The 40,440-nt window shown below is 60.3% G+C and carries 34 protein-coding genes and 2 pseudogenes; 15 read left to right on the plus strand and 21 right to left on the minus strand.

Going from position 1 to position 40,440, the window contains the following annotated elements; genetic code table 11:
• Positions 1–353: 353 nt before the first annotated feature.
• The 3 genes from ACM6IP_RS18290 to ACM6IP_RS18300 are packed head-to-tail and all read left to right on the plus strand — an operon-like array spanning position 354 to position 5,109.
• Entirely contained in the window at positions 354–1,670 is a 1,317-nt protein-coding gene (locus ACM6IP_RS18290) for a phospholipase (protein ID WP_414862007.1), read from the plus strand.
• Between the two features lie 50 nt (positions 1,671–1,720).
• The gene (locus ACM6IP_RS18295; protein WP_095169524.1) at positions 1,721–3,676 is read left to right on the plus strand and encodes a DUF1302 domain-containing protein; all 1,956 of its coding nucleotides are present in this window, start codon (positions 1,721–1,723) and stop codon (positions 3,674–3,676) included.
• Between the two features lie 59 nt (positions 3,677–3,735).
• Complete coding sequence (locus ACM6IP_RS18300; protein WP_414862008.1) at positions 3,736–5,109, plus strand: DUF1329 domain-containing protein; 1,374 nt, start codon at positions 3,736–3,738, stop codon at positions 5,107–5,109.
• A gap of 51 nt (positions 5,110–5,160) precedes the next feature.
• On the opposite strand, the gene ACM6IP_RS18305 is transcribed toward ACM6IP_RS18300, so the two are convergent.
• A complete protein-coding gene (locus tag ACM6IP_RS18305; protein WP_414862024.1) occupies positions 5,161–6,024 on the minus strand; it encodes a methyl-accepting chemotaxis protein in 864 nt (287 codons plus the stop codon).
• Positions 6,019–7,080, minus strand: a pseudogene (locus ACM6IP_RS18310) (methyl-accepting chemotaxis protein); the annotation flags it as partial. The pseudogene ACM6IP_RS18310 and the gene ACM6IP_RS18305, both read right to left, overlap by 6 nt.
• A gap of 263 nt (positions 7,081–7,343) precedes the next feature.
• On the opposite strand from ACM6IP_RS18310, the gene ACM6IP_RS18315 reads away from it, so the two are divergent.
• Positions 7,344–8,177, plus strand: coding sequence for a phosphatase PAP2 family protein (locus ACM6IP_RS18315; protein ID WP_414862009.1), 834 nt, complete (start codon positions 7,344–7,346; stop codon positions 8,175–8,177).
• Here the strand turns inward: ACM6IP_RS18315 and ACM6IP_RS18320 are convergent.
• A complete protein-coding gene (locus ACM6IP_RS18320) occupies positions 8,134–8,586 on the minus strand; it encodes a hypothetical protein (RefSeq protein ID WP_414862010.1) in 453 nt (150 codons plus the stop codon). The genes ACM6IP_RS18315 and ACM6IP_RS18320 overlap by 44 nt on opposite strands.
• A gap of 232 nt (positions 8,587–8,818) precedes the next feature.
• The gene (locus ACM6IP_RS18325; RefSeq protein ID WP_414862011.1) at positions 8,819–10,273 is read right to left on the minus strand and encodes an ArnT family glycosyltransferase; all 1,455 of its coding nucleotides are present in this window, start codon (positions 10,271–10,273) and stop codon (positions 8,819–8,821) included.
• 281 nt (positions 10,274–10,554) lie between these two features.
• On the opposite strand from ACM6IP_RS18325, the gene kynU reads away from it, so the two are divergent.
• The 5 genes from kynU to ACM6IP_RS18350 all read left to right on the plus strand — a co-directional run bounded on the left by kynU (position 10,555) and on the right by ACM6IP_RS18350 (position 17,684).
• On the plus strand, positions 10,555–11,799 hold the full coding sequence (gene kynU, locus ACM6IP_RS18330) for a kynureninase (protein ID WP_414862012.1): 1,245 nt from the start codon (positions 10,555–10,557) through the stop codon (positions 11,797–11,799).
• Positions 11,800–11,830: 31 nt separating this feature from the next.
• Complete coding sequence (locus ACM6IP_RS18335; protein ID WP_401129940.1) at positions 11,831–13,246, plus strand: amino acid permease; 1,416 nt, start codon at positions 11,831–11,833, stop codon at positions 13,244–13,246.
• A gap of 200 nt (positions 13,247–13,446) precedes the next feature.
• A complete protein-coding gene (locus ACM6IP_RS18340) occupies positions 13,447–14,763 on the plus strand; it encodes an OprD family porin (RefSeq protein ID WP_095169516.1) in 1,317 nt (438 codons plus the stop codon).
• A gap of 76 nt (positions 14,764–14,839) precedes the next feature.
• Positions 14,840–16,561, plus strand: coding sequence for a hypothetical protein (locus ACM6IP_RS18345; protein ID WP_095169515.1), 1,722 nt, complete (start codon positions 14,840–14,842; stop codon positions 16,559–16,561).
• A gap of 97 nt (positions 16,562–16,658) precedes the next feature.
• Entirely contained in the window at positions 16,659–17,684 is a 1,026-nt protein-coding gene (locus ACM6IP_RS18350; protein WP_095169514.1) for a porin, read from the plus strand.
• 571 nt (positions 17,685–18,255) lie between these two features.
• On the opposite strand, the gene ACM6IP_RS18355 is transcribed toward ACM6IP_RS18350, so the two are convergent.
• The 10 genes from ACM6IP_RS18355 to ACM6IP_RS18400 all read right to left on the minus strand — a co-directional run bounded on the left by ACM6IP_RS18355 (position 18,256) and on the right by ACM6IP_RS18400 (position 28,037).
• A complete protein-coding gene (locus tag ACM6IP_RS18355; protein WP_095169513.1) occupies positions 18,256–19,242 on the minus strand; it encodes an amidohydrolase family protein in 987 nt (328 codons plus the stop codon).
• The gene (locus tag ACM6IP_RS18360) at positions 19,239–19,811 is read right to left on the minus strand and encodes a 3-hydroxyanthranilate 3,4-dioxygenase (RefSeq protein ID WP_095169512.1); all 573 of its coding nucleotides are present in this window, start codon (positions 19,809–19,811) and stop codon (positions 19,239–19,241) included. The genes ACM6IP_RS18355 and ACM6IP_RS18360 overlap by 4 nt, the downstream gene beginning before the upstream one ends.
• Before the next feature lie 10 nt (positions 19,812–19,821).
• Positions 19,822–20,247, minus strand: coding sequence for a RidA family protein (locus ACM6IP_RS18365; RefSeq protein ID WP_095169511.1), 426 nt, complete (start codon positions 20,245–20,247; stop codon positions 19,822–19,824).
• Positions 20,244–21,032, minus strand: a complete 789-nt coding sequence (locus tag ACM6IP_RS18370; RefSeq protein ID WP_414862025.1) for a 2-keto-4-pentenoate hydratase — start codon at positions 21,030–21,032, stop codon at positions 20,244–20,246. The genes ACM6IP_RS18365 and ACM6IP_RS18370 overlap by 4 nt, the downstream gene beginning before the upstream one ends.
• 150 nt (positions 21,033–21,182) lie before the next feature.
• The gene (gene dmpG / locus ACM6IP_RS18375) at positions 21,183–22,202 is read right to left on the minus strand and encodes a 4-hydroxy-2-oxovalerate aldolase (protein WP_095169509.1); all 1,020 of its coding nucleotides are present in this window, start codon (positions 22,200–22,202) and stop codon (positions 21,183–21,185) included.
• 11 nt (positions 22,203–22,213) lie between these two features.
• On the minus strand, positions 22,214–23,152 hold the full coding sequence (locus ACM6IP_RS18380) for an acetaldehyde dehydrogenase (acetylating) (RefSeq protein ID WP_095169508.1): 939 nt from the start codon (positions 23,150–23,152) through the stop codon (positions 22,214–22,216).
• Positions 23,145–23,966 carry a fumarylacetoacetate hydrolase family protein gene (locus ACM6IP_RS18385; protein ID WP_414862013.1) on the minus strand — a complete coding sequence of 274 codons (822 nt, stop codon included), beginning with the start codon at positions 23,964–23,966 and terminating at the stop codon, positions 23,145–23,147. Before ACM6IP_RS18385 ends, ACM6IP_RS18380 begins: the two co-directional genes overlap by 8 nt.
• 17 nt (positions 23,967–23,983) lie before the next feature.
• Positions 23,984–25,438: a 2-hydroxymuconic semialdehyde dehydrogenase gene (locus ACM6IP_RS18390; protein WP_414862026.1), complete on the minus strand. Its 1,455-nt coding sequence runs from the start codon at positions 25,436–25,438 to the stop codon at positions 23,984–23,986.
• 152 nt (positions 25,439–25,590) lie between these two features.
• Positions 25,591–26,547 carry a LysR substrate-binding domain-containing protein gene (locus ACM6IP_RS18395; protein WP_320333613.1) on the minus strand — a complete coding sequence of 319 codons (957 nt, stop codon included), beginning with the start codon at positions 26,545–26,547 and terminating at the stop codon, positions 25,591–25,593.
• An 80-nt stretch (positions 26,548–26,627) separates the two neighbouring features.
• Positions 26,628–28,037 (minus strand): DUF2252 domain-containing protein, encoded by a 1,410-nt coding sequence (locus ACM6IP_RS18400; protein ID WP_414862014.1) that lies wholly within the window; start codon positions 28,035–28,037, stop codon positions 26,628–26,630.
• Positions 28,038–28,217: 180 nt separating this feature from the next.
• Between ACM6IP_RS18400 and ACM6IP_RS18405 the strand changes: the two genes are divergently transcribed.
• Both ACM6IP_RS18405 and ACM6IP_RS18410 read left to right on the plus strand, forming a co-directional pair.
• Positions 28,218–28,655 carry a YciI family protein gene (locus tag ACM6IP_RS18405; RefSeq protein ID WP_320333615.1) on the plus strand — a complete coding sequence of 146 codons (438 nt, stop codon included), beginning with the start codon at positions 28,218–28,220 and terminating at the stop codon, positions 28,653–28,655.
• A 563-nt stretch (positions 28,656–29,218) separates the two neighbouring features.
• The gene (locus tag ACM6IP_RS18410; protein WP_414862015.1) at positions 29,219–30,352 is read left to right on the plus strand and encodes an MFS transporter; all 1,134 of its coding nucleotides are present in this window, start codon (positions 29,219–29,221) and stop codon (positions 30,350–30,352) included.
• Between the two features lie 83 nt (positions 30,353–30,435).
• On the opposite strand, the pseudogene ACM6IP_RS18415 reads toward ACM6IP_RS18410, so the two are convergent.
• A pseudogene (locus ACM6IP_RS18415) lies at positions 30,436–30,638 on the minus strand (integrase); the annotation flags it as partial.
• 1,106 nt (positions 30,639–31,744) lie between these two features.
• Between ACM6IP_RS18415 and ACM6IP_RS18420 the strand changes: the two are divergent.
• Both ACM6IP_RS18420 and ACM6IP_RS18425 read left to right on the plus strand, forming a co-directional pair.
• Positions 31,745–31,957: a ribbon-helix-helix protein, CopG family gene (locus ACM6IP_RS18420; RefSeq protein ID WP_414862016.1), complete on the plus strand. Its 213-nt coding sequence runs from the start codon at positions 31,745–31,747 to the stop codon at positions 31,955–31,957.
• A gap of 22 nt (positions 31,958–31,979) precedes the next feature.
• The gene (locus ACM6IP_RS18425) at positions 31,980–32,393 is read left to right on the plus strand and encodes a hypothetical protein (protein ID WP_414862017.1); all 414 of its coding nucleotides are present in this window, start codon (positions 31,980–31,982) and stop codon (positions 32,391–32,393) included.
• A gap of 284 nt (positions 32,394–32,677) precedes the next feature.
• Here ACM6IP_RS18425 and ACM6IP_RS18430 read toward each other — a convergent pair whose 3' ends face one another.
• The 6 genes from ACM6IP_RS18430 to ACM6IP_RS18455 form a co-directional block, all read right to left on the minus strand.
• Entirely contained in the window at positions 32,678–33,154 is a 477-nt protein-coding gene (locus ACM6IP_RS18430; RefSeq protein WP_414862018.1) for a TIR domain-containing protein, read from the minus strand.
• A 2-nt stretch (positions 33,155–33,156) separates the two neighbouring features.
• Positions 33,157–34,584, minus strand: coding sequence for an SIR2 family protein (locus tag ACM6IP_RS18435; protein WP_414862019.1), 1,428 nt, complete (start codon positions 34,582–34,584; stop codon positions 33,157–33,159).
• Between the two features lie 150 nt (positions 34,585–34,734).
• A complete protein-coding gene (locus ACM6IP_RS18440) occupies positions 34,735–35,049 on the minus strand; it encodes a hypothetical protein (RefSeq protein WP_414862020.1) in 315 nt (104 codons plus the stop codon).
• Positions 35,046–36,026, minus strand: coding sequence for an integrase domain-containing protein (locus ACM6IP_RS18445; RefSeq protein ID WP_414862027.1), 981 nt, complete (start codon positions 36,024–36,026; stop codon positions 35,046–35,048). Before ACM6IP_RS18445 ends, ACM6IP_RS18440 begins: the two co-directional genes overlap by 4 nt.
• Entirely contained in the window at positions 36,004–36,363 is a 360-nt protein-coding gene (locus ACM6IP_RS18450) for a hypothetical protein (RefSeq protein ID WP_414862021.1), read from the minus strand. The genes ACM6IP_RS18445 and ACM6IP_RS18450 overlap by 23 nt, the downstream gene beginning before the upstream one ends.
• Complete coding sequence (locus tag ACM6IP_RS18455; protein WP_414862022.1) at positions 36,347–37,747, minus strand: YfjI family protein; 1,401 nt, start codon at positions 37,745–37,747, stop codon at positions 36,347–36,349. The genes ACM6IP_RS18450 and ACM6IP_RS18455 overlap by 17 nt, the downstream gene beginning before the upstream one ends.
• A gap of 1,232 nt (positions 37,748–38,979) precedes the next feature.
• Here ACM6IP_RS18455 and ACM6IP_RS18460 point away from each other — a divergent pair.
• A complete protein-coding gene (locus ACM6IP_RS18460) occupies positions 38,980–39,876 on the plus strand; it encodes an HNH endonuclease (protein ID WP_414862023.1) in 897 nt (298 codons plus the stop codon).
• 79 nt (positions 39,877–39,955) lie between these two features.
• On the plus strand, positions 39,956–40,369 hold the full coding sequence (locus ACM6IP_RS18465; protein WP_141228989.1) for a hypothetical protein: 414 nt from the start codon (positions 39,956–39,958) through the stop codon (positions 40,367–40,369).
• The last annotated feature ends 71 nt before the right edge of the window (positions 40,370–40,440 follow it).

The raw sequence follows: 40,440 nt of genomic DNA on the forward strand, positions 1-40,440 counted from the left end.
TCAAAAGTGAGCCGCCGTCAGGCGGAACCATAGGAGGCCGTTACCGAAGAAATGGATATGTACTCGGTCTAATCCAACATCCTGGTCGCACCACAGTTGTGTAGATACCTATGCCGCGATGGGGCCAGCACAGCCAACATTTATCGACCTGACACACCGCCATCCCGGGTAAACCTGGTCCCACAGGCTCGCTCCCACAATGGATTTTAGCTGTTCGCAGATTGTGTATACCGCCACCCAACCTGCTCGCGATGGCGCTATCGGAGAGTTTTTTTGGCCAGATTGGACAGTGTCAGGGCCGGGGTCGGTTGTTAGGCTCAGTGCTCGAATTCAGCCAATAAGAACCAAAAGCAATGAAGCTGACAATTCTCCTGCTGCTGCTCTGCGGCACCGCTCCGGCGGCGTGGGGTTGGTCCAACCATACGGTCGGCAGCTACCTGGCGTTGCAGGAGTTGCCGGCCCTGCGCGAGGCGCCCCAGGTCACGGTCGAGCCGCTGGAGCAGTTCCTCACTGAGCAATATGGCGCCATCGCCGAGTTGCTCGAGCAGCAGGAGCAATTCGCTCGTCAGCACTTTGCCCAGTACCCGCCACGTCCCGACAACCTGAAGTTGCCCGCTACGCCGGGGGACAATGTGCGCCAGGCGTTTCTCAACGCCCTGCGGGTCAATCCGCAGATCCACCTGGCCATGGTGATCCAACCGATGCCCGGGCAGGACCAGCCACAGCGCGCGCACCTCAAGGCCGAACAGGTGATGGTCGAGCAGACCCTGTCGCCGTGGAATCGCCAGCGCTTCATCCTGCTCGAGCAGGGTGAACACGTCGCGCCCCTGGCCGTGCTGGCCAGCGCCGCCGACGAGCCGGATTACGGGCATGACATCAACCTGTTCAGCGACAACCCCGGCGAGGTGGCCGCGGTCTACGGCTTCGGTCCGCAGCCGTTCGGCGATGAGCGATTCCAGTACAGCTCCCAGGCGCCGTTCCATATGGGCTTCTTCCACGAGAGCCCAGTGGTCTATGCCGCCGCCGGTTTTCTGCAGCGCAGTTGGCCGGATTGGCGCGCCTATCAGTACCTGGGCCTGGCGCGACTGGCGTTCGCCACGGGCCATTCCTACTGGGGTTACCGCTTTCTTGGCTGGGGCCTGCACCACATTCAGGACCTGACCCAGCCCTATCACGCCAAGCCACTGCCGGGCGTCGAGCTGGCGAGCATGCTGCTGATGGAAGGCCAGGCCCTGGCCGGTTACGACAGTGACAAGCGCGCGGCCATCGAGCGGGTTGCCAGTCGCCATATGGAGGTGGAGAAGTATCAGGCCGCCTGGCTCTACAGCCTGTTGCGCAGCGGGCAGCCGGTGCATCCGATGCTCCAGGCCTACGCCGATACCGCACAAGACACCAGCTACCCGCCCTATTCGGTGGACTACCTGCGCGACGTGGTCAGCGCTCAGTCCGCCGAGGCCGGCGCCATGTTTGACCAGGCCATCGGTGAATGGCTGGAGACGGCGCCGGCTACCAGCAATTTCAGCAGTGGCAATCAGCTGCAAACCGAAGACTACGACCACCCATTACTCAACCAGCAGCTGTTCCAGTTGTTGGGGCATTTCGGTGCGCACAGCCGGATTTATGTCGGTGCCGGACTCGCGCCAGCGGTGGCAGGCAACGCAGCGCCTTAACCGCTGCCCGAAAACAAAAACAACAAGATCAGGGAAGGGAGGAACACCGCATGAGGATTCGATTACGCCATTCGGGCGCGGCGATATCCGGGGTAGGCCTGGCAGGGCTGTTGCAGCTATGCGTGGTCGATGGCGCGTTGGCTGCCGAGTTCAAGGTACTGGACAACCAGGTCACGGGCTCGTTCGACAGCACCTTGTCCTACGGTCGCTTGTGGCGGGTCCAGGGACGGGACAAGAGCAACGACGACGTCAACACCAACGATGGCAATCGCAACTTCGACACCGGGCTGGTATCCGAGGTGTACAAGATCACCTCGGAGCTGGAAGCCAACTACCAGAACTACGGGGTGTTCATGCGCGGCACCGCGTTCTACGACACTCAGTTGATGGACAAGCGCAACGATTACTACCGCAACAACAGCCCCTCGCAACCGAGCCAGAGTTACCCCGACGACGACCATTTCACCGACGAGACTCGCGACATCGCCGGCAGCCGGGTCGAGATGCTCGACGCCTACGTCTATGGCAACTGGGACGTGGCGCAGATGCCGGTGACGGCGCGCCTGGGTCGCCAGGTATTCAACTGGGGCGAAGGTATTTTCTATCGCGGCGGGATCAACACCACCAACCCGGTGGACGCGGCCAAGTACCGCCTGCCGGGTGCCGAGGTCAAGGAAGTGCTGATGCCAGTGGAGGCGGTCAGCTTCAACATCGGCCTGAGCGATAACCTGACCATGGAAAGTTTCTACCAGACCAACTGGAAAGAAACCCGCATCGATCCGGTCGGCACCTTCTACTCCCAGGGGGACCTGTTCGCCGACGGCGGCAACACCGGCTACAACAACTTCAGCGGCACCGCCCTGGATACGCCAGTGCCGGGCTTTGGCAACGTGATCGGCTTGTACGAAGCGCTGGGCAACAACCCGGCGCTCAACCAGATCCTGGGCAGCACCGGCTTGTACGCCAACGGCGTGACCCCGGCCTACGGCAACACCCTCAAGGTGGCGTCCATCGGCAAGGACATCAACGCGCGTAACGACGGCCAGTTCGGCTTCGCCTTCCGCTACATCGCCGAAGAGCTCAACAGCACCGAGTTCGGCGTGTACATGGTCAACTACCACGCCAAGGAGCCGACCATCGCCGCCAATCTGGGTGGCTACAAGGGCATCGACATGGACGCCCTGACCAATCTGTTGAGCGGTCTGGCCGGTAGCCAGGCCGCTGCATTGGCCAATGGCCTGGCCACCGCCGACGTGATGGGCAATATCCAGGCCAATCGCCGCTACGCCGAAGACATCCGCATGTATGGCTTCAGCTTCAACACCACCTTGGGTCAGGCTTCGGTCTTCGGTGAGTTGGCCTACCGGCCGAACCTGCCGATTGGCATCGCGGCGACCAACGACCTGATCGGTGACCTGGCCAACGGCGCAGCCGCTGCGGTAACCGGCCAGTCGATCAACGTCGGCGGGCAGATGGTCACCCTCGACAGCCAGATCAACAACGCCGAGCGCGTGGAGGCGTTCAACACCTCGCTGGGCAGCATCTACAACTTCGGCCCGAACCTGTCGTTCGATTCGCTGTTTGGCGTATTCGAGCTGGCCTCCGAGCACTTGCGCGGCAGCAGCCTGCAGTACACCGCCTTCGACGGCAGCAACCGCTACTACGCCGGCACCGGCAACACCTCCTATGTCTCGGGCGGTGATCGGGACGATCAGATCAATCGCGACTCCTACAGCTACACCCTGATGGTCAACGGCACCTGGAACGACGTGTACGCCGGGGTCAACGTTTCGCCGTACGCGGTCTACAAAGACGACTTCAAGGGCAACAGCTACCAGGCCGGCAATACCATCGAAGGGCGCAAGGCCTACACCCTGGGGATCAAGGCCAACTACCAGAACAAGCTGGAAGCGGAGCTGCAATACACCGAGTTCTACGGCGGTGGGCAGAACAACAGCATTCGTGACCGCGACAACGTCGGTTTTAACCTCAAGTATTTCCTGTGACGGTTCAGGCCCCCTGGCATGTGGGCGCCGTGGCCCTGCCTTTGATTCGGAGAACATCCATGCTTCACACACCACGATTGCTCAAGACCAGCCTGGCGCTGGTCCTCAGCCTGGCAGCGGGCAGCGCGCTGGCCGCGCTGTCACCCCAGGACGCGCAACAACTGAAAACCAGCCTGACGCCCCTGGGCGCCGAGCGTGCGGGTAACGCAGCCGGCACCATCCCGGCCTGGGATGGCGGCATCACTCAGGCGCCCAAGGGCTATGTGCCGGGCAAGCATCACCTGGACCCATTCCCCACCGACAAGCCGTTGTTCACCATCACCAAGGCCAACCTGGAACAGTACAAGGGGCAGTTGACGGCGGGTCAGATCGCGTTGTTCAACAGCTACCCCGACACCTTCCAGATGCCGATCTACCCCAGCCGTCGCTCCGGCTCGGCGCCGCAGTGGCTGTACGACAACACCTTCAAGAACGCCACTTCGGCCAAGTTGCTGGACGGTGGCAACGGCTTCAGCGATGCCTATGGCGGCGTGCCGTTCCCGGTGCCCAAGGACGGCGTCGAGGCGTTGTGGAACCACATCACCCGCTATCGCGGAATCTATGTGGTGCGGCGCGCTTCCGAAGCACCGGTGCAGCGCAATGGCAGCTTCGCCCTGGTGACTTCGCAACAGGAAGGGCTGTTCACCTACTACCGTCCGGGTGGGCAGTTCGCCGACCTGAAAAACATCCTGTTCTACTACCTGGCCTTCGTGAAGAGCCCGGCGCGCCTGGCCGGTGGTGCGGCGCTGGTGCACGAGACCCTGGACCAGATCAAGGACCCACGCCAGGCCTGGGTCTACGACGCCGGGCAACGTCGTGTGCGGCGGGCACCGAACCTGGCGTACGACACCCCGATCGCTTCTTCCGATGGCTTGCGCACGGCGGACGACACCGACCTGTTCAACGGCTCGCCAGACCGCTACAACTGGAAGTTGGTGGGCAAGAAAGAGGTCTACATTCCCTACAACAACTACAAGGTCACCAGCCCTGAAGTGAAGTACGCGGACCTGCTCACGCCGGGGCACCTCAACCCGAAATTCACCCGCTATGAGCTGCACCGGGTGTGGGTGGTGGAGGGCACGCTGAAGCCGGGCTCGCGGCACATCTACTCCAAGCGCGTGCTGTTTCTCGACGAGGACAGCTGGGGCGCGGCCGTGGTGGACCAGTACGACGGGCGAGGGGAGTTGTGGCGGGTGTCGATGGGCTACCTGAAGAACTTCTACGACCTGCCCACCACCTGGAGTGCGCTGGACGTGTTCCACGACTTGCAGGCGCGCCGTTACTACGTGCAGAACCTGGATAACGAAGAGTCGCAAACCGTAGACTTTTCCCAGCCGGTGCCAGAGGACTCCTACTTCATGCCGTCGGCGTTGCGCCAACGCGGTACGCGGTAAGGCAAAGCTGCGCGTCAACGATGACGCGCAGCTGTGATTTAACGCTTAGGCCTAGACCCGGAAGTGGCTGACCATCATCTGCAACTGGTTACCCAGGCGTGCCAGTTCAATGCTCGAGGCGGCGGTTTCGTCGCTGGCGGCGGCGGTCTGTTCCGAGACGTCGCGCACGTTGACGATACTGCGCCTGATTTCCTCGGCGACCGCGCTTTGCTGCTCGGCTGCTGCGGCGATCTGCTGGTTCATCGACTGGATATTCGACACCGTGCGGGTGATGTTTTCCAGCGACAAGCCGGCCTTGCGGGTCAGTTGCACGCTGCTGTCGGTCAGGCTGCGGCTGTTGCTCATCACCGTGGCGACCTGCTGGGTGCCGTTCTGCAATGCGGCCACCAGGCCTTCGATTTCCTCGGTGGATTTCTGCGTGCGTTGCGCCAGGCCGCGCACTTCGTCGGCAACCACGGCGAAGCCACGTCCCGCTTCACCGGCCCGCGCCGCTTCAATGGCGGCGTTGAGCGCCAGCAGGTTGGTCTGCTCGGCCACGGCCTTGATCACGTCCATGACGCTGCCGATCTTGTCGCTTTCCTTCTGCAGGACGCTCATGGCCTCGGTGGAGCGCACCACCTCACTGGCGAGGCGCTCGATCTGGGTGATCGCTTCGTTGACCACCCGATCACCTTCACGGGCTTCGCCATCGGCGGCCGCGGCAGCTTGCGAGGCTTGTTCGGCGTTACGCGCGACTTCCTGCACGGTGGCGGTCATCTCGTGCATGGCGGTGGCGACCTGATCGGTCTCGACCTTCTGGCTGTTGACCCCGGCGCTGGTTTCTTCGGTCACCGCCGATAGCTCCTCGGCGGCGCTGGCGATCTGGGTCACGCCATCCCGAATGCCGCTGATCAGGTCGCGCAGGGTCACGCCCATGCGGGCGATGCCTTGCTGCAATACGCCAAGTTCGTCGCGACGGGTCACGCGGATGTCCTGGGTCAGGTCGCCGCTGGCAATCCGTTCGACCACTGCCAGGGTGTCGCGCAGCGGACGGGTGATCTGGCGGGTGATGAGCACTGCGGCGAGCACGCCGACCAGCAAGGCCAGCAAGGTACTGATCAGTTGCAGGGTGCGGGCCTGGGCGCTTTCGATGTCGCGACGATCGAGCTGGATCTGATACAGCGCGTCGCTGCGGGTCACGATGTCGCTGCCCTGGACGGTCATTTCCTGGCGTGCGGTGATGGCTTGGCTATTGGCTGCCTTGTAAGTCTGCAAGGCACTGCGGTAGCTGCTCAGCACCCGTTCCAGCTGGCGCAGGGCGTCGCCCTGGGTGTCGGCAAAATGCTGGTTGAGGGTTTTCAGGCTGGCAATCGCGGCGTCCAGTTGCACGGCGGCCTTCTGCTCGGTGGCCGGGTTGCTGTCGGCGGTGTAGCCGCGCACTTCGTAGCGGGCCAGCAGGAACTGCTCCTTGGCCTCGGTGATGGCCTGGAACTGCTCGAAACGCTGGTCGCTGAGGGGCATCTGGCGCACACGGCTGTTGATGTCGTTGATCAGGTTGTTGGCGATTTCCGCGTTGTCGCCCATGGCCTGGCGCGCACTGTTGGCAGCCAGGTAGGCGTTGCGCATTTTGTTCAGCGATTGCTGGTAGGCGTCGATGACCGCGCCTTGCTCGCGGAGCAGCTTGAGGTTGTCCGGGCTCTTGAACTGCGCCAGCAGGGCCTGTTGCTGGGCCTTGAAGTCATCGAGGGAGCTTTGCACGGTCTGGGCCACGCCCTCGTCACCGTTGGCCAGCATGTACTGCAGGCGGGTAATGCGCAGCTTGGTCAGCCCCGCGTTGAGGCGGGTAATGTCGCTCATCCAGTTGCTGCGGTCGATCAACCCGCCCAGGCTGGTCCAGCCCGTCAGGGCGAGCACGCAGGTAAGGGCCAGCACCAGGCCGAAACCCAGGCCCAGCTTGAGGTTGACGCTGATGTTGGCGAACCAGCTATTCATAAACAATTCCTCCAGGAACGTTGCACTACTTAGTCGTCATTGGGCTGGAAGATTGTTTTTTTTGGGAGCCAGCAAGGGGTGTAGATGGCCTGTATCGGCCGCAGTCGCGATAGCTGAACCGATTTTTGTCACAAGCGGATCACCGCTATTCAGCGCGTTGTCGGAGGGCTTGCCTGAGATCAGGTTTTTTTCACATTCATTTCACCAACCACCCACCTGCCGGTCTTTAGTGTCCGGCGATCGATACCGAGTGGGGATCCACGATGCAACTGTTCGCGCGCCAGCGATTCTATTGGATGAACCTGGGAATCGCGCTGCTCTGTGCGGCGCTGGTGTTCCTGTTGTTCGACATGACCCAGGTCGACATAGCCTTCAGTAACCTGTTGTTCGACCCAGTCAGCCAGACTTTCCCACTCGATCACATCCGCTTGTTTGAGCAGTTCACCCACAAATGGGCGCGGATCGTGCCGAACTGGACCGCAGAAATCGCCCTGATCGGCGGGTTGTTGTCGTTTGCCTGGCCGCGGATCAATGCCGGAAAATACCCGCGCTTCAGTGGATTTCTCGAGCGAAGCAAGGTGGCGCCAGTGCTGCGCTTTACCACCGAGCATCGTCGGGACTTCTGGTTCGTGGTGTTTGCCTTCGCCCTCTGCACCGGGGTGATCCACTTCCTCAAGGCGCACACCAGCGTGTACTGCCCGATCGAGACCACCCTCTATGGCGGCAAGCTCGCGCATATCGAGTGGTACAGCAACTTCCAGTTGTTCAAGGAAGCGGGCGACGGCCGCTGCTGGCCAGGCGGCCATGCCTCCGGCGGCTTCACCATGCTGGCCCTGTACTTCGTGGCCCGGCGTCATCAGTGGCGCTTTTCCAAGGCCATCCTGTGGGGCTCGCTGGGACTGGGCTTCATCTATGGCACCACACGGGTCCTGCAAGGCTGGCACTACATGTCCCACACCTTTTGGGCGGGGATCTTCGTCTGGCTGACCTGCTTGCTGACGGCGCTGGCGTTCTATGGCCGGGCGCGGCTGGATGTGCCGGTGCTGCAGAAGGTCAAGGCTGCGGACTCTGCGACGCAGGTCGAGGCAGCAGGTTGAGGTCGGTCCTGCAGCGCAGGTCACGACCTACATAGGAGATTGCCAGCGAAGGCGAGCGTGAGATCGACCTCGCTGGCAAATGAATACGCCGATAGTGACTAGAACCAGCCAGCTTTTTTTTCAGTGGCGCGGGGAAGTTCTCGATATCTTGCGCGCTGAGGCGGCCGCTTTTATTACACTTGTCGGGGGAGGTGATGAGCGCAGCAATTTCCCCTATCAACTTCAAGTGTCCCCAGACTCCGAGTTGTCGATAGAACGCCAGCGCCTTGACCGCTGAACTGTTCTTCAGGTGCTCCAGCATCACATCCATCTTGGTGTAGGCCAGGTAGAGCGCGACGGCGATCCAGATGAATATCAGTATGAGAATGGCTCCGCCGAGAGAACCCACGACAAATTCGGCTTTGCTCATTCGACTTCATTGCCGTCTCGGGCGGTGGTCTTGGCCCCGACAGTGATGTGATAGCGCTTCATGCGACGTGTGTCCTTGTTTGCTCGAAAGGACGCACGCTAGATGACGGGGTAAAGGAAGATAAATCAGATGTTTCTTTGGCGTATGTAGGCTTTCTCTCTAAGTGATTGGCCTGCTTTGCAAAGTGATGCCTTCGGCTGAAGTCCTGAAAGGCTTACAGCTACTGGCAGTGTTACTCCCCCACAAAGTAATACGCCTGCCGGCTCACCGACATTTTCTGCAGTATCTGCAGCGGCGGCGCGGGCTCCTGGTCGCTGGCGATCAGCGCTACGTGGGAGGGAGAAGTGCCCAGGTAGGCGGTCAACTCGGCTTCTGTCCGTAGATTCCTGAGCATGCTCCGGGTGTAGAACACGGATGCCCCGGCCGTTCGTTCGTTGGCCTGGTACAGCGCCACTTGCCGCCCCTCGGCTTGGAGCGCCTGGATCTGTTGCATCAGCGGCAGGAATGACAAGCTCCGGTCTGCGCGCGGCGCGGCCCATTGGGCGGCACCCAAGTACGCCGCAATGACCAGGCTGAGCAGGCCAATGGCGATAGCCCGGCGGGAACGCGCGACCTTGCCCAGCCAATTGCTCGCCGTGGTGTGCTCGCGCAGGCGCTCGAACAGCACTGCGGCATATTCCGCCGCGATCACCGCGGCGGCGGGTGTCATCGACATCAGGTACACCGTGCGTTTGCTCGACGCCAGGGTCAGCATCAGGAACTGCGCCAACAGCCATAGGGTGAAGAACAGCAGGTAGCGGTTGCTCGCCAGGCTTTTGCGAAAGTGCCACAGCCCCAGGTAGACCAGGATGTTCCACGGCAGGAAGGCTTCTGGCAGTTTGCCCAGGTAGTAGTAGAACGGCTCGTAGTGGCCGGCCTCGACGAACGAGCCATTAAAACGCCCGACGCTGTTGGTCAGCAGCACCTCCGCCAGGGCCGATGCGCCGCCGCGCTGGTAGAGCATGCACAGCCAGATCAGCAGCGGAATCAGACCGAACACGGTCATCAGTGCCGGGCGTACCCAGCGCGCCGGTGTGAAGCGCTTGTCGATCAAGGTCTCGGCCAGCAGGAAGGCAAAGATCACCACCCCCGGCATCGCCAGGCCGAGCATGCCCTTGCTCAACGTGGCGATGGCGATGCCGAGCGCGAACACCATCCAGCTGGCCTTGGCACTCTGCCGGGCAGCCTGTTGTCGATGGGCCTGATAGAAGGCCAGCAACGCCAGGCTGACCCCCAGGCTCAGCAGTGCATCTTCACCGACTCCGCGCACATTGCCCCAGTAACTGCCCATGGTGGCCAGCATGATCCCGGCGCTGAAGGCGATCGCCTTGGGTCGGCCAAAGCGGCGCAGCGCCCCATACAGCAGCATCACGCTGAACAACCCGGCAAAGGCCGACGCCAGGCGCACCGCCCAGGGCGTGCCGCCGAATGTGCGAATCGCTGCCGCATCAAGCCACAGGCTCAGGGGAGGTTTTTCCAGAAAAGCTTGGTCGAGCAGGCGGGGGGTCACCCAGTCATTGTCCAGGTGCATCTGCATGGCAATTCCGGCGACCCGGGCTTCGGTGGAGCCTTGCAGTTGGTGATTGCCCAGGGCAAAGAAAAACAGCAGGGCGGCGAGCAGGAATAACAACGGAGCTGGGCGCGTCATGTGCTGGGGGCCACCGAAGGAAAGAGCGGGGAGGAGGGCGGCAAAGTATAGGGCGGCGAATCTGAACAATGAGTGAACGGTGTGTGACAGATGGTGCATTGCAGGGCGATTGAGCCGATGTGCGGATTGGCTGGCTATAACAGTCGAGAATACTTGACGCAGGCTTTTCTATTTTCGGGTAATGGCATGCGAGGGTAGCATCAAGCCACTTCGTAGCGGACTGCCCCTCAAGCCGCAGACCGTCGACCTTATTAGAAAAAGAAAATCCTGAAGGAGCCTGTATGTCCATGTCCAGCCCCGCGACGCGAGCGGATTTTGAGTACCTTGACCGTCTTGATGCCTTGGGCGCCTCGCGTGAGCGTTTCGATTTGCCGGAGGGCGAGATCTACCTCGATGGCAATTCGTTGGGCGCGATGCCGGCACACATTCCCGCGCGCATCGAGAAAGTCCTCAAGCAGGAATGGGCCCAGGGCCTGATTCGTTCCTGGAACGATGCCAACTGGTACCCGGCCCCGCAGCGCACCGGCGCGAAAATCGCCGCTTTGATTGGTGCCCAGGGGCACGAGGTGATCGTTGCCGACTCGACTTCGATCAACCTGTTCAAAGTACTGGTGGCGGCGACTCGCCTGCGTCCTGGGCGCAGTGTGATCCTGGCGGAGAAGGGCAATTTTCCCACCGACGTGTACATCGCCGATGGCGTGGCCGAACTGACCGGCAGCCAACTGCGCTGCGTCGAACCGGACGAGATTCTCGATGCCCTGGATGAAGACGTGGCGATCGTGTCCCTGACCCACGTCAACTTCAAATCCGGCAAGCGCTACGACATGGCGCGCATTACCGAGCGGGCCCATGCGGTTGGCGCGCTGGTGGTTTGGGACCTGTGCCATTCGGCCGGAGCCATGCCGATTGCACTCAATGGGGTGAACGCCGACTTCGCCGTGGGCTGTGGCTACAAGTACCTCAACGGCGGGCCTGGTGCGCCGGCCTTCGTGTTTGTTGCCGAACGCCACATCCCGCATATCCGCCAGCCGCTCACGGGCTGGCACGGGCACGCCAAGCCGTTCGATTTCGACCATCACTTCCGCCCCCACCCGACCATCGACCGGATGCTCACCGGCACCGCGCCCCAACTCGGCGTGCTGGCGCTGGAGGCCGCACTGGAGGTGTTCGATGGCGTCGACCTGAACCTGCTGCGCGAGAAAAGCGTGGCCCTGGGCGATCTGTTCATCCAGTTGTGCGATGAGCAACTGGCGGGCCTGGGCATCGAGTTGCGCTCACCGCGCAACGGCGAAGAACGCGGCAGCCAGGTGTCGCTGGCGCATGAGCAAGCCTATGCGGTGATGCAGGCGCTGATCGCCCGGGGCATCGTTGGCGACTTCCGCGCGCCGGACATCCTGCGCTTCGGGTTTGCCCCGCTGTACATCCGCTATGTCGATGTCTGGGACAGCGTGGTCGCCCTGCGTGAAATTCTCGAACAACAAGAATGGGATCGCCCGGAGTTCCTGGCCCGCAAGTCAGTGACCTGAGTTCCTCCCACCGATTCGGAGCAAACGTGCAATGACAAAAACAACCAGCACCTTCGAACACTTGATAGACCGCGAAAAAGGCTTGAAGCAGAGCCTTACCAGCGGCCAGTTGTCGATGATCGCCATTGGTGGCGCCATCGGCACCGGCCTGTTCCTGGGCAGCGGTTTTGCCATCGGTTTTGCCGGCCCCAGCGTCCTGGTCAGCTATGGCATCGGTGCCTTGATCGCCCTCTTGCTGATGGGCTGCCTGGCGGAGATGACCGTGCGCCATCCGACCTCAGGGTCGTTCGGTTCCTTTGCCGAGTTCTACGTGGCGCCCTGGTTTGGCTTCGCGATCCGCTACGCCTACTGGTCGTCGATCGTGTTTGCGGTCGGGACCGAGATCACGGCGGCGGCGATGTACATGAAGTACTGGTACCCGGACGTGCCGGGTGGCTACTGGATGGTCGCGTTCTCCATGGCGCTGATCGTCGCCAACGCCTTCAGCGTCAAGGTATTTGGGGCCATCGAGTACCTGTTCTCGCTGATCAAGCTCTGCGCCATCGTGGTGTTCATCCTGCTGGGCGCCTATGTGGTGTACGGCGCGCCGGCCGACTCCTCGATCGGCTTTGCCAACTACAGCAACGACCGGGGCTTTTTCCCCAATGGCTGGTGGGGCACCTGGGTGGCGGTGATCGTCGCGTTCTTCAGCTACCTGAGTATCGAGATGATCGCGGTGGCGGCCGGTGAGGCCAAGGACCCGCAGCGTGCAGTGACCCGCGCGTTCCGGATTACCGTGGTGCGCCTGGTGGTGTTCTACCTGCTGACCATCGCCCTGGTCCTGGCGATTGTGCCCTGGGGCCAGAACAGCGGCGGCCAGAGCCCGTTTGTCACGGTGATGGCGGCCACTGGTGTGCCTTATGCCGGCGCGGTGTTCAACGCGGTGATCCTGATTGCCGCCCTGTCGGCCATGAACAGTCAGCTGTACATCACCACGCGCTTGATGTTCAGCCTGTCGCGGGCCGGCCAGGCACCGGCGGTGTTCGGTCGCCTCAACAGCAAAGGGGTGCCGCTGTCAGCGCTGCTGCTGTCGTCGGTGGGAATTGGCCTGGCAACGCTGCTGTACCTGGCCTACCCGGAAAAAGCCTTCACCCTGATGATGTCGATCGCCATGTTCGGTGCGATGTTCACCTGGGCCGGGATCTTCCTCACGCACCTGTTCTTCCGCCGCCGCCAGGCCGGTCAACCCTTGGCCTTCAAGCTCTGGGGGTACCCATGGACCAGCCTGGGCGGGTTGCTGCTGATGCTGGCGGTGATGGTCACCACGTTGTTCACCGAAGAGTTTGCCCCGACCTTGCTGTGTGGCATTCCGTTCCTGGCGGTGATCCTGTTGATCTACTTCCTGCGCTTCCGGCAAAAGGCCGTGCACCCGACAGACGCGCCCAAGCCCTTGCCACTGCAACGTTGAGTGGCGCTGCCTGACCAGGGACGGTCCGGCGTTTTCTAAATCCGAAAACATGAGGGCCAGACACAGTCCTTGTGGGAGCGGTCTTGCCCGCCATGAGGTCGGCACATCCAACGTCACGGTTGGATGACACACCGCTATCGCGGGCAAGCCCGCTCCCACAGGTTGTGTGTTTAGCGGCCCACCTTTCACACGGAGTTGTCATGAATCACGCCAGAACCACCGTTCTGTTGTTGGCCTGCGCCTGCGCGATGACTTCGTTCGCCGCAGAACCGGCGCGCGGATTTATCGCCGACAGCAGCGCGCAATTGTTGCTGCGCAACTCCTACTTCAACCGCAGCAAGGAAGACGGCCGCCGCGATGCCCGCGACTGGACGCAAGGCGTGCTTGGCCAGTTCAGCTCCGGATTCACCGAGGGCACGCTGGGGGTGGGCGTGGATGCCTTCGCCTACCTGGGCTTGAAACTCGATGCCCCGGCGGACAAGTCCGGTACCGGCAACCTGCCGGTGCACGATGACGGCGAGCCGGCCGACAGCTACGGCAAGGCCGGTGCGGCGCTGAAGCTGCGGTTGTCCGACAGCGTGCTCAAGTACGGTGAGCAGCGTCCGGAAACCCCGGTGTTTGGCGTCAGTCACTTTCGCATCGTGCCGCAGACCGCCACGGGCCTGTCGCTGATCAGCCGTGAAGTGGAGGCGCTGGAGGTCCAGGCCGGGCACTTCACCTCCGGCACCAGCCCGGTGACCACCAATGCTGATGGCGACCTGTGGGCAGTGATGGCCGGGGTCACCACACCGGCGGCGGACTACCTGGGCGGCACCTACCAACTGACGCCGGGGTTGAGCGCCACGTTGTACGGCTCGCGCTTCAAGGATATCTGGAACCAGTACTACGCCAACCTCGACGCACGCATCGACCTCGACTCGCACAACCAGCTCGGCCTGGGCCTGACGGCCTACCGCACCCTGGACGAGGGGCGGGCCAAGGCGGGCGAGATCAATAACACCAGCCTGGGCCTCTCGACGTTCTGGCGCAGCGGTGGTCATCGCTGGTTGCTGGGGCTGCAGAAGATCGACGGCGATACCCCCTTCGATTACCTCGGTGTCGGCGACAAGGACCGCCACGGCCGCAACGGCAACGACCAGGGGGCCTCGATCCTGTTGCCCAACGCGGCGCAATTCGCCGACTTCAACGGCCCGCAGGAGCGTTCCTGGCAACTGCGTTACGACCTCGCGCTGGCTACTTACGGCGTGCCCGGCCTGAGTTTCATGAGTCGCTATGTGCGCGGTTGGGGCATTGATGGCAGCCACATCGCCGCCAACAGTCCCTACGCCGGGCGTTATGGCGACGACGGCCAGCATCACGAAATCAACCTGGAACTGCGCTACGTGGTCCAGTCCGGTCCGGCCAAGGGCTTGAGTGTGCGGGCCCGGCAGGCCTGGCACCGGGCCGATCGCGACCAGGGCTCCGGCGATCTGGATGACTTTCGCCTGATCACCGATTACCCGATCGACATTTTGTAGACCCCCTGTACTGCCCACCCGGGCAACACCACTGGAGTGAATAATGAAAACAATGCGACTCCCCAGCACTTGCCGTGTGCCTTTTTTGACCAGCGCGCTGAGCGCCTGCGTGATGCTGGGCCTGTGCGCCAGTGTCCAGGCGGACAGCTCGAAACCGGTCAATATCAGCGACCCATTCGTCAAACAGCAGACGGCCTTGTCGGTGGACAAGATCCCACCGATGCCGGCCCCGGGCAGTTATGGCATGGACAAGGCGACGGGCAAGTTCACCCACCCGGTGGCCACGCCGTTCAGCCATGAAGGTGAGCCGTTCGCTGGCGAGCTGGATTACTGGGACACCAAAAGCTACATCAAGAACATGACCGTCGAGGCCTACTACCCGATCACGGTCGAGCCGTTTCACACCTGGCAGAACATCGTCGACTTCGACGGCAAGCGCTACCTCTACCAGTACGTGCGCCGCAACCTGAAGATCTTCGATATCACCCACCCCAAAGACGTGAAGCTGGTGTTCACCAAGGGCTCGACCTGGGGCGCGGACGGCCCGGGCAAGGAAGAAAACCCCTATGCCGCGGACGATATGTTCGGCGCGGCGTCGGTGCAGTGGAACAAGAAACTGGGCAAGTACATCATGGTCCAGTCCTTCGAGGTTCGCCGTTTTGGCGTGTTGAGCGACAAGTACCGCGAGCCGGACAAAGTCGAGGCCATCCGCAAGTCCAAGCACCTCAAGGGCTTCAAGGTCTACGAGATGAATGGCCCGTTGCCGGACGACTGGAAACTGATCGCTACCCGCACCACCGACATCGAACACCCGGATGCGCCGATCGGCGAGCAGCAGGGCTCCGGTGTGCGTGATATTCCCGCCTACTTCGGGGGCGACGTGATGTACGTGGCCGCCGCACCGAGCGACAAGTACGCACTGACCGAATACCCCAACGACCTGTACAACGCCGGCTACCAGTCCTGGGACATGTCCGACCCGAGCAATCCCAAGCTCCTGGACATGCTGACCATTCCCGGCCAGATCGTCGGTGACCCGCAGCACGAAGCCGTGTTCAAGGCCAACCCGCGCGCCGGTAACCGTGCGTCCTGGATGGGCGCGCGCATGTCGCTGTTCATTCCGAAAACCGTCGAGCAGGGTGGTAAATACGGCTACGCCGCCATGGGCGGGATGGGGCTCTACGTGGTCGACATCACCCAGGCCGACAACATGAAAGTGGTCGGTCACCTGGAGTTCCCGGTGAGCGTGGCCGGTACCGAAGGCGACAACATCGACGTCTCGCAAGTGGAGAAGACCGGGATCATTTACTTCAGTGGCTACCCACTGTCGGAAGATTGCTTCGAGGCGAAGAAGGACATCTTCGCGGTGGACGTCAGCAACCCGCAGAAGCCGGCGATCCAGTACGTGCTGCCGCGTCCGACGCCACCGGCCGACGCCGCGTTCACCGACTACTGCCAGCGCAAGGGCAGCTTCGGGCCCAAGCGTTCCGGTTACTACACCCAGCCTGGTGTCGCGCGCGAGGGCATCCTGCCGTACGCGTTCTACAACGCCGGGGTCCAGGTGTTCGACGTGCGTGAGCCGGGCAAACCGACCATCGGTGCTTACTTCGTGCCGCCGTTCGATACCAAGAACGTGGCCAGTTACGCCATGGGCAACCTGACCCACGGCACCTACACCGAGTACGACCGCAACCTGATCTGGGTCTTCACCAACCACGGCTTCTACGCCCTGTCGACGCCGTTGCTCGGCAAGCCGAATTTCGAGGCTCCGAGCAAACCCTGGCCGGCCCGGGACTGAAAACCAGACAACTCACCATAAAAACAAATAAGCAAAGCCTGGCGGTGGTTCGACAACGAACCACCGGCCAGCGCTTGTGCAGTGTCCGGAGTTTTTCATGCGCAAACTATTGCTCGCCCTTCCGTTGATGAGTGGCGCTTGCTATGCGGAGTTCAAGGTGTCCGGGGTGGTCGACCTGACGTACGAAGTGGCGCGCTCGGGAGGCGACACCGTGGATCGGCTGACGGGTGCGGGCTTGAGCTCCAACCGTATCCAGTTCAAGTATTTCCAGGAAGTGACGGACGACATCAAGCTCAACGCCGTCTATGAAGCCATGTACAACCCCCACTCCGATGACTCGACGGGTAAGCGCGAAGTCTATTACCAGGTGATCTCCGAGCGCTGGGGGACCCTCAGCGCCGGTCGCCAGGACACCCCCTCGGCCAACAGCTACGGCTATGCCGACCCCCTCTATGGCAACGACTACAGCCTGGTCAACAACGTCCAGGTGTTCTATGCACCGTGGCGTGAAGACGACTCGCTGATGTACATCAGCCCGCGCTACGAGGGTTATCAGTTTCGTGGCATGGCGACCCTGGGCGAGAACGATGGCAGTCGCGACGGCGTGGTCTACAGCACCAGCATCGACTACTGGGCCGACAGCCCCTGGTATTTTGCCGCCGCGGTGGATCGTAAGTACCAACGCAATCTGTGGGACAAGCACACCATGGAGCAGGCGACCGATGCCTACTTCACCGTGGTCTACAGCATGGGCACCACGGACCTGACAGCGGTCTATCACCGTTATGTCGGTTACTACGCCTACGCACCTTGGGTGGACTTCGAGTCCAACGGCAGCGACCTGCAGTTGGGGATTCGCCACAACTTCTGGGACACCCAGAACATTGCCGCCAGCGTGGTCTACAAGGACGACCGCAAGAACCAAGCCTTGAGCGACGCCACGGGCATCAACCTGGCGTACATCTACAACTTCAACAAGCAGACCGACCTGTATGCGGTGTACGGCTACGTGCATCACAACCGCGACTCGGACGTGCGTTACCCGGTGAGCTGGAACCTGGAAAGCCCGTTGCGCAACGAGAACCCGGAGGGATTGCAGATGGGGGTGCGCTACAAGTTTTAAGCCAGGTTGAAAGCGGGCGCCGAAAGGCGCCTTTTTTTGTGCCTGGACAACCTGCGAGCGAGCACGATCCCGGTGGGAGCGAGCCTGCTCGCGATGGGGCCGCACATTCAACATCGATGCTGCCTGACCCACCGCCATCGCGGGCAAGCCCGCTCCCACAGGTTTGGTGGGTATATGCAAAATCCATGGGCACCGAAGATCTCTGTGGGAGCGGGCTTGCCCGCGATGGGGCCGGGACATTCAACATCAATGCTGCCTGACACACCGCCATCGCGGGCAAGCCCGCTCCCACAGGTTTGGTGGGTGTCTGCAAAATCTGTGGGCACCGAAGATCTCGGTGGGAGCGGGCTTGCCCGCGATGGGGCCGGGACATTCAATATTGTGGTGCCTGACACACTGTCATCGCGGGCAAGCCCGCTCCCACAGGTTTGGTGGGTGTCTGCAAAATCCATGGGCACCCAAGATCCCGGTGGGGGTAGGAAAAATCTGTGGGCAGCTGAAAAACACTGTGTGGGGGGCATGTAAAAGCCCCGCGGCAATCGCTTGCGGCGGGGCTGGGTGCAGCGTTGGGTCAGAGCCCGAAGAACGCCTGGGCGTTGCTTCCCAGGATCTGCGCCTTGGTCGCCTGATCCAGCTCAGGATGCTCGATCACCCCGGCACCAATGCTCTGCTCCCCGAGGGGGAACGGGGCGTCGGAGCCGAGCATTACCCGGTCGCTGCCCATCACGTCCACCAGCAACTTCAGCGAGCGCGGATCGAATACGGCGGAGTCGACGAAGAAGCGTTTGACGTAGCTCGACGGTAGGTTCGGGCAGTCTTCGCGGACGATGTCGCGGTGTTGCCAGGCATTGTCCACACGCCCCAGCAGGAAGGCGAAGCCGCCACCGCCGTGGGCAAAGCACAGGCGCAGTGAAGGCGGAATGCGTTCGAAGGCACCCGAGAGGATCAGCGACAGAATCCCCAGCTGGGTTTCCGCTGGCATCGCCACCAGCCACGGCAGCATCCACTTGCGCATGCGCTCGCCGCCCATCATGTCCCACGGGTGGACCAGCACTGGGATATCGTCCTCGGCACAGTGGGTGAAAAACCTCACCAGGCCTTCGTGGTCCAGATCCTGATTGCCGACGTGGTTGCCGATCTGCACACCGACATGGCCGGCCGCCTTGGCCCGACTGGCTTCCCGGCAGGCGGCGTCGATGTCCTGCAGCGGCACCTGGGCCAGGACCTTGAGCCGGTCCGGGGCCACGGCGGTCATTTCCAGGGCGCGGTCGTTCATCAGTTGCGCCCAGGGCAGGGCGCGCTCGATCGGCGCATCGTAGGCGAACAACACCGGCGTGGCGCACATGATCTGCACGTCCAGGCCCTGTTCGTCGAGGTGCTCGATGCGCCGGTGCATGTCCCACAGCACGTCGTGCACCGGACGGAACGGCTGGTCGCCGACCATGATCTGCCCAGTGCGTCCGCTGGTGTGCAACCACGGCCCGCGGTCGGCGCTCAGGCGTGCAGCCTCGGCCTGGCTGATGGTGGGGAAAAAGTGCGAATGCATGTCGATTTTCATGGGCGTTTCACCGCTTCGAGGGTGCGGTGCCAGGTTTGCCAATCGCGACCGGGGTGGATCTCACCGCACCCCTGGCAACGTCGTTCGGCGTCGCTGGTGGCGTAGAACTGTTCATAGACCGGCGGCAGGTCGTTGACGATGCTTTGCAATTGCAACTCATAGCGTTTGACCAGGGTGCCGCAATGGGCGCAGGACCACTGCAGGGCATCGAACTGTCCTTCTGGACGGGACTTTTCGATCACCAGGCACAGGCTGCCCGGCTCCGGACGCTGGGGCGAATGGATCACGTGCGGGGCCATCAGGTACATGTCGCCTTCGCGCAAATCAATGCGCTCGTACTGGCCGCGGTCCCAGATGTTCAGGTAGGCATTGCCCTTGAACTGGTAGAAGAACTCCTCGACCGGGTCATCGTGGAAGTCGGTGCGCTGGTTGGGGCCGCCGACCACCGTGACCATGGTGTCGCTGTCTTTCCACAGTTGGCGATTGCCCACCGGTGGCTTGAGCAGGTGGGCGTATTCTTCGATCCAGCGATTGAAGTTCAGGGGTGGACTGAAGTGATGCTTGTCCATCTTGTTGTCCTTAAGCATTGAGGGGGGCGTAGGCCACGGCTTTGATTTCGATGCGCAAGTGCGGGTGGGGCAGTTGGTGCACGGCCACAGTGGTACGGGTCGGGCCGGTTTCGTCGAAGTACTGCGCGTAGACCTGGTTGTAACCGTCGAAGTCGTTCATGTCGACGAGAAAACTGCTGAGTTCGACCAGGTCCGCGAGGCCCGCGCCTTCGCTGTTGAGGATGTCGCGGATGTTCTCGATCACGGCGCGGGTCTGCGCGCGAATATCCAGGCGGGTGGTGCCCAGGGCATCGACTTCCACGCCCTCGAAACTGTTGTCGGGACGCCGCGAGCTGGTGCCGGAGACGTAGAGGAAATCACCGGCGCGCTTGATGTGGGGAAAACGTCCGCGTGGCGTCGCCTTGCCGGCGACCACGGTCGATCGATTGAGGCTCATTGTCCTGCTCCTGGGTGGTTGGCAACGCTGAAGCCGCATTCGCCGAAACCGGCGATCTGCACGCTGACATGGGCGCCCGGGCTCAGGGCTTCGGCAGCGGTGGCGGCACCGGCCATGATCAGGCTGCCGGCCGGCAGGGCGATCTCGGCCTTGGCCAGCAACTGCGAGGCCTGCACCAGGCTGCGCAGCGGGTGGCCGAGGATCGCGGCCGTGGAGCCGGCCTGGACCACCCGGCCATTGATGCGCATCAGCACCCCGGCGTTGTCCAGGCCGGCGAAGTCGCGGGACCAGGCGCCGACCACCAACCCGGCGGAGGAGCAGTTGTCGGCGACCACGTCTTCGAGGCTGAACTTGAAGGCCTGGTAGCGCGAGTCGATGATCTCGATCGCCGGTGCCACGGCTTCCAGGTAGTCGACCGCTTCCAGTGCGGTCAAGGGGCGGTCGATGGTGCGCCGGGTGAGAAAGCACACCTCGGGTTCGGCCCGTGGATGGATGTAGCGCTGCAGGTCGACGATGCCGCCGTCTTCTTCGAGCATGGCGTCGGTGAGCCAGCCCCAGATCAGGCTGTCGACGCCCATCTGGATCATCTTCGCCCGGCTGGTGAAGCCCAGTTTGAGGCCGATCTGGCGCTCGCCGCCAGCGTAGCGATGGTGCATCGATGCCCGCTGGATCTGGTAGGCCTCATCGAGGCTGAACGGCGTGTGGGTACTGAACTGCGCCACGGCTTCGGCTTTGCGTGCTGCCTGGTCCAGGGCCTTGGCGATGTAGGCGATGTCGGTGGTCATGGGTGTTGCTCCAAGGGCGAACATGCCCGGTTCTCCTGTGGGAGCGAGCTTGCTCGCGATGGCGATGTGTCAGGCAACGGTGATGTCGACTGGCACTCAGTCATCGCGAGCAAGCTCGCTCCCACATTGGGGTGTGTGGGGTCAGTGGGGTTAGCGTTTGAGCAGGTCCAGGGCGACGTCGACGATCATGTCTTCCTGGCCGCCGACCATGCGTCGCTTGCCCAGTTCGACGAGGATGTCCACCGCCTTGATGCCGTACTTCTGCGCGGCGATTTCCGCGTGGCGCAAGAAGCTGGAGTACACGCCGGCATACCCCAAGGCCAGGGATTCGCGGTCGACCCGCACCGGACGGTCTTGCAGCGGGCGGACGATGTCATCGGCGGCGTCCATCAAGGTGTAGAGGTCGGTGCCGTGGTTCCAGCCCAGGCGGTCGGCGGCGGCGATGAACACTTCCAGCGGCGCGTTACCGGCACCGGCGCCCATGCCCGCGAGGCTGGCGTCGATGCGGTCGCAACCTTCTTCGACCGCGACAATCGAGTTGGCCACCCCCAGCGCCAGGTTGTGGTGGGCGTGCATGCCGGTCTGGGTCTCGGGCTTGAGCACCGCCTTGAAGGCGCGCAAACGCTCGCGCACATCCTGCATGCTCATCGCTCCACCGGAGTCGGCCATGTACACGCACGTGGCGCCGTAGCTTTCCATCAGTTTGGCTTGGGCGGCAAGCTGCTCGGCAGGGATCATGTGGCTCATCATCAAGAACCCCACGGTGTCCATGCCCAGCGCGCGGGCGTACTCGATGTGCTGGCGGGAAACGTCCGCCTCGGTGCAATGGGTGGCGATGCGCACCACCCGTGCCCCGGCGTTGTAGGCCGCTTTCAAGTCGTGGACCGTGCCGATCCCGGGCAACAACAAGGTAGTGATCTTGGCGTGGCTGATCACATCCGCCGCAGCTTCGATCCACTCAAGGTCGGTGTGGGCGGCGAAACCGTAGTTGAAACTCGACCCTTGCAGGCCGTCGCCGTGGGCCACTTCGATGGCGTCGACGCGGGCCTTGTCCAGGGCGCGGGCGATGTCCTGCACGTTCTGGATCGAGTACTGGTGACGAATCGCATGGCTGCCGTCGCGCAGGGTCACATCGCAGGTGTAGAGCTTTTTACCGGGGTTGAAGGTCATCGCAAGGCTCCTCAGGCGTTGAGCATCGACTGCGCCATGCGCTCGGCGGTGGCCAAGGCAGCGGAGGTCATGATGTCGAGATTGCCGGCGTAGGCGGGCAAGTAATGGGCGGCGCCTTCGACCTCAAGGAACACCGAGGTCTTGAGCCCCGAGAAGGTGCCCAGGCCCGGAATGTGCAGCGGCGCCTGCTCGGGGATCACGTCGAACTGGATTGTTTGCTTGAGGCGATAGCCCGGCACATAGGCCTGCACCGCGGCCGCCATTTCTTCGATGGAGGCTTGGACCTGGGCTTGATCGGCGGCGTCCGACAGCACGAACACCGTGTCGCGCATCATCAAGGGTGGCTCCGCCGGGTTCATCACGATGATCGCCTTGCCCTTGCCGGCGCCGCCGAGGACTTCGATGGCCTTGGAGGTGGTCTCGGTGAACTCGTCGATGTTGGCCCGGGTGCCGGGTCCGGCGGACTTGCTGGCGATGGAGGCGACGATCTCAGCGTAATGCACCTTGGCGATGCGCGACACGGCGGCCACCATCGGGATCGTCGCTTGGCCGCCGCAGGTGACCATGTTGACGTTGAGCTGGTGCAGATTCTGCTCGAGGTTGACCACTGGCACGCAGTACGGGCCAATCGCCGCAGGCGTCAGGTCGATCAGGCGGATGCCGGGCTTGATGGCCCGCAGGTACGCGTCGTTGGCGACATGGGCGCCGGCCGAGGTGGCATCGAAGACGAAGTCGATGTCCTGGAATACCTCCATTCGCGCCAGGCCTTCAACCCCTTCGTGGGTGGTCGCCACGCCCATGCGTGCGGCACGGGCCAGGCCGTCGGAGGCCGGGTCGATGCCGACCATCACCGCCATTTCCAGGTGCCGGGCGTTGCGCAGGACCTTGATCATCAGGTCGGTGCCGATGTTGCCGGAGCCGATGATGGCGACCTTCAGTTTGTCAGTCATGGCCAGCGCTCCGTTCAAAGGCGGCGGTGACGCTGCCCAGGCCCTGGATATGGGCAGTAAACACATTGCCCGGTTGGGCCGCGACCATCGGCCCGAGGGCGCCGGTCAGGAGGATGTCGCCGGCGCGCAACGGCGCACCGAACCGGACCATGGTGTCGGCCAGCCACAGCGCCGCGTTCAACGGGTTGCCCAGGCACGCCGCACCGGCGCCCACCGATACCGGCTCGCCGCCTAGGGTCATGCTCATGCCGCAGCGCACCAGGTCCAGTTGCGCCAGTTGTACCGGGCGACTGCCGAGCACGAACAGGCCCGAGGAGGCGTTGTCGGCGATGGTGTCGACCAGGCGGATGTCCCACTGGGCGATACGGCTGCCCACCACTTCGATGGCCGGCAGGGCGAAGGCGGTGGCGCGGATCAGGTCGGCCATGGTGTGGCGCTCGTGGCACAGGTCGTGTTCCAGCACCAGGGCGATTTCCGCCTCGACTTTGGGCTGCTGGGTGTCACCCCAGGCAATCGGCTGATCGTCACCGCGGGCCATGCTGGCGAACAGTTGACCGAAGTCCGGCTGATCGACCCCCAGTTGCTGCTGGACCGCGTAGGAGGTCAGGCCGATCTTGCGCCCGACCGGACGTTGCCCGGCAGTAATGGCGGCTTGGGTGTTGTGGTGTTGCACGGCGTAGGCGAGGGCGACCGGGTCTGCCGTGGGATCCGCGGCGAGGGCGCTGGCGATCAGTTCGCGAACCGGCGGGCAGGGTTGCCCGTCGCGTTCGGCCTGGCGCAGCCGGTTGGCCGCTTCGATGAGAGCTGCATGCATGGACGAGACTCCGGGGCTCAAGGGTTGACGCAGATGGTGGTGATTTGCGAGTAGAAATCCAGGGAGTGGCGTCCCCCTTCACGGCCCAGTCCGGACAGGCGAGTGCCGCCAAACGGGGTGCGCAGGTCGCGCAAGAACCAGGTGTTGACCCAGACCATGCCGACCTCGAAACGCCTCGAAAGCCGGTGCGCGCGCTTCAGGTCACGGGTCCAGAGGGCGGTGGCGAGGCCATAGGTCGAGTCGTTGACCCGTTGCACCACTTCTTCATCGCGGTCGAACGGGGCGATATGGCATACCGGGCCGAACACTTCTTCGCGCACGCAACGGGCGTCGTCACTGAGATCAGTCCAGATGGTCGGTTGCACGTAGGCGCCGTTGTCGCGCTCGTCGCCGAAGTGCGGCACGCCGCCGCCCGTGACCAGGGTCGCGCCTTCGCTGCGGGCCAGTTCGAAGTAGCCCAGGACCTTGTCGCGGTGCTTGTGGGAAATCAACGAGCCCATGTTCACCCCGTCTTCATCCGGGTAGCCGATCTTCAGCGCCTCGGCCCCGGCTTTCATGGCGGCAACGAAGCGTTCGTAGATCGGTCGCTCCACATACACCCGCTCCGAGCACAGGCAGACCTGGCCTGAGTTGGTGAAGCTGGAGCGCAGGACGCCGGCCACTGCCGCGTCAAAATCGCAGTCGGCAAATACCACCGCGGCGTTCTTGCCACCCAGTTCGAACGACACGTCCCGGATGCCTTCGGCGGCGACTTTCATGATGGTTTCGCCGGTGCGCGACTCTCCGGTAAAGGTGATGGCGTCGACGTCCGGGTGGCGGGTCAGGAACTCACCGGCCGAGCCCGGGCCGAAGCCGTGTACCAGGTTGAACACGCCCGCCGGCAACCCGACTTCGTGCATCACCTCGGCCAGCAAGGTGGCGGTGGAAGGGGAGTCCTCGGAGGGCTTGATCACCACCGAGTTGCCACAGGCCAGGGCCGGGGCGACTTTCCAGGTCATCAGCAACATCGGCAGGTTCCACGGCGAGATGATCGCCACCACGCCATGGGGTTTGCGTACCGAGTAGCTGAAGACGTCGTTGCCATCGGCGGCGCGCATCTCGAAGCACTCGCTGCCGGCCTGGTTGATCAGTTCGGCGAAGGTGCGGAAGTTGTGAATACCCCGGGCGATGTCCAGGGTCCGCGCCTGCTGCACCGGACGCCCGGTGTCGGCCACTTCGGCGGCGACAAAGTCTTCGAAGCGGCGTTCGATGGCATCGGCGATACGCTGCAACACGGCGGCACGCTGGCTCGCGCTGTAGTCACCCCAGGGCCCGTGCTGCGCAGCCTTGGCCGCCGCGACGGCGCGTGCGACCAGGGCCTCGTCGGCTTCGCAGACCTGGCTGAGGGTCCGGCCATCGATGGGCGACACATTGGGGAAGGTCTGCTCGCTGGCGACGAATTCGCCCGAGATGTAATTACGCAGCAACTGCAGGGGTGCAGACACATCAACCTCCGGAAAACGTGGGTAGTCGGAGGGAGTGTAGGGAGGGTGGCTATTAGTGAATAATAAAAAGGTCGCGCCTTGATATGTCGATCTGGAATACCAGGTGAGCTGCCGAAGGTTGCGATCTTTCCAAATTTCCCCTATGGGAGTTGATCCGACTCGCTACGCGCTTGGTTCAGGCATTCGCGGAACAGCCGTGCTGCCGGCCCCAGGGCGCGGGTGTTGGAGAAGAAGCAGCCGATATCGCCAAACTGCAACGGCGCGCCGAGGTCGAAGGCCTTGAGCAGGCCGGCGCTGACAAACTGCTGCGAAGCCTCGTAGGGCATCAGCGCCACGGTCTGCTGGTCCTGCATCAGGGTGATGTTGGTGAGGATCGACAGCGACTCGACCACGTTGCCCGGGGTGCTCAGGTTGGCGTCGGCGAACAGCTTGTCGGCGGTGCGGCGCAGCAGGGAATCGCGGGTCGGCAGCACCCACGGGTAGGCGTGCAAATCGGCGAGGCTGACCGGTGCCTGACCCTGCAGTGGATGCTTGGCCCCGGCCACCACACTCAATTGCTCGGCATACAGCACCTCGACGTCGAGCATCGGCGACTCGTTGCGCCAGCGCCAGTCATCAGGTACCCGGCCCACCACCAGGTCCACTTCGCCCACGGCCAGCGCCGGGAACAACTGGTCCATCTGCCCGACCCGCAACGACACCAGCACCCCCGGTGCCTGTTGCTTGAGCAACTGCATGGCCCGGGGCAACAACGAGGTGGACGCGGAAATCAGCGTCCCGACCATCACGTGCCCCGAGGTGCCTTCCTGGAAGGCATTGACCTCGTCGGTCAGCGAGCGCAGTTCGGCCAGCAACGACTTGGCCCGGCGCACCACCAACTCACCCAGTTCGGTGGCGCTGACCCCGCGATTGCCACGAATCAGCAGCGGCGCGTCGAAGTACGATTCCAGCTCGTGAATGATCTTGGTCACCGCCGGCTGAGTCAGGTTCAGCGCCTGCGCAGCCCGGACCAGCGAGCCGCTTTGCAGCACCTGGTCGAACACCACCAACTGGTAGAACTTGAGCTTGCGCGCAACGGAAATGGTGGTGAACTTCATGCAGAGCCTCGGGAATCGCGTGGGTTCGACGGGGCGCTATAGGTATCACACTTCCGGTGTTTTCAGCAGCGGGGGAGGCTTTACGGGAGATGGTCGGCGGCGAAGTCCGCTTCCGAGCGGGCCAGCAGGCGACCCTTGCGGCAGGCCTGTTGGAAGCGCTCGAAGTCGCGCTCGTTCTGGTCCGAGTAGGCCTGGGCGTACTGGTACAGGGCGTCGGCCAGGGTATCGCTCTTGCCGATGTAGCCACTGATCAACGCTGCCTGCCCCGAGGCCTTGGCATGGGCGCGGGCCAGCGCCCGGCCGCAGGTGCGCGCGTAGGCGGCGAAGGTTTCGTCATCGAAGGTTTCCAGCTCCGCCGAGACCTTCATGTCCCGTAGCTGGCGCACGTAAAAATGCCGGCCGTGGGGGCCAGTGGTCCAACCCAGGAACAGGTCGCTGGCCGACTGCATCAAGCGTTGTCCCTCCACCACCCGCTGGCCGTTGTGGCGGGCGCGGGATTTGCTTTTGACATAGTCGGCGAGCACCGAGCGTCGGGCTTCCTTGATCTGCAGGAACAGCGGGCGCTCCTGATTGTCAGTCATCAGCGCCACCATGCAACGGGTGCCGACGCTGCCCACGCCAACGACCTTGAAGGCCAGGTCCTGCACCTGGAAACGTGCCAGCAACTCCCGGCGATCACCGGCCAGGGTGCTGCGATAATCGCGCATCAGGGTGTCATACAGCGGCCGCCAATCGGCCAGGCGCAACCAGGCGTCGTCGGCGTCGAGCAACGTGGTGGTGTTGTGCAAGTGGAAGATTTCCGGCAGGTCATCGCGAATCAGCAACCGGCCCTGGTTATCCCGCTCACAGATTTTCGGCAGCAACTCGGCATGGGTACGGCGCTCGGCTTTTTCCATGGCTCGCTGCACGTGCTCCAGGGTGTTGTCCGAGCGCGCCTGTCGCAGCAGATCGTCGTAGGTAATCGAGTCGTACCAGATTTCCAGGGCGCTCTGCTCGGCACACACCGCCATGCTCTGCTGGTAGGCGCCAATCAACTGACGGCAGACATTCTCCTCCACCGTCGCCCCATGGCGCAGGTCCCGCGCAGCAATCAGAAAACTCGCCACCAAGCGCTTGAGATCCCACTCCCAAGGGCCCGGATGGACCTCGTCGAAGTCATTGACGCTGAACAACAGATTGCGCTCCGGGGTGGCAAAACCGCCGAAGTTCATCAAGTGACAATCGCCACAGATCGTTGAGCGCAAACCCATGTCCGGCGTGCGGGACAGGTCGTGGGCCTGCAACAAGGCGTTGCCCCGGTAGAAAGTGAACGGCGACACCAGCATGCGCCCGTAACGCAAAGCCACCAACGACTGCACCCGGCCCTCGCTGGAAGCCCTGATCAACGGAATCGGATCGCGCTCGCTCTGCTGGTGCTGCGCCTGGGAACTGCGCGGGCAGTGCTTGCGTGCATCCTTGCCTAGTTTGAGACGGTCTTTGACGGTGGTCATGGAGTCCCTTGCGAAATGGGTTGTGCCGGCGAACGCTGGTTCAAACGCTAGCAGGAATCCAGGGCTTGGCCAGCCGCCAGGGTTGCTGCGCGGTGGCAAATCTTTTTGCCCTGTGCCGTCGATTTGCACAGCGGCCGTTCGACTACTTGTCAGGTCACCCAATCCAAAGGAGCAACCGCCATGCGATTCATGATCATCATCAAAGCCAGCCAGGATTCCGAAGCCGGCAAAATGCCCAGCGAAGCACTGTTGACCGAGATGGGCAATTACAACGAAGAACTGCTCAAGGCCGGGATCCTCCTCGCCGGCGAAGGCCTGCACCCCAGCAGCAAAGGCGCACGGGTGCGCTTTAGGGGGGACACGCACACAGTTATCGATGGGCCGTTTGCCGAGACCAAGGAGCTGATTGCCGGGTATTGGCTGTGGCAGGTGAAGTCGAAAGAGGAGGCGGTTGAATGGGTTAAGCGTTGCCCGAATCCGATGCCGGGGACTGAGGCTGAGATAGAGATTCGGCAAGTGTTTGAGATGGAGGATTTTGGGGCGGAGTTGACGCAGGAGTTGCGGGAGCAGGAGGAGCGGGTGTTTGGGGATGGGCGGGAGGGGGGGAGGAAGTGTTGAGGTGGGGGAGGCCCCCAATCAACTTTCTAACTCCAAGCGCCGCGCAGTAGCCGCGACGTTAGGGGCGATACATAGCACCCCAAATCCGACGGATTCAGCGCGCGCAGCACTTCCAAGCCTTCGCCGTAGCCCTCAGCGCGCCCAGCGCCCGGCGCGCAGTGGCCAGATCCCCCGCGAGCTCGATGCGCACCAGGGGTTTTTCTGCGCGCGCTGGGGTTGTGCGACTCCCTACTACTAGGAGTTAACAGCAGGGATGATCCGCCGCAGAAAGGCGCTACTCATGATCGTCTGAACAAAATACCAATAGCTCTTTAAAATCCCTGGGGAATGAAAGCCTTTGACGGGCTGAAGAAAAGTATTTTGCGCTCGGCAGCACGGGACTCGCGGCAACAGTTGGCTCGCTGAGTATGATGTGTCCGTGGACTTCTAGCGTAGAAAGCGCCAACCCCATCCGCGCAGCACAGGCTGCAAGGGGGGCACGATGACTCAGCAGTGAACAGGGATGGACATTACCGATGGTCAGCTCAGCTTTGCGGATATGGTGTGCAGTCAGTGTGCTGTGTATGGCCTCGTTCACGATGGTGACGTCCGAGTTCGCCCCCATAGGTTTGTTGTCGCAGATCTCATCCGACCTGGGTCAACCCCCGTCTACCGTCGGACTGACGGTGACGTTGTACGCATGGATCGGAGCAGCCAGCGGCTTGCTATCTAACTGGCTGAACCGCTGGATTCCCCGCAAGATGCTGCTGATCGCGTTGATGCTGATACTGGCCGTATCCAACGGCCTGGCGGCGCTATCCTCCGATTTTTCGACGCTGCTCGGCGCCCGCGCCGTTGGCGCATTGGCCCATGGCGTGTTCTGGGCAATCGTGGCTGCCACTGCTGCGCATATTGTGCCTGTGCATCGCATGGGGCTAGCCACCTCGATCGTGTTGGGCGGCATTACGACCGCCACGGTCATGGGCGTTCCCTTGATCAATCTGGTGGGCCAATACGATGGTTGGCGTACGGCCTTTGTGTGCCTGGCGTTGATGTGCGTTGCCTGCGCCGGTGCGATAGCACTGGTGCTCCCCACCATGCAGATTCAATCGCTTGCCAAGGGTATCGGGTTTGCAGCGGTACTGCGGCGTAGGGATTTGTTGATCACTTACATCATCACCGGGCTGACAGCGGCTGCGCATTTTGGGGCCTACACTTTCGTCGAACCGTTTATTGGCCAGGTACCTGGGATTACGGCGAACTTGATTGCTGTCTTGTTGTTCGCCTTCGGGGCCGCAGGTTTCCTGGGCAATCTGCTTAGTGCGCTCTTCATTGATCGCTTCTTGAGCGCTTTCATTCTGATAGCGTTAGTTGCGATGGCATTGGCCTTGGTGACCTTGGGCATTTACGGTCCCCTTCTGGGTATCGCGCCGGTGGTTATCTTGCTGGTGATCTGGGGTGTGGCCATTTCGGCTTTGTTTACCGGCCTGCAGACCTGGGTCTTGAGGATTGCCGGTGATCACACGGTACCGGCCACGGCAATCCATACAGCTGTACTGAATAGCGCGATCGGGCTAGGTGTGATTATCGGCGCAGAGGCGCTGGATGTGGCGGGGTTCAAGGGGGCGATGCTATCGGCCAGCGTGGTTATTGTCCCTGCCATCATCCTGATGGTTGGCGCAGGAGTTCGCGCTCGGACAGGACCAGTCGTCTTGTGAAGTAGGAGGGGTGAATTTCTTTGGCGAATACCTAAATTGCAGAGGTTTAGGTGTGCAGATTGGCTCGTCAAAACGGCCAGCAGCCTGGTTTGATTGATGGCGGATGCCGATAGGCTTCCAGTAACTGCTTTCTGGACATGCTCACTCCGCCAGCCATCTCCGGACGCCGATGTTCGATGTAATCCGCCAGGTTGTAGGCGCTTCGAACTTCGTCTTTATCGACATGCGCCAGCGCGACTTCGATTAGCTCCGGATCCTATCCATGCTCGTTCAGGATTGTGCTGGCTCGCTTGCTTACCATTGGGAATACCAAACCACCGGGCACTCAAACCACCTGGAAAGCTCCCCGCAGCCCTGAAATCCCCGTGCGCACTGAATTCCAGAAAAAAAGACGTCCTTGGACGTCTTTAGATGGGCCGGGGTAAGTTGAATCCGTTAAGTAAATTATTGATATATAAAATTAATAACGGTTTTAATTTTTAGTTGGAGTACCAATTGGAATACTGCACTCCACTTGACCACCTGTTTGCATTCGATCTGACCAGCAAGCTTCGTAACCATGATTGGCAGTGAACTACCCTAATCTGAGGCTCGCCAAGACCTAGACTCGGTCAAAAGCAGCATGTCGGGTTTTTCTAAGGCATCAGGGGCAATTCATCCCTACCACTTCACCCCGTCCAAAGCGTTTCGGCTTTCGACATTAATCATCCTGATACGGGGGTGATTTTCACCGCATCAATTAACTCCAGAGCCTGCTTGGAGGCCTCGCGGAGGGGCTACCACTCATCTTGGTTGAAGATCAACCAATCACCGTAACGAACAGCTGCCTCAGACTACGAATTGTTCACCCAGCAGACCTGCTGGGCGGAGCCCGAATTGAATCGCCGTTGCGACCCCACAGATTGTAGGAGCCTCATTTAGAGGCGGCATCGTTCCCGACCACGCCTCACACTCCGGACAGTAAGGGATTGCGTTTCGTTTTTCGTCGGCGCTCATCACTACGAAGGTAAATCCCTGAAATGCCTCGCACGCCGCATCCTTTGGCTTCTAGTCGCCATTGACGAACGACCCGCAGCGCCAAACCGAGTACATTCGCTACGTCCAATGGATGGTAGAAATGCGTTCAAAAAAACCACTTGCGTACGGCTTTTTGCCGTACTATAGTGGCTGCTGAGCGTAGAGCTCACCATAAATTATCTAAATCTGAAAATATGAGAATATAAAATGACTTCAATAATATTTGTTATAGAAAGTAACTTCGATATATCTAGCCAATCCCCAGTTTCTTTAGAAAGAAATAGATCAATATCTGGGCATCTAAGGTGCATCCAATCTCGAAATTTAAAAACATAGTGAAATATAAATTCATTATTAAATTTCTAGGAGATAAATATGTCTGGTAAAACCAAGCTGACTGTACAGCTTCCCGATGAAGCCATTGGGCACATTGAAGAATTAGCAAAGCTTTTAAGCGTATCGAGAACCGACGCTATTAGGCGAGCACTGAAAACCGAATTATTCCTGCTCAAGGAACAAAGGGCAGGGAAAAAAATTCTTCTACGGGACGAGAAGAATGACTCAACCATGGAGGTTGTAATGCTATGAACATCAACAAAGGAAATTTGTCATGCACCATGATTCAAATGCTGATGCCCCTCACATTGACCTGTCAATTGAGGAATTCGACAAGCCACCCAAACATATGGGGGAAGTATCGCTAAAGCCCTACGAGCCTCAGCCGTCGGAAAGTGATTATAAGGTGACCGACTGGTCAACTGAATCAACGACTGAAGTGCCGGGCCTCACGGACATCACTACCCGCCCATACGATTCACGCCCTCATGATGACCACGCCAGAAGGCTGCTTGCTTACAGCCTTGTCCTGTTGCTGGCCCTTGTAACTTTGGGTGCGATGACCCTTTTTGTTATTCCTGGAACTGACCAAGAAGCGCTTAAAAACCTTCTGAATCAAATCCTGGGCCCGTTGGTAGCACTGGTTTCAGCCGCGACCGGTTTTTATTTTGCGACAAAACGGGAGTGATGCTGCACAAAGCCCGCTCGGTGGAGCGGGCTTTATTCTCTTCAAAAAACACTGAATTGCACTGGATGAATAACCCTAATTTCTAGACTTTGTGACTGATCAGTTTCGATTGCTGCCGGTTACGACCGACTATCCCAAGCTTGTCGGTAATAGATTGGAACATCTAATCCTGAAGACCTTACAAACAAACGCCTACAACAACGCTATTCAGCAATGCGGTAGGAGGGCGGAGGTGTGGCGCGTAGGGATGTGCTCCATCCCCACAGGCCACGAATAGATTGGCTCTAGCGCTGTTCGATAGCCTCTTCAATCCAGCCCGCCAGATTTTCATCGATGTCATTGTAGGCATCGCCCGACTTAGGATTGAAAACCAATGGTTTGACGACCTTGTCGCCTATCTTGAAGGTGGTCTGATCAAAAGGGTTAACACCCTGAGTCGACTTCCCGTTGTTCGGGCATGAGAGGTTGTGGATATACACTCCCAGTAGAGCCTTGCCGTCTTCCCAGGCCTTCTTGATTTCATACTGAACCCAAGGTCGCTTAGAGGTATCCTTGCCAATCAGAACCACGACGCAGGATTTACCGTTCATGTTGTCGTTGATCCATTTCTTGATCGCCGCATCACCCGCATTTTTTACTTTTTCCCACTCGTTGACCGTGACTTCAGTGTTTCCTTCAATCACTCCCATGTTGCGAATTTGCTGAACACGCATTACGTCGTTGTCAAAGTGGAAGCTGTAGAACACCTTACGCTTAGCCATGCTTATCTTCCCAGGCGGTTAAGAATTGCGATGATCTTATTCACGATCTCTTTATGTTTTATCTGTGGGTCACAGATCTCTTCGAGCATTGGGTGGATCCACTCGATACCTTGGAAAAGCTCGGGCTTTTCAGAAATCATTTTCCAGACCGATTGAGCAGCAAAGCCTGTGGCGCCAACCGGAATGACGATGCAACCCTTGTCGATCGCGATCTCCGCCTCCCGAATGACCCCGCCGGCTTCCATAATCTTGCCGTCCACGTCACGCTTGTTGCCAAACAGGAAGATAGCAATGCCGGTGAGACCGATCATGCGCTGACGGTACTGCTCCCAGAGCTGCTTCAGGTCGGCGGTTTTCGTGGCTACCTGAGGGAAAGGCCGCATGATCAACTGGTCTTCGGAATACTTTTCGGGATTGGCATAGATCGCCTCCAATGCACCATTGATGACGGCGCTCCCAACCCCCCAACCAAATCCGTTCACAACACGCAGGTTGTTTTTAACCAGCGAAGCGGAGAGGGTGTGAATGAACTCTTGGGCTTCCTGCTGACCCCAATCCCCAAAGTCCTCGGCACTCCCTGAAATGAATACAGTTTTCTTGAGAAAACGGCTTTCGATCTCCTGCAGGATCGCCGGAACGTCCTCATATTGATCGATGAGCAGCGACTGGATGCCATAACGCTTGAGGTCATCAATGCGCAGATCCTGTTTACGGCGCTTGTAGGCCTGGACCTCATCATCATCCTTGGGGTCGATAGGTTCGCGGCGAACAAAGCAGTAGTGGTTGCGCTTTGTGGTGGTATGGAGTCGGCTGAGCACGTAGTCCAGATTCGGATCGGTGAAGCTGAATCCGATGAACAAGAAGGTCTTTGAAACGAGGTCGCCACTCAGGGCCGTAACGAACGACTCATGGGTGCGGTAGTAACGCTCGTACTGCTCTTTGTAGAGGATAGCGGCGTTCGAGTGATGGGCATCACCATGCATTTTGTACACCACCGCATCCCGCTTCGGGCGGGTGGTATTGAGCTGTTCAACGCTGTGTTTGACGTCAGGAACCTTGAAGGTGCGCTTCAGTGCATCTTCGATCAAGGTGTCGTAGTTGGTCGTCCAATAGGTGCGAATCGGCAACCGCGCCAAGATCTCGTGAGTAATGGAGGGCTCAGCCTGCTCAGAAAATTCCTCTAGGATTTTTCGTGAGAGCTTAGCCGGCCCCTTGAGCTTGTTGACATGAAACTGAGCAAGAGAAATCAAGTCGTCTTCTTGCTCGATTTTCAGGTCAAGCTCGTCGGCGATGTCCCTCAAGAGCTCCTTCCAGTCGACAAACCCCGCACTTTTAGACATGCCTGCGCCCGCGAACACTGCGGCGTTGTCCTCACTCAGGTCTTTTACAAATTCTTTGATAAACGAATTGATTTCGCCAGAAAACGCCATGTCTACATCCTTGTGACGACCATTTTACGAAAATTGGGAGCACAACCGCGCGCACCTGGAATGGCCAAATGGTTAAGTTTTTTCAGCTGCGTCTAGACAACTTAAGGCTTGCAGACGGGAGGAGTGAGGCAGAGAGCAACCGTAGGGCCCTTAGATATCACAGAGACTATCCCGGCTATCAAGCCTGCGCAACAGGCTTTCCGGCGCGTCATTCCTTAATCGCTTCCAGACCAATAGAGCGGTGAGCCGATAGTAATACCGGGTGACGTCGGAGTGGTCTTTCAGGTGCTGAGTGAGAAACCAGCGCACATGCTTGAGCTGCCAGGTCCAGGGATTGTCTCGCTTCCATCGTCGTTGAATGGCCGCTTGCATGATTCGGGCTTGGCGTAAGTGTCGTTGCTGGGTGGCCTTCGAGCCAGTCAGTACGCCACTCAGGAACAGCGCCATATCGAAGGGCTTGGTCACGCTCGACCTCCAATGTAGGCCGACACCACATCGATCCGGTTATGCCCGAGCTCATGACTGAGCTGTTGGCGCGCCTGTTGATCCAGGTCGCGGTCAATGCGATAGCAGTGGCCACCATTGACCGGTGCGGGGTGGCCCGTGAGCTGCTCGTAACGTTCGCAGGCGTAGGCCGCTCGGAGTTCATGGAAACCCTTCAGCCCGTGTTCATGCAGCGTTTCGCGGGCGGGGAGCACGGTCTGTTGCAGGAACGCGGCGTAGCTTTCGTCGCGGGCTAGCAAGTTGCGGCTACGGGGCGGCGACGCATGACGAGCTAACTGCAGCGCCGCCTTCACCGCTTCATTGGCCACAACCCATCGTGGCGCTGATGCCCCTGAGCGGCCGCCTTTGGTGCCGTCCTGGATGTTGATGCGGCCTAAGTGTTCGGCTTCGCGGTGCAAGCGTGGCAGGTCAGCCAGGATCGCTTCGCGCAGGCGCATACCGGTTGTTCGGGCCAGCAGGACAATCGCGGCCACCCGCTCGTGTTGCTGTTCACCAAGCGCCTCAAGCACTCGCCGCACCTGTTGGCGGTCTTGGCCATCCGGTGCGCGGGTGCGTACGCTCGAGCGCTTCTGTCCCAACGCCTGACTCGGGCTGGCGATCCTCACGTCCTGATCACCGCGCAGCGCCGCGAGGGTGCGGTTGACGCTGCTCAGGCGGTTCTGCGCGGTGGCGATGCAGAGTTCACCTTGCTTTATCTGCTGACGCAGGTAATCGGCGTAGTCCTGCAGCGTCTGTCGGTCGATCTGGCGCGCATCGTTGTAGCCGGGGCCGTCCTCTGACCGACACCAACGCACGAACGCTTGCCAGCGATCGCTATGCGCTTTGACCGTGGCGAAGTGGCCACCGGCAAATAGATCCTTTAGCGCTTGTGGGCCGGCGTAGCTTAGCTGGCGGCCGTAGCCGAAGTTGCGACCATCACGCCGACCGACCAGTGCCATTGTCATCACCGTTTTCGTTTGTTTGTAGAAAGAGCAGCAAGGCTTTCCAGTGAGGGCTGAGCCTGTCCATCTGCCGCCAGTGCGTCGGGCGGATCAGAAGGGTGTTCTCGTGGTGTTGCAGCTGTGCCCCTTCCTCACGCAGTTGCTCGATCAGCAGGGCGATGTGGGCAGGGTCTAGGGGTGGTGTGGCGACAGTGGCGACAGTGGCGACAACCTGCGTCGTTTCTGGCCTGGCACGTGGCGACAGGGTGGCGACAGTGGCGGCGACACGCCGCGATGCTGGTTGCGATTGATGTTGCGCCTGATAGCGGCGCACCGCGTCATTGAGGCGAAACATGGCGGACCTCGAAAGTTTTTCCGTCGCGGCTGCTCAGCCAGCAATGAGTGATCAGCTCGACGAATAAAGTGGCGGTATGGTCAGCGCTCTTACGGGCAAAACGAGGGCCGTTGCGATTGACGTCGCGGACGGTGAAGTGAGTCCAGCCTTTCTGCACCAGCCAGCGCAACAGCCGATCCGCCTCTTCGCGTCGGCTATTTACCGGCTCTTGTTCGGTCAAGCGCTGGATCTCGGCCAGGTAGTAATCCATCAACGTGGAGGCGCGCTGGATGTGTGCTTCCTCCAACTGACTGGCCTCTTCAACCATGGCCAGCACGCCCGCGATGCGCAGCACATTCGCCGCGGCCTTGCCCGCGACAGGCTGGACGCCGGCCAGCTCGCCGAACTCGCCAGACTGGCACTCGATGGTGTCGTGAATATCAATCCAGGCCCGGCGGGCACGGGACGTCAGCTCCAGCGCGGCAGGATTGAGTGAGCCATCCTTGTGGAGTGACCAGGGCTTTTGCAGTAGGGCGGTGATTCGCTGTTGGTAGCGCTGGACTTTGGCATCTCGGGTCAGGTCGATTGCCTTGTAGAGACGCTGGCCGGCCAGGCGCTCGGGCCAACTGATCAGGCAACGGCCGAGGATGCCTTGGCCATTGATCACCGGGTCTTTGAACAGCTGGTTGGCGAGGTAGGGTTGCAGCATCAGATGCAGGCTGAGGCGGCGGTCATAGGCGCGCAGGCTTTCTCCGGCCATAGAGCGGGCCCGGTCGATAGGGCTGCCATCCCACAGTGTCGACAAGGTGGTGATCGCCTTGAGCAGATTCTCTTTGCTCATGGTGCTGCTGCCCAAGAACTGGCCACCTTCATCATTGAACAAGCCCATGCTGGGCAAGCCATGGCACAAGCTTTTGACCAGAGCCTCAATGGTCGGCTCGGCAATGATCAATCTCGGTGGTACCGGCTCGGACAGCTCACCGTCTTTCGCCTCAGCACGCTCTGTTGAGGTTTTGGGTTTGGCCATGACGCTGGTAGCGGCTCGATAGGCTTTGAGCTTTTCCGCATACAGGGTCCACTGCTGCCGCTCCCAGTCGCGCGCCGCCCTTAATGCCAGGTGATCCACCGCACTTTTGCGATCACCCGAGGACGCCACCGTCAGTAGGTAGAGGGACAGCGGATAGGTTCGGCCGTCGAGTTGGACATTGGCATGGCCCTGACTCACCAGGGCAGTAGAAGCCAGCACCGATTGCGCGGCCATGGCGTAGGGCACGCCGATCACCTCGGCCAATCGTTCGACCGCAGGGCCTAACAGATCCCCGAGTGCTTCGACTGGGTAGGGCAGTGGCGCCTGCTGGTATTCCAGCAATGGTTGTGGTGGCTCGAACGCTTCGCGCAGTTGCATCGCCATTCTCCTGAGATTATCGACTTCGTCCTCACTCATCCCGCCACGGTTGTTGAGTGTTATCAGGGATCAAGGCCCCTGCGACCTGTGAGGTTTGTCCACTAACGCGGGACTGGCGGCTCCTTACGACCGGGAGCTTGGGCATCTCATGATCTGGCCTCCTGAACACCGATAGCGGTGGGCGGGTGGAGGCTGCACTGGCTGACGAGACCAGTGCCGCGAGATCCTGAGTCAGGTGAAGGCAGTGAGGCGATGACCGGGGCATGCCTGACTGTCAGTCAGGTGCAGTCCATTCCTTGGGCTGCGGCACCATCATCGGCATCGCTGTGGCGAGTGAGCATTCGGTGTTTGTCACGCCGATTGTCACGAGGGGGAAAGCCGCAAAGGCCCGTGTGAGCGGGGCTGCAGCAGTGGTAGGAGCGCCCGTCTCTTTAGGAGGCAAAGAGACGGGCAACAGGTTGGCGCAAGGAAATGGCCAAGCGGATAGGTTGCTGCAGGGCAGCTATAAAGAGGTATGAGTTGCCGCAGTGGCACTCTGGTAGAAGTAGGCATCCATCACATCACTGTGAGCGTGCGAGCCGCCGGACGCTAATCGCACTTGGGGAGAACCACCACGATGTGGCGTAGCCTCAAAGGTTCTGGCTACCTGGGTGCTGTCGAGGACAGCGCTGGTACGGTTCTGGTTTAGCGCTCGTTCTACTCACGGTCAACCATATTTTGGAGGCGACTCTTGCGCCAATCGGTAGTGCTAGAAGACCTTGGAGTCCGGTGGTTTTCCATAGCCGGGTGGTCGTTTGTCGGTTTTTAATGTGAGCCTGCGTAATTGCATGGACTTGACCACCCATTTGCATCGTCACTGACCAGTCAATTGCATTCGTGCTGATCAACCGTTTGCATTCGACTTGACCAGCAAACGCCGTAGTGACGACCGGCGGAGAACGGCCAGAAGCGGTCATCAAGTATCTAGGAAGTCCGGGGCGACTCACCCATTGTTTCTCCTCCCTGCTCTACGCTAGTCTCAATGCTTGGTTGATCCACCACGCAAAAGGGACTTTCCGCTATGGCATACAACTGCCGTACCTTTGCAAACAGCGCACTACTATGCGTCGAGCTCCCCAAGAAAATGGTCAAAGACTGCTTAAGCGGTGATTAAATCCACTATTTTGGCTCTCAGGACGTTCCGTGCACCACGGGCTGCTCATTAGCAATAACTTAGATACCAAGGAAAATTTATGCCGATAATATTCTGCAATATTGGCTGGATGGAGCGCTACGACGGCATAGATGGGGACTCTATCCAGCGAGGCGGCTCGTACAATAATGATTCGATTGGGCATGAGGTCTGCAACTTTACCAATGCAAATGGAAAAGTCTATGGATACGTTCAGTCTACCGGTCGCATTAGTGTCGAAAAGTTAGGGGCCAAAAAGGGCGAGGAATATGCAGATGGCGTAACTGTTGTATGGACTGCCGGACCAGATAGTGGCGGCACAGCAGTGGTCGGTTGGTACAAGAACGCAACCGTTTATCGCGAGCGTCAGCGGATTAGTAAGCCATCAAAAACCCACAAAAAAAATGAAATAGAAGTCTATCGAATTTCAGCATCTGCTGGCGATGCTAGGTTACTGCCTGCTTACGAACGCGAGTTCATGATCCCGCGCGCGGTGAAAGGAGGTATTGGTCAAAGCAATGTCTGGTACGCGGACAAACCAGAAAGTGCGGAGTTAGTCGATAAGGTCCTTCTCCTGATTGAACGAGACACCAAGCCCGATAGACTGCCAGACGTGGATGCGGAAGCGTTTGGATCAGAGGGAAATCCTCGACTAGTTTCACATTTCCGCCGTGAGAGAAACAGCACCATCGTCAAAAAGAAGAGAGCAGCGGTTTTGGCCGCAACTGGTGCACTGTGCTGTGAGGTTTGTGGCTTCAACTTTGAAAAGGTATACGGAGAGTATGGTGAAAAATTCTGTGAGGTCCACCACCTCACCCCTCTGCACAAGTCAGATCGCAATACTAAAACAAAGCTTAGCGAGCTGGCTGTAGTTTGCTCAAATTGTCATCGAATTATTCACCGAATGAGCCCCATGCCAAGCATTAGCGGGTTAAGAAAGGTGGTTGTTGATAACTAAATGAAAATAGGCCTGCGCTCGACTCCTCATTAAGAAAAATGAACAAGTCGTGTGTTGGACGCAGAAAATGGTAACTGATATGACTAAGCATACGCAACCAGAAAAGAAGCAGAGAGCTATAAAAAGACTTGCGGAAATATTTCGTGATCATTGGGAGGAAAGTAGGGTTGGTAGCACCAGAATTTTTGAGCACGTAATACCTGATGAGTGGCTGATATGCGGAAAATCATCAAGCGGAGGAAAGTATAGAGAACACATTGTGCCGTGTGTCCTCATCCGTGACCAAAGCATAAAAATGTATCAAGAAGGCAAGATGATCGAAGATGTGGAAAAGATGATTGAGAGGCATCTTGCGATTGTTCTTATTTCAGAAGAAGAAAAAGATCGGCTGGATAAACAACGTGGCTGGAAAACGACCATGCCTGAAGGTTGGGTGTTTGGATCTGGGGATCCATTTGCGCGATTGACCTTATCTGGAATTGAGTTTTCCTGAGAGTACGTCTAAATCGTTCACTTGTAACTGGGTAGCTGCATGACGCGGTCTCATCTCAACCTGAACGAAGC

Origin of the sequence: Pseudomonas sp. IT-P176, assembly GCF_949767245.1 — a bacterium.
Taxonomy (GTDB): domain Bacteria; phylum Pseudomonadota; class Gammaproteobacteria; order Pseudomonadales; family Pseudomonadaceae; genus Aquipseudomonas.

Coding starts and splice junctions, on each gene's coding strand:
- ACM6IP_RS18290 (WP_414862007.1), top strand. CDS start 354: ATGAAGCTGACAATTCTCCTGCTGCTGCTCTGCGGCACCGCTCCGGCG.
- ACM6IP_RS18295 (WP_095169524.1), top strand. CDS start 1,721: ATGAGGATTCGATTACGCCATTCGGGCGCGGCGATATCCGGGGTAGGC.
- ACM6IP_RS18300 (WP_414862008.1), top strand. CDS start 3,736: ATGCTTCACACACCACGATTGCTCAAGACCAGCCTGGCGCTGGTCCTC.
- ACM6IP_RS18305 (WP_414862024.1), bottom strand. CDS start 6,024: ATGGGCGTGACCCTGCGCGACCTGATCAGCGGCATTCGGGATGGCGTG.
- ACM6IP_RS18315 (WP_414862009.1), top strand. CDS start 7,344: ATGCAACTGTTCGCGCGCCAGCGATTCTATTGGATGAACCTGGGAATC.
- ACM6IP_RS18320 (WP_414862010.1), bottom strand. CDS start 8,586: ATGAGCAAAGCCGAATTTGTCGTGGGTTCTCTCGGCGGAGCCATTCTC.
- ACM6IP_RS18325 (WP_414862011.1), bottom strand. CDS start 10,273: ATGACGCGCCCAGCTCCGTTGTTATTCCTGCTCGCCGCCCTGCTGTTT.
- kynU (WP_414862012.1), top strand. CDS start 10,555: ATGTCCATGTCCAGCCCCGCGACGCGAGCGGATTTTGAGTACCTTGAC.
- ACM6IP_RS18335 (WP_401129940.1), top strand. CDS start 11,831: ATGACAAAAACAACCAGCACCTTCGAACACTTGATAGACCGCGAAAAA.
- ACM6IP_RS18340 (WP_095169516.1), top strand. CDS start 13,447: ATGAATCACGCCAGAACCACCGTTCTGTTGTTGGCCTGCGCCTGCGCG.
- ACM6IP_RS18350 (WP_095169514.1), top strand. CDS start 16,659: ATGCGCAAACTATTGCTCGCCCTTCCGTTGATGAGTGGCGCTTGCTAT.
- ACM6IP_RS18355 (WP_095169513.1), bottom strand. CDS start 19,242: ATGAAAATCGACATGCATTCGCACTTTTTCCCCACCATCAGCCAGGCC.
- ACM6IP_RS18360 (WP_095169512.1), bottom strand. CDS start 19,811: ATGGACAAGCATCACTTCAGTCCACCCCTGAACTTCAATCGCTGGATC.
- ACM6IP_RS18365 (WP_095169511.1), bottom strand. CDS start 20,247: ATGAGCCTCAATCGATCGACCGTGGTCGCCGGCAAGGCGACGCCACGC.
- ACM6IP_RS18370 (WP_414862025.1), bottom strand. CDS start 21,032: ATGACCACCGACATCGCCTACATCGCCAAGGCCCTGGACCAGGCAGCA.
- dmpG (WP_095169509.1), bottom strand. CDS start 22,202: ATGACCTTCAACCCCGGTAAAAAGCTCTACACCTGCGATGTGACCCTG.
- ACM6IP_RS18380 (WP_095169508.1), bottom strand. CDS start 23,152: ATGACTGACAAACTGAAGGTCGCCATCATCGGCTCCGGCAACATCGGC.
- ACM6IP_RS18385 (WP_414862013.1), bottom strand. CDS start 23,966: ATGCATGCAGCTCTCATCGAAGCGGCCAACCGGCTGCGCCAGGCCGAA.
- ACM6IP_RS18395 (WP_320333613.1), bottom strand. CDS start 26,547: ATGAAGTTCACCACCATTTCCGTTGCGCGCAAGCTCAAGTTCTACCAG.
- ACM6IP_RS18400 (WP_414862014.1), bottom strand. CDS start 28,037: ATGACCACCGTCAAAGACCGTCTCAAACTAGGCAAGGATGCACGCAAG.
- ACM6IP_RS18405 (WP_320333615.1), top strand. CDS start 28,218: ATGCGATTCATGATCATCATCAAAGCCAGCCAGGATTCCGAAGCCGGC.
- ACM6IP_RS18410 (WP_414862015.1), top strand. CDS start 29,219: ATGGCCTCGTTCACGATGGTGACGTCCGAGTTCGCCCCCATAGGTTTG.
- ACM6IP_RS18420 (WP_414862016.1), top strand. CDS start 31,745: ATGTCTGGTAAAACCAAGCTGACTGTACAGCTTCCCGATGAAGCCATT.
- ACM6IP_RS18425 (WP_414862017.1), top strand. CDS start 31,980: ATGCACCATGATTCAAATGCTGATGCCCCTCACATTGACCTGTCAATT.
- ACM6IP_RS18430 (WP_414862018.1), bottom strand. CDS start 33,154: ATGGCTAAGCGTAAGGTGTTCTACAGCTTCCACTTTGACAACGACGTA.
- ACM6IP_RS18435 (WP_414862019.1), bottom strand. CDS start 34,584: ATGGCGTTTTCTGGCGAAATCAATTCGTTTATCAAAGAATTTGTAAAA.
- ACM6IP_RS18445 (WP_414862027.1), bottom strand. CDS start 36,026: ATGGCACTGGTCGGTCGGCGTGATGGTCGCAACTTCGGCTACGGCCGC.
- ACM6IP_RS18450 (WP_414862021.1), bottom strand. CDS start 36,363: ATGTTTCGCCTCAATGACGCGGTGCGCCGCTATCAGGCGCAACATCAA.
- ACM6IP_RS18455 (WP_414862022.1), bottom strand. CDS start 37,747: ATGCAACTGCGCGAAGCGTTCGAGCCACCACAACCATTGCTGGAATAC.
- ACM6IP_RS18460 (WP_414862023.1), top strand. CDS start 38,980: ATGCCGATAATATTCTGCAATATTGGCTGGATGGAGCGCTACGACGGC.
- ACM6IP_RS18465 (WP_141228989.1), top strand. CDS start 39,956: ATGACTAAGCATACGCAACCAGAAAAGAAGCAGAGAGCTATAAAAAGA.